The sequence below is a fragment of the Hymenobacter metallilatus genome, assembly GCF_003944705.1.
Taxonomy (GTDB): Bacteria; Bacteroidota; Bacteroidia; order Cytophagales; family Hymenobacteraceae; genus Hymenobacter; species Hymenobacter metallilatus.
On record NZ_RWIS01000003.1, the window covers coordinates 114190 to 171860 of the forward strand.

The window sequence follows — 57671 nt, forward strand, 5'->3', positions numbered from 1 at the left end:
CAAGGGCGCCTATGAGCAGGGCGAACTGCACGGCGACTACCAGGATTTCTTCGCCAATGGCAAGCTAGCCCACTCCGGCCGCTACAGCAACGGCAAGCAGGTGGGCCGCTGGCAGACGTTTTACGACACCGGCAAGATTAGCGAGGAGAAAACCCTGGACCCCGCCACCGGCGAACTGCACGGCAGCTTCAAGGACTATGACGCCGAAGGCCGCCTGCTGAATGAGCTGGAATACAACCAGGGCCGGGTAGTGAAAGTAACCAACTTCGACGCCGCCGGTAAGCCGCTCAACACCGTAGCCGTGGCCAAAAAAGGCCGCACCGAGGTAAAAGGCACCTACACGGACGGCGGCATCCACTTCACCGGTCAGTACCTGGATGGCAACATGAGCGGAGAGTGGAAGTGGTACCGGCCCAACGGCAACCTGAACCTCGTGCGCCAGTACGAGAAAGGCCACCAGGAAGGTAAGGAAGAGCACTTCACCAACACCGGCCGCGTGAGCCTGCGCAACCAGTACCACAACGATGAGCTGGATGGCTACTCCGAGTCCTTTTACGACCATGGCCAGCTGCGCCGCGCCGGCTACTATACCAACGGCGAACAGCAGGGCACCTGGCGCCAGTACTATGTGACGGGCCAGCTCAGCGAAGAATATAACCTACAAAGCGGCAGCCTGCACGGCCAGACGCGCAGCTTCACGCCGGGAGGGCAGCTTACCCAGGAGCGCTGGATTGAGTACGGCCGCGACCTGAACGTGACGTCCTATGACTCCACGGGCCGGGTGGTTGACCGGATTACGCTGTTGCCCACCTCGCGCACCATCACCAAGCATTACCCCAATGGCAAGCCCCTGGTAGAAAGCAGCTGGCTGTGCTACGACAACCAGGGCACCGAGAAGTGGCTGACCCCCGCCGGTAAGCCGGAAATCGTGGTGGAGATGGACCAGGGCAAGCAGCACGGCATGTACCGGGCTTACCACCCCTTCACCGGCAAGCTCCTTGCGGAAGGCCGCTACGTGGAGGGCCGCCGGGAGGGCGAGTGGAAAACCTATTACCCCTCGGGTGCCCTGGAGCGCAAAGGCGCCTACCAGCACGGCGAGTGGGAAGGCGAGTGGCTGACGTACTTCGAGAACGGCAAGCTGGAGCGCACCACTACCTACCACCAGGGCGACTTACAGGGCCCGCTGCGGGTATTTAACATGCAGGGCGAGCTGCTGCTGGAAAAGCTGTACGCCAATGGCGAAATTACGGGCTACCGGGCGCCGGGTGCCGATGGAAAGGGCACCGGGGAACCGAAACCCGCCACAGCCATTAGCACCACCTTTGCCAACGGCAAGCCCGCCGCCACCGAAACCTACCAGAAGGGCACGCTCACTGGCAGCCGCACCTACTACTACAGCACCGGCCAGGTGTTCCGCCGCGCCCAGAACAACGCCGACGGGCAGCTACACGGCCAGCTCACCTCTTACTACCCCAACGGCAAGGTGCAGGAAGAAGAAGCCTACGCCTTCGACGAGCTGCACGGCCGCTGCCGCTACTACCGCGCCGATGGCACCCTGGAGCGCGAAGAAACCTTCCGCGCCGGTGAAAAAGCCGGCCCCACCGTGTACTACGACGCCCAGGGCAAACCGCTTCGCACCGATATTTACTGGAATACGCACGTATATGAAGCTCGCTAATTTGTGCCGTTGGGCCGTGGTGTTGGGCGTGGTAGTAGGAATCGGGCGGACGGCTCGGGCCCAGCAGCCACTGCAGCAGCTCATGCAGCTCAAGCAGCAGTACCCCACCGAAAAAGCCGTGTACCTCGACTACCGGCAGGAAATAACCGTGGAACTGAAGGGCGACTCGGTGCAGGTGCTGGCCCGTCACCACTACGACATGCTACACCTGGCCGCGCAGTCGGATATGTACGCCCCCGACCAGGTGTACAGCTCCCACTTCAACCGCCTCCAGAAGATTGAGGCCCGCACCCTGCTACCCGCCACCAACGACTACAAGGCGCTAAAGGTGACGGAGTTCAAGGATAAGTTTGAAATCCGGCCGGGCATTTTCTTTGATGATGCCCGCTCCGTGAGCTTTACTTACCCGGCCGTAGCTCCCGGCGTGCGTACCGTGTGCGACTACACCGTGCGCCACCCCGATGCCCGCTTCCTCAATCCCTTCTATTTTGCCAGCTACGTGCCCATCCGCCACGCCGAGCTGGTGATTACCGCCCCGCGCACGGTACGCCTCAATACCAAGCAGTTCAACATTCCGGCCGGCATGGTGGCCCAGGCCAAGCAGGAAAAAGGCAGCAACATCATCTACCGCTGGACGGCCGAGAACATTCCGGCCGCTGCCCGCGAGTCGGATGCGCCCGAGTCCAGCTACTACGTGCCGCACCTGGTGTATTTCCTGGAAGAGGCCCAGCTCAACGGCCAGTCGCGCAAGCTGCTGGGCGGTGTACCGGAGCTGTACAGTCTCTACTCGGGGTTCGTTTCCAATCTGGACAAGCAGGAGGCTCCGGCCCTGCGCCGGGTGGTAGATTCGCTGCTGGTAGGGGCCCGCACCGAGCCCGAAAAGGTGGCCCGCATCTACTACTGGGTGCAGGACCACGTGCGCTACATTGCCTTCGAAAACGGCCTGCGCGGCTTTATTCCGCACGATGCCGGCAGGGTGTACGCCAGCCGCTACGGCGACTGCAAGGACATGGCTAACCTGCTGCACGAGATGCTACGCATGGCCGGCGTGAAATCGTACCGCACCTGGATTGGCACCCGCGACCTGCCTTACCACTACGCCGAGCTGGCCACGCCCGGCGTGGATAACCACATGATTACCACCTACGAGCCCAGCCCCGGCCAGTACGTGTTCCTGGATGCCACCAGCAAGTACACACCCTACGGGATGCCTTCCTCTATGATTCAGGGAAAAGACGCGCTGCTGGCCCTAGACGGCAAGAACTGCAAGGTGGTGAGCGTGCCCGTAATGGAGCGGCAGCGCAGCCGCACCGTGGATAGCTCGGTGGTGGTGCTGGATGGCAGCACCGGCCTGCGCGGCACCGGCCGCCTGGCGTTCAGCGGCTACAGCAAGGTGCATCAGTCGTACGCCCTCGATGGCCTCAACCCCACCGACGAAGCCAAGCTGGTGAAAAACCTGGTGGAGCGCGGCAACAACAAGTTTTTCGTGGATAAATACGCCGTACACCACCTCGACACCCGCGACCAGCCCCTGCTGGTGGATTACGAGTACCGCCTCCAGGATTACGTGCAGCGCCTCGACGATGAGGTATACGTGAACCTCAACCTCGACCAGAGCTATGCTTCTGACCGCCTCGACCCTGCCAAGCGCACTCTGGCCCGCACCAACGACTATTACCACACCACCCGCACCCGCACCGAGTTTGAGGTGCCGGCCGGCTACGAGGTAACCTACCTGCCTACCAATGTAGAAGGCCAGGATCAGATGCTGGGCTTTTCCATCCGCTACGAGCGAAAAGGCAACAAAATCATCCAGGAAAAGGAGGTGTTCGTGAACTACCTCCTGCTGGAGCCCGCCCAGTTCAGTAAGTGGAACTCGGTAGTCGACAAGCTTAACGCCGCCTACCGCGACGCGCTTATTCTCAAGCGCAAGAAGGCCTAATCATCAGAGTAAAAAGCCGGTCATGCTGAGCGGAGTTGAAGCATCTCTACCGCTTCGTTGCAATCCTATTAGGTAGCCAGAGGTAGAGATGCTTCAACTTCGCTCTGCTACGCTCAGCAGGACGTTCAAGTAATTTCCTGGCATGTCTCACCTAATGCCATTCCCCTGTATATTTCTCTTCCCCATCCGTGACAACTACTTTCACCCAATATAGCCGGGCGCTGCTGGCGGCGGCGCTGCTGTGGCTGCCGACTACGATACAGGCCCAGAGCGGGCCGGCCTCGCTCACCTATGCCACCTATACCTGGGAGGCCAAGCGCAAACCCCTCACCATTACGCCTGCCGAGGCTAAGCAGCCTGCTATTGTGCTCCGCGACTTCCGGGTAGAAGAATTTGCCCGCGACGCCAAAAACGAGATGCACCTGTACTCGGTGGACCACCGCATTGTGCGCGTGAATACCTCCGACGGCATTGAGCAGTTCAACAAGATTTACCTGCCGGTGCAGGATGGCGGCCGCATCCTGTCTTTGAAAGCCCGCACCATCAGCCCCCGGGGCGAGATTGTGGACGTGCAGGAAAGCAACATGAAGGAGTTGAAGGATGAGGATGGCAGCCGCGGCTACAAGGTGTTTGCCGTAGAGGGCGTGGAGAAAGGCAGTGAAATCGAGTATCTGTTTACCCGGGAGCGGAGCATCAACTATTTCGGCCGGATGTACCTGCAAAGCCAGGTACCCGCCCGCGACGTGCACGTGGAACTGATTACGCCCGAGGCCCTCACCTTCGAGGTGCGCCGCTACCCCGGCAGCCTCGTGCGCGACACCGTGGTGCAGGAAAAGCGCATCAGCCGGGTGGTGCTGCACGACGTGCCCGGTCTGCGCGAAGAGGGCTTTTCCAACCTGCAGGCCCAGCGTCAGCGCCTGGAGTACAAGCTGGCCTACAATGCCTCCCAGGGCCGGGTACGGCTGTTTACCTGGGCCGCTGCCAGCCAGTTCCTGTATAACCGCGTGTACAACTGGGATAAGGACGAGCTGAAAGCGGTAGACAAGCTGCTCAAGCAGATGAACCTGCCTGCTACCCAGCAACTGCCGGCCCTGGAGAACTATCTCAAAACCAACTTCCGCCTGAACGAAGGAGCCGGCGACGTAAACCTGACTCGGGTTATAGCCTCGCACAACGCCTCCGAAACCGGCTTTGCCCGGCTGTTTGCGGCCCTGATGAGCAAACTGAATATTGCTCACGAGCTGGTGCTCACCAACGACCGGACCGAAGCGCCCTTCGACGATACCTTCGATACCTGGAACTACCTCGACCACCCGGTTTTCTACTTCCCCGGCACTAAGCAGTGGCTGGCCCCCGGCCGCCCCGACTACCGCCTGCCCCTGATTCCGGCCGACTGGACCGATAATAAGGGCCTGTTTGTGCGCCGGGTGCAGCTGGGTAGCACTGAAACGGCCGTAGGTAAAATCGGGGATATACCGACCCTGAGTGCCGAGCTGAGCCCCAACGACCTGGACATTGCCGTGCAGTTTGCGCCCAACCTCGACAAAAGCACCGTCACCATCCGCGAAACCCTGGGCGGCTACAGCGCCCAGCAGATTCAGCCTTTCTATGGGCTTATTCCGGAGGATAAGCGCCCCGAGGTGCTGCAGGGTATCATCAAAAGCAACGTGCCTGACGCCAACTTCCTGAAGCTGGACGTGAAAAACGGTGAAACCGGCCTCAACCCCTTGGAAAAGCCGTTTATTGTGGATGCTACCGTGGAGTCGGTGGCGCTGCTGGACCGGGCCGGGCCCAAGTACCTGTTCAAAGTGGGTACCCTGCTGGGGCCGCAGTCGGAGCTGTACCAGAGTGAGCAGCGGCAGTTTGATGTGGAAAACGAGTTCAACCGCAGCTATAGCCGTACCATTACCTTCGAGGTGCCGGCCGGCTACCAGGTGCGCAACCTCCAGGACCTGAACATGAACGTGACGGCCGGCCCCACCGCCAACGGCCCCGAATACCTATTCAACTCCAGCTACCAGCAGCAGGGCCAGAAAGTTACCGTCACCATCCGCGAGTATTACCGCCAAATCCGCTGGCCCAAGTCGGATTTTGAGGCCTTCCGGAGTGTGGTAAATGCCGCCGCCAACTTTAACAAAGTGGTGCTGGTGATGGAAAAGAAAAGCTAGCCAGTCATTGTTGAGCCACAGCTAAACCGCCTCATCCTGCACAACAGGATGAGGCGGTTTAGCGTGTAGAGCCCCCGGCAATTTGCGCCTGAGCGCCAGAACGATGCACGTTGGAATAGTCGTAGAGACGCGACATTTCGCGTCTCTTCATTGAACGGTGCATGGATGGTCGTTCTGACGGGAGACGCGAAGTGTCGCGTCTCTACAGCCATTCAACAACATATAAATACTCGGCATACCGAGTATTTTCTGTTCCTTGCAGGAGCTCAACTTTCCCCCGCCATGACCCCAACGCCCGCCGCCGTACCGGCCGATGCCGCCCGCCTGGAGAAATTCCGCCGCGCCATCAGCAATCCGCTCAAGCTGAAGCTGTTTATGCTGCGCCGCCTGCCCATGGCCTACCTGGCCGGCCTGCGCATTGCCGAGCTGACGACGGAGCGCGCCACCGTCACGGTGCCGTACAAGTACCTGACACAAAACCCGTTTCGCAGCATCTATTTCGCCTGCCTGAGCATGGCCGCCGAAATGGCCAGCGGCCTGCTGAGCATGATGCACGTACAGGCCGGCCCGCCGGTATCCATGCTGGTGGTAGGGCTGGAAGCAGATTTCAGCAAGAAAGCCACGGGCCTCATCCGCTTCAGCAGCCACGATGGGTCCGCCATTGCCCAGGCCATTGCTGAAAGCCGCGCCACCGGCGAAGGCCGTACGGTAACGGCTACCAGCGTGGGCGTGGATGCCGCCGGCGACACCGTGGCCACGTTCCGCATCACCTGGTCGTTCCGGGCGAAGCGGTGAGGTACGTGAAGAAACGAACGTCATGCAGAGGCGGAGCGGAGTGGAGCCGAAGCATCTCGCGTGCTGACACCAGAAAGTGTTAGTATCCTCAGTATTGACGGAAGGTTGCCGCCAACCTCAGCACGCGAGATTTCTCGCAGGCTCGAAATGATGGCCGGATATATCCTGCTTCGTTACTCCTCCCGTAGGCTTTCCTTCGTAATAACGTCCACCAGCCCATCCTCACTGACGACGATGGCCAGGCAGGGGTAGGGCGAGCTTTCAACGTAGCGGATGGCGGAGTTGTAGCGGGCTCCCCGGGTACTGGTGCCGTGGCCGCTGGCCTTCCCATCCAGAATAACCCCAATAGAGTAGCAGTAGCTTTCGGGGTCGAGGAGGACAGCGCCATCAATGGCCGTAACGAGACGGGTGATAAGCGGGGTGAGCGGCACGGGCTCAATAAGCGTGCATTGGAGCTTGAGGCGGTCGGCTTCTGCCAGAGCTTCGGTAGTAATTACCAGCAGGGTGCCGTGCTTCTGGCGGCTGGCTTCCACTACCACGTCCCAGAGGCGCTCCACCTTGGCGTTATCGGTGAGGTGGAAGGTGGTTTTCAGGTCGCGGCGGAACCGGGCGCGGTTGAGGCGGGTGCGGGGCAGGCTGGGCTGGCCGTAGTGGGCGCGCATGAGCACCTGCCCGCCGTGCTGGAACTCCCAGGCGTAGTGCGTCACAAAGTTGATGACAAACAGATCCTCCCGAGAAACATCGTACTGGCCCACCTGCCGGCCTAGGGCGTATACGTTTTCACCGTCGGCCAGCAGGCTCACATCCTGGGTGGTCATTTCCAGGAGCTTGCGTACGGCCCGGTAATCGGTGAGCGGCGTAGGGCAGGTGAGGGCAAATACTTCGGAGAGGTTGGGGTGGCCCCGCCGGGCCAGCAGCAGCTTGCCGATGCCCTCGGCCCCCTCGTAGCGCAGGGAGGAAATGGTGTTGCAGGTGGCAAACAGCTTGGCCGTGGCCGGATTCATACCCAGGTCCTGGGCGGGTGTATCCATAAACAGCTTGCCGGCCGAGCGAATAATTTCGTCGGTTTCGCGGGGGCGCACCAGCAGGCCCGAGCCCGGTTCCGGCTCGGTAAGGGACTTGTAGCACTCTTCGTGAAAACGCAGAATAGCCGACATCAGCAGGGAATAGGACAGAAAGCGTCCGTCGGTGTAGTAGCGGTTTTTCTGGAGGGTAGGGTGAGCCTGCGCCGGTTTGCGGTTCAGGCGCAGCACGGCCATTACAAAGTGCTGCTGCACCCGTACGGCCGGCCCGGCAAAATGCAGGTACTTACCCGTGGGCAGGTCGTCGAATATTTCCTGCACGGCCCGCCGTAAGCCCAATGCTGTTTGCTTGCGCTGAATCATGTCCTCGCTCATAAACTCGGCATCCGGCGACGACCAGGGCTGCAGCAGCTGGTAGTAGCGGCCCCGCGCCCGGGCTTCCCCGAAGGCGTGGGCATCGAGGCCACAGTCGGCGGGTTCCAGGCACACGGTTGCCGCCTCCGGCTCGTCGGCCTCGTCGGCGGGCAACGCCAGCAGCAGCACATAGGGGTCGAGGTCCTCATCCAGTGCCTCAAATACCCCGTTGGCAATTAGTTGAGCGGCTTGCCGGAACCGCGCCTGGTAAGGCCAGATGGAAAAGCTATCCGGCAACGGCAGGGGAGTGCCGAAGGCAACGGGAGGAGCAGCAAGCAAAGGGAGAGGAGACAGCATAGCGGGAAGGAAAGCAGGCCGCCTGCACGGCAAGGCCCGGTAGCAGCATCAGCCTATGTGCATAGGCCGACGGATGTAGAAGGAAAATATTTGAAGGCTGCCGGCCAAAAACCGCTACAGCGTGAATACAACAGGTAACACCATCTTTTGCTTCATGGGCTGGCCCTGATAAGTAGCGGGCTGCCATTTGGGGGCCGCTTTAATCAGGCGAATGGCCTCCTCATCCAGGCCGGAGCCCAGGCGTTTCACCGGCTTAATATCCGTGAGGCTGCCATCTTTCTGCACCACAAATTCCATCATCACCCGGCCCTGAATCTTTTTCTGGCGGGCCAGGGCGGGGTATTGCTGGTTTTGCTGAATCCACTCGAAAAAAGCGTCGGTGCCACCTACCGGGCGGGCGGGCTGGTCGGGTTTTACCAGCTGGGTGGTGGGGCTGGCGGCCGTGCCGCCCGCCGGTACGGCCGGGGCACTGGCGCCGGTTTCGGCCGGAATTTCAAACGTGATGGGCACCGACACCCGCTGCCGTACCACGCCGCCCCGGTGCTGGGCGGGCGTCCAGCGCGGGCCGCCCTTAATCAGCCGAATAGCTTCAGCATCCAGCTCCGGGTGAATGGGTTGGGCCACGGCCACGCTGGAAATAGAGCCGGTTTTTTCCACGACAAACGTGACGGTAACCGTGCCCTGGGCCCCGGCCTGCAGCGCCGCCGTGGGATAATGCTGGTTATCGGCCAGGTATTGGGCGTAGGCTTCCACGCCCCCTGCCGGTACGGCGGGCTTCTCCACGGCCTCGTAAATTTCGGAGGCGGCAGGAGCCTTGGGGTACTTCAGCTTCTGAGCTGCTGCCGGAGCCAGAGCGGCGGTGCCAAGTGCAGCAGTGAGGAGCAAGGAGCGGAATGCGTGTTTCATGGCAGCGGAGGAGTAACGGGCCGGGTGCCGGCTGGCACAACAACCGCACCAGCCTACGGAGCAGTTTCCAGCAGATACGGAAAGTTCGGGTTTTCGGTAGATTTGACGCTATGCAACCTGACGTAACTTCCGCTGCCCACAACTCCGGCCGTGCCCCCGAGCCGGTAGGCCTTTACCCGCACGCCCGCCGCGCAGGCAACCTCTTGTTTCTCTCGGGGGTAGGCCCACGCCAGCGAGGACAAAAGCACGTGCCCGGCGTGGAACTGGACGAGGACGGCAACATTCTGCGCTACGACTTTGAAAGCCAGTGCCACGCCGTGTTCCAGAATGTGCGCTACATCCTGGAAGACGCCGGAGCCCGCTGGGAGGACCTGGTGGACGTGACGGTGTTCCTGACCAATATGCAGGACGACTTCCAGACCTACAATCGCCTCTACGCCGAGTATTTCCGGACCAACCAACCCTGCCGCACCACCGTGGAGGTCAACCGCTTACCCACGCCCATTGCCATTGAGCTGAAGTGCGTGGCGGCGCTGCCGGGGTAGGAGGCGAAGCCGGTTAGTTATTTATAGAATATGGCTACATGAATATGTATACGAAAGCAGCCGTTGCACTGCTGCTGGCGGTGCCGGGCCTTTCTCCGGCTCCGGCTGCGCGGGCCCAGAATCCGGATACCTGGGCCAGCCTCCGTGCCGAACAGGTAACCAAATTGCAGGCCCTGACGGGCACGTACGAGGGCCAGATTGGGGGAAAATATGCCATCCGGCTGCAGCTCAGTGCGGGGGAAGCCGACACGCTGCTGACGGGCATGTACTATTATCTGTCCAAAGGGCAGCCGCTGGAGCTGAAGGGCTTCACCCGACCCACTGTACCCACCCAGGCTTTGGAGCTGCGCGAAAACACGTCGGCCACGGCGGAAGCTACCGGGTGGTTTACCATCGGCTTAGGCCAGGCCAATGAGCCGGAGGTGCTGGGCCAGTGGTTTAACGCCTCCGGCACTGCGCTGCTGCCGGTGAAGCTTCGGCGCGTGGGCGGGGCCGCCCGCCCAACGGGATTGGTGGCGCACGTAACGCCCAAAACCTACCTCAACTCGTTCCGGGTGCCGGTAGTAACGGTGCCCGACGCGGGCGTGACCCGACTGCTGGCCCATTGGTTTTCCCTGCAAAATCTGACCAATGACGACGTGGCCGGCCTCCGGCAGCAGCTGACCGAGCACAGTGGCACGCAAAGCGCCGATTATTCAGTGAATTACAATGCCCGGGGCCTGCTAAGTCTCACAGCCCAAACCGAAGGCCTGGGCGCCAGTGTCTGGTACGACAGCAAAACGGTTAACCTGGACTTGGTTTCGGGCTTCCCTATTCAATTGGCCAATGAGCTGCGGCCGGAGCTGCTGCCGCAGTTTCTGGCGGTGGGGCAGCGGAAACTGGCGGTAAAAGCCAAGGAGTGCGTGGCTGGGCAAGGTGACTTCCTGTCGGCCGAAGACCAGGCCGGGGTGCTGGGCCAGGAGTTTTCCCTGGGCAGCACTGAGGAATATACCATTGGCGCGGGCGGCCTCGTGTTCGACCACCCTGTTTCGTATGATGGCCTGTCGAATTTCGTGTGGAAAGTGTTGCAGGGTAGTTTCCCAGTGACGTTTACTTATGCTGAGCTGCGGCCCTTTTTAAAACCCGACAGCCCTTTACGGCGCCTCCTCCCGCAGTAGTGCCGTACCTTCGCCGCTTCACCCGTACCTGCTGCCGTGCCCGTTTCCGCCGAATTCCGCAAGCTTACCGTTGCCCCCGCCGAGCTGTTTAAGGAAAACCTGACCCACCACCAGGAGCGGGAGGCCTACTTTGCCGGTCGGCACCGGCTGGTGGCGCTGGTGCGGCTGCTGGTGTTCGGGGGAACCGTTGTAAGCGTGTGGGCGCTGTTTAGCACCGATGAAGTGCTGGCAGGCTTTGGCGTGATACTGGCGGCTTACCTGATATTTCTGGGCCTGGTACACTGGCACGGCAAAGTAGGCTATCAGCGGGAACACCACCGCCTGCTGGCCCAGCTTAACCAGGAAGAGCTGGCCCGGCTGGAAGGCAAGCTTGGCAGCTTCGACCCCGGCCTGCGCTACTTGGACACCCAGCACCCCTACGCCGCCGACTTGGACGTGTTCGGAACGCACTCCATATTTCAGTTGCTGAACCGCAGTACGTCCCGGTTGGGGCAGGACTGGCTGGCCAGCTGGCTGCTGGCACCGGCCGCACCGGCCACGGTGCAGGAGCGGCAGCAGGCTACCGCCGAGCTGGCCCCCGATGTGGCCTGGCAGCAGGAATGGCAGGCCCGAGCCCAGCACTTTCCGCGCCAGGAGCAGGACCCACGCGCCTTTTCCGGCTGGTTACGCCAACCCGATTTTTTCGCGGGGCGGGCGTGGCTGCTGCCGCTGATGGCGGTGTTGCCGGTGCTGAGCATTGGAGCCATACTGGCGGCCCTGAACGGGTACAGCATGGCCGTGGTGCTGCTGCTGCCTGCGGTGCTGCTGAACAGCCAGTTTGCCGCCATCCGGGCCGAGTATTACGAGCAGACCACCACCATTCGCGACGCGCTGCGGGCCGCCCACGACCAGTTGGTGCTGTTTGAGGCCGGGGAGTGGAAAAGCCCGGCTCTGCGCCGCCTGCACCGTGTGCTGCACGACACGGGCGGCACGGCCGCCGCGCAGCTGCTGCGGCGGCTATCAGGAGTGGCAGGCTGGTTTTCGGCCCGGCAGAACCCGGCCGTGGCGGGTGTACTCAATACTTTGCTGCTTTGGGACCTGTGGGGCATGTGGCAGCTGGAGCGCTGGAAGCGCCGCCTCACCGGCGGCCTGGAGCCCCTGCTGGAGGCCGCCGCCGAGCTGGATGCGCTAGTGAGCCTGGCCGCATTCCGGGCGGCCAACCCCGGCTTTGCCGAACCCGACGTAACAGCCCCGGCCCTTACCCTGGAGGCCCGGCAGCTGGGCCATCCGCTGCTGTTCGGGGGCGAGGGTGTGCGCAATGATTTCCAGACCAGCGGCCTGGGTCGAACAGTCATTGTAACCGGCTCCAACATGGCCGGTAAAAGTACCTTCCTGCGTACCGTGGGGCTAAATCTGGTGCTGGCCCAGGCCGGGGCTGTGGTACCTGCCGAGGCCCTGCGCTGTGGTCCGGCCCAGGTGTTCACGGCCATGCGCACTCACGACAATCTGGCCGAAAGCACCTCGTCGTTTTACGCCGAACTCAAGCGCCTGCGCCTGCTGCTGGACCTGACGGACGGCAGCGCTGCCCTGTCAACTGAAAGTTCAGCAACGAACAACGAACAACGACTAACAACCAACCAACCTGTTTTCTACCTGCTCGATGAAATTCTGAAGGGCACCAACTCCCAGGACCGTCACCGCGGGGCCCGGGCGCTGGTATACCAGCTGCGCCACCGCGCCGCCAGCGGCCTTATCAGCACCCACGACCTGGAGCTGGCCGCCCTGGAAACCGATTTGCCGACCCATGTGCGCAACGTGAGCTTCAACAGCTACCTGCAGCCTGATGGTACGTTGCATTTCGACTACCGGCTTACACCCGGTATGTGCCGTTCCTTCAACGCCAGCCAGCTGATGCGCCTGATGGGCATCGTGCTGGAAGAGCCCGGACTATAGCAGTAAGCAACTCAGACGGGGGGAGTCGTCGTACGTACGGATAGAATTGAGCAGTTTAATAGGAGGTTAATGTTGGCCCTTTACCTTGCCGGCCAGTTCTGCTTTCCCCTCACGCTTATTCCGTTGCTCTGTGTACATCCGCGAAAATCTCCGTTGGCATATCATTTGGAAGCTGGGCTGGAAATCCGTTGTCATTTTCACGGTGTACAGCGCCTTGATCTGCCTGATATACGGTCCCCTGAAAATTCACTCGGTGGCTATTCCGTGGCAGCCGGTAGCTACGCTGGGCACAGCCGTGGCCTTCTACATTGGTTTTAAGAATAACGGCTCCTACGACCGTTTCTGGGAGGGCCGCCAGCTATGGGGTGGCATTGTAAACAGCAGCCGCACGTCCGCCGTCCAGATTCTGGAGTTTATCACGTCCGTGGTGGACGCCCCTGGGGTAGATGCTCCCCCGGCCTCGGCCGAGGAGCTTACCCACCGCCACCGCCGTATGGTATACCGGCAAATTGCCTGGTGTAATGCACTGCGCATTCATTTGCGCCGTCAGCCGGAGCAGTGGGATGCCGCCGTGGCTCCGTTTCTGGAAGAAGAAGAATCGGAGCAGATTCGGGTGTTGGCCAATCCTCCGGCGCAGCTGATCCGGCAGCAGGCAGCTGCACTGCGCAAGCTACGCGAGGAGCGGGGCCTGCTCAATGATTTCCAGCACGTAACCATGATGAACACGCTCGAAGTGCTGTACAACCTGCAGGGCGGCTGCGAAAGAATTAAGAATACGCCTTTCCCGCGGCAGTACGCCTTTTTCAGTATGCTGTTCGTGTATTTGTTCACGGCCATTATGCCGCTGGGCCTGGTTACGGAGTTTGCCAAAATGGGCCCCCTGCATATTTGGCTGACGGTCCCGTTTTCAGTGCTGGTATCCTGGGTGTTCTCCACCATCGAAACCGTGGGCCACAACAGCGAGAATCCGTTCGAGAACAACATGAACGACGTATCGATGACGGCTATCTGCCGCTCCATTGAAATCGACCTGCGCCAGATGCTGGGCGAAACGGAGGTGCCGCCCAAGCTGGAGCCGGTGGAGGATATCCTGTACTAGCGGCTCGCCGCACTGGGTTGTTTCTGTTTATCCAGCCCGTCATGCAGAGGCGCAGCCGAAGCATGACGGGCTGTTTGCTGCCACGGCTGTCATTGTCAGGATGGGGTATACTTTCGGCAGAGGGTTGCGTTTAATGCCCAAATCTGCTTGCTTGATGGTGTGCCTGCTGCCCGCCGGCCCCCGCCGCTTCACCCATGACTGATTCCGTTCGTAAGCTTCGCTATTTTTTCACCAGTCAGGAATTTTCGGATGGCGTGCGAACCACGCTGTCCATTTTGCTGCCAGGGTTGCTGCTGGGCTGGCACGGCGACCTGGAAACGGGCCTTACTGTGTCGTTGGGGGCGGTGTGCGTGAGCTTGGCCGATTTGCCCGGGCCGCCCGGCCACAAGCGCAACGGCATGTTGGCCGCCACAGTTTTGGTAGGCCTGATGGCCCTGATAACCGGCTTTATTCAGCCGTATGCGTGGCTGCTGGGCGCGGTAGTGGTGGGCGCCAGCTTCGTGTTTACGCTGCTGCTGGCCTACGGCAACCGCGCCGGCTCCGTGGGCACGGCGGGCCTGCTCATCATGATTCTGATGCTGGATAAGCCGCTGCCGCCCGGGCAGGTACTGCCCTACGCGGGTTTGGTGCTGCTGGGCGGGCTATGGTACGCCGGTATTGCGGGCCTGCTCAACCAGATTCGGCCGCACCGGGTGGCCCAGCAGGCCCTCGGCGACTGTATCCGGGCCATTGCCGATTTTCTGCGCTTCAAGGCTGAGTTTTACCGCACCGGCACCAACCTGGAGGCCGATTACCGCCGACTGGTGCAGCAGCAGGTAACGGTGAGTGAGAAGCAGGATGCTGTGCGCGAAATCCTGTTCAAAACCCGCCAGCTGGTGAAGGATTCCACGGGCACCGGCCGCCGCCTGGTGCTCACGTTTGTCGATCTGGTGGACCTCTACGAGCAGATTACCATCACCTACTACGACTACGCCGACCTGCACCGGCGCTTTGAGGCCACGGGCGTGCTGGACGTGGTGGCCCGGGAAATTGAGGAAGTAGCGGCCGAGCTGGAAAGCATCGGGTTTGCCATTCAGGCCAACCACGGCTATACTTCCCGCCGCGACCTGCCGGCCGGACTGGAACGGGTGAAAAGCCGCATCGACGCGCTGGAAGACCCCACCCGCCCCGGCCACACCCGCATGCTCAAGAAAATTCTGGTAAACCTGCGCAACCTGGTGGGTCGCCTCCAGGATATTCTGGCCTACTTCGATGCCAGCTCGCCGGTACCGGCCGGGCGGGAGCTGGAATTCGGCCGCTTCGTCACGCACCAGAGCTACGACGTGAAAGTGCTGCGCGACCACCTGACGATGAAGTCGGGGGTGTTCCGCCACTCCGTGCGGATGCTGGTGGCCTGCCTGATCGGGTTTATCATTACCAAGCTGCTGCCCGGCCACCACAGCTACTGGGTACTCATGACGATTACCTACATGCTCAAGCCCGCCTTCAGCCTCACCAAGCAGCGCAACGTGCAGCGCGTGCTGGGCACGCTGGCCGGCGGGGTGCTGGGGGCTGGGCTGTTGTGGCTGATACCGGATCGGCAGGTGCTGTTGGGCCTGATGGTGGTGTTTATGGTAATATCGTACAGCTTCGTGCGCATCAACTATCTGGTTACCGTCACGTTCATGACGCCGTTCATTCTCATCCTGTTCAGCTTCCTGGGGTTGGGCTACGTGCAGGTGGTGGAGGAGCGGGTGTTTGACACGGTGCTGGGCTGTCTGATTGCCTTTTCGGTGGGCTACCTGCTGTTTCCGCGTTGGGAGTCCGACCAGCTGCAGGATTACTTTAAGGCGGTGCTGCGGGCCAACCTCAAATACCTGCGCACCCTGCAGGAAGTGCTCATTGGCTCGCCGGTGGCCCTTGTTGATTATAAGCTGGCCCGCAAGGAAGTGTACGTGAGTTCCGCCAACCTGGGCGCGGCGTTTCAGCGCATGATGTCGGAGCCCCGGGGCAAGCAGCACCGCCCCGCCGAGGTGCACGAGTTTGTGGTGCTCAACCACATTCTGTCGTCCAACGTGGCGTCCATCACCTCGTCGTTGCTCAACGGTGAAACCCGGCCGGCCCTGCCCGCCAGCGGACTCAAAAACTTGCGCCAAGCCCAGCAAACCCTGCACCGCAGCCTCCGTCGCCTCGATGCCCAGGAACCCGAAAACCTCCCCACCGACCTGCCCACGCCCGCTCCGGCGCACTCACCCGATGCCCAATTGGGCGAACAGCTGGAGTTCATCCAGAAAGTCAGCAGCGACATTGGCAAGGTGACGGAGGCCGTGCTGAAGTAGCCTCCTGTTATGCTTCGCCCGGCTTGACGGTCTGGCGGGTAGGCAAAATCGAGGATCAGAGGCAAATGCTGCGTGCAGCACCACCACATGAAAATCCCCGGACAACAGGAAGTTTCTTTCCTGCTGTCCGGGGATTTCGGCTTGCAACCCGTACCGGATAAACTTTACAGCTTCACGCCCACCGAGGCAAACCAGGTGCGGCCGTCGGCGGGCAGCAGGCCGGGGCCGGGGTAGCCACCCGAGCGGCGGGTAAAGTAGTTTTTATCGAACACGTTGTTGAGGCCGCCGCGCACCGTGAAGCGCTTGGCAAAGCGGTAGGTAGCCGACAAATCGGTAACGGAGTAGCCGGGTACGCGGCCGGTAGTGGCGGCGGCATTGGCGGCCACAGTGTTGTTGGCATCGGCAAACACGCTGGAAACCCGCGTGAGCTGAGCCGTGGCCGAGAGGCCCTTATGGGCGAAGGTAGCGCCCACGCGGTGCGTGTACTTGGGGGCGTACTCCACGCGGTTGTCCTTCAAATCACCTTCCTGAATACCGCCGTTGGCCAGCGTAGTGGTCAGCAGACGGGTGTAGCGGGCATCCACCAGGGCCGAGGAAACAAATACGTCCAGGTGAGGCAGCTCGAAGTTCTGGGTAAGAGCGTGAATAAGGTCCAGCTCCACGTACGCTTCCACGCCTTTGTGCACGCTGGTGCCGATGTTGGTGCGCAGCTGCTGGGTCTGGGTGCTGCTGCCGGGTACCAGCCGCCGGATGGTCCCGATGCGGTTGTCATAGTTCAGCCAAAAGGCGTCCACGTCGAAGGTCAGCACCTTGGCCCAGGTGCCCCGGTAGCCCACCTCGGCGTTATAGCCACGCGCATCCTTCAGGTTGGGGTCGATGACGTCGGACGTGGCCGGCGGGGTCAGGTCGCCGAAAGTTACGGGGCGGAAGGCCCGCGAGTAGTTGGCGTAGAGGTTGGTCTGGTCGGTCACGCGCAGCTCGGCCCCGGCCCCGTACAGGAACACGCGGCGGCGCGAGTCCTGCTTGATCTGGTTTTCCGAGCCGTCGGCGTTCAGGCTCAGGTAGCCGCGGCCTTCATTATCAATTACCTCGTAGCGCACGCCCGGCGTGAGGGTGAGGCGGGAGCCTAGGCGGAAGATATTCTCCACGAAGGCAGCGTAGTTGCGGGTGCGGAAGCTCAGGTCGCGGCCGTAGCGCGGGGCCTGCAGGTCCAGGTTGAAGTCGGAGCCGGTGTCGCCCTTGCCCTGCTGGCGGCGGCCCAGGTTGGCAGCGGCCACGCGCACGCCGGCAGCCAGCGTGTGCTCCTGGCCCAGCAGGCTGTAATCGGTGAGCAGGCGCAGCTCCGAGCCCAGGTTGCGGTACCGGTCCCGGTCGAGCTGGCGGTTGGCCGGCTGGCCGGTGGCGGGGTTCACCGCGTCGGGCTTATCCACGCCCACGCTGCTGGCCAGGCCAATGGAGTTCCGCTCGCCCAGCAGGCCAAAGGTTTTCAGGCTCAGGCGGGTGCGGTCCGAGAACTGGTAGTCGGCCGTGAAGGCCGGGATGGTCCAGGGCGTGCTGAACCAGTTGCGGCTGCGGGAGCTGTTGCGCACGTTGCCGTTGTAGAACTGGGCATCGGTGAGGCCGCCGGGCTGCTGAATTTCGTAGCCCAAGTGGCTGATTTCGGCCCCGAGGCGCAGCTTGCTGGTGGCTTGGAACTGCACGTTCACGTGGGCGTTGCGGATGTTGAACTCCGAGTTGTCGCGCCAGCCGCCGCCCAGGCGCTGCTGGTAGTAGCTAAAGTAGCTCACCTTGCCCACCGTACCGCCCAGCGAGTTGTAGGTGCCCACCAACCCATTGTTACCCACCGAGTTGCTGGTTTCAAACTCGATTTTCTTGTCGCGGGGGCCGTGCTTCAGCTCGTAGTTGAGCATGCCGCCAAACTGGGGCCCGTACTGCAAGGAGCCGCCGCCCCGGATAATCTGGATGCGGTCCACGGCTTCCAGCGGCGGGTTGTAGTAGGCCTCGGGGTAGCCGAAGGGGTCGGAGCTGATGTCCATGCCGTTCTGGCGGGTGTTGAACTCCCAGCTGCGGTTGGGCGAAAGGCCGCGGCTGGCCACGTTGATCTGCTGGCCCGAGCCGTCACTTTCCCACACCGTAATGCCGGGCACCTTGGCAAATACCTGCCGGGCCGAGTTTACTACCAGGTTGGCATCAAGCTTATCCAGCTGAATGATTTCATTTTTCTTGCCGGCCGTGAGGGTAGTACCGTCCACCTCGGGGGCGTAGCGGGTGGCTTTGGCGGCTACCGTTACACCGGCCAGCTCGCGCAGGGCTTCTTCCAGCGTGAAGCGCAGGGTGTAGGCCTGCCCGCTCTGCAGGGTAAGGGTTTGGGTCTGTGGTTTGGTGCTGAGGCCGGTTACCGTCACGGTGGCTTCGCCGGCCGGCAGGCCGTAGAGGCGGAAGCTGCCGCGGGCATCAGTGGTGGCCGAGCGGTCGGCTACGGTTACCAGCACGCCCTCCACGGGCTGGCCGGCACGGTCGAGCACGGTACCGGTGAGGGTGGCCCCGCGGCCGGTTTCACCCGGACCGTTCGAAAACGCGGGGGTAGCAGCAGTAACAGATAGTGCCGGCACGGTGGCCGTCAGCAGAGAGGAAAGCAGCAGAGAAGTAGTTCGCATAGACCAAGCTGGGGGTGGGACCCGTTTTCGGCTGCAAAAGTACCACTGTTCAGATTGATTTTAAATAGGTGATTAGAAAAAATCTAAATAAAATAACTAGAGCGGTTGGGCAGCTATTGACCTGTGGCCCGCCCAAACTGCCTCAACAAGCCCGCAGGCGCTGATTGTAGAAACGCGACACTTCGCGTTTCGCCCTTGCTAAGATAGTTTTTCCTGTCATTCCGACGGAGTAGGAACCGGGGTGTACCTCCTACTGCTTCACCCAGATTCCTCCTCCGTCGGAATGACAGTTCTAGCAAGCCGTCCTGACGACGAGGCGTAAAGTGTCGCGCCTCTGCAACCGGCGGCAGCTGTTGGCGTCAGGGGTACAGCAGAAACAACAAGGCGCTGGCCGATGCCGATGCATCAGCCAGCGCCTTGTTGCTGGGGGCTGCTACTTACCGTTCCAGCTTGAAACCCGGCTCCCGGGCGGGCGGGGCGGGGCGGTTGGCCACGGCCCAGCCGGTGAGGTACATCCACTGGGTCATGCGCAGGAGTTTGGAATAGTTGATGCGGCTGGCTTCGTCCTTGGGCGTGTGGTAGTCGGAGTGCAGCCAGGAGGTGTACATCACGGCCGGAATGCCCAGGCGGGCGTAGGGCAGGTGGTCGGAGCGGAAGTACCAGCCCTCGGGGTGGGTGGCCTTGTCCCACTCGGTATCCAGCTTGAATTTCGGGCCCTGCTGGTTGGCGGCCAGGGCCAGGTTTACCAAATCCAGGGAGTTGCGGTGGGGCGGAGTGGAGCCCAGCAGCGCGGCCGAATCAGGGGCGTTGCGGCCCATCATTTCGGCGTTCAACACCGCTACAATGCTCTTCTGCGGCACGGTGGGCTTGGCCGAGTAGTAGCGGGAACCCAGCAGGCCCCGTTCCTCGGCCCCGTGAAACACGAACAGCGCCGAGCGGCGGGCTGGTTGCTGCTTATAGGCCCGCATAATAGCCAGCAGGGCCGCGCAGCCGGTGGCGTTGTCGTCGGCCCCGTTCCAGATGGAGTCGCCCTGCACCGCCTCACGCACCCCGTCGTGGTCCTGGTGGGTGCTGAAGAGCACGTACTCGTTCTTGAGTTGGGCATCGGTGCCGGGTACAGTAGCCACAATGTTCACCGAAGGATACTGGAACGACTCGGTGCGCAAATCGGCGGTGAACTGCTGGCCGGCCTGCTGCACCCAGCTCAGGGCGCTGCTGGGCAGCAGCAGGGTAGGGGCGGTGGTCACGGCGGCCACGTTGGCGTCGCCGGGCAGGCCGTAGCGGCCCCGCTCGTAGGTGTGGCCCCAGTGCTCGTAAATGTTCTGGGCCCGGTCGTCGGATACGAACACCACGGCCACCGCCCCGGCCTTCAGCAGCTCCGCCGACTTATCGCGCAGCACCTGGCTCAGGTAGCGCCGAAAGCTCATGTCGGCCGCAGGCTGGCCGGAGAACAGCAGGGCCACGGCCTTGCCTTTGATGTCGGTTTTGGCCAGCTCGGCGGCCGTGCCGGTGCCCACGTACACCAGCGGGGCCTGCACGGCGTAGGTAGTGGGCGCAAATACCAGCGCATCGTGGTTGGGCCGCAGCTGGTGCGTGCCGATGCTCAGGCGGCTGGTTTTGGTGAGGCGGGTGCGCTGCAGGTTAAAGAACTGGAAGAAAGTGCCGTCGTCGCCGGCGGGCTGCAGGCCCAGGGCGCGCATCTTCTCGGCCAGCCACATACTGGCCCGCAGCTCATCCAGGGTGCCGCCCTCCCGGCCCCGGTACTTGTCGTCGGCCAAGGCAAACAGGTCGGCTTTGATATCAGCCTCCTTGATGGCGCTGAGGGCGTTGGCGGGTTTTTTCTGGGCCGGGGCTAGCAGGGGAGCCGCCGTCAGCAACCCAGCCAGCAGCAGCCGGCGAATGGATAGGTTGAGCATATAGTTGGTTTCTCGCAGTGATTCGCAGTGGGATACGCAGTGGTTCGGGGTGGTCGTTCACTGCGAAACACTGCGCCAACCACCGCGCGCCACTGCGTGGAAAAGGAAAGCTACACGAAAAAGCCCCGCCCACCAATGGTGGAGCGGGGCAAACCTTATTTCGTGGCTTCGGGCTTGAGCGTGCGGCCCAGCCACTCGAAGAATACCCGGTTCCACAGCACCGAGTTCTGGGGCTTGCCAATCCAGTGGCCTTCGTTGGGGAAGTACAGGAAGCGGCTCGGGATACCGCGCAGCTGGGCCGTGCCGAAGGCTTCCATGCCTTGGCCCTCGGGTACCCGGAAATCCTTGCCACCGTGAATCACCAGGATGGGAGTATCCCAGTTTTTGGCAAACAACTGGGGGTTGAACTCCTGGTAGGTGCGGGCCACGCTGGCTTTACGATTAATCTGCGCTTGGACGTCTTTCATCTTCGACTGCGCCACCAATGGATCGTTGTTGCCACTTTTATCTTCTATAGCATCCGCCATAGCATCAACAGCATCTTCTACCATGTCTGCCTTGTCTTCCTCACTCAACGGCTTGGTCGGCACTTCCCAAGGCGCGCCGCCCAAATCCTGCTTGGCGAAGAACATTTCCTCAGTGGTGGGGTACCAGCTGGTGAGGTTGTAGAGGCCGCAGTGGGCAATAAACGTCTTGAAGCGGCCCTCGTGCTTGCCGGCCAGCAGGTACACCGAGTAGCCACCGTAGCTGGCCCCCACGCAGCCCAGACGGGCCTTGTCCACGTAGGGCTCGGCACTCACGTTATCAATGGCCGAGAGGTAGTCCCGGATGGGCTGGCCACCCCAGTCGCCGGAAATGCTGTTGTTCCACTCCGTGCCGAAGCCGGGCAGGCCGCGGCGGTTGGGGGCCACCACAATGTAGCCGTTGGCCGCCAGCAGCTGGAAGTTCCAGCGGTACGAAAAGCTCTGGGTAATCGGGCTCTGGGGGCCGCCCTGGCAGTAGAGCAACGCCGGGTATTTCTTGGCCGGGTCGAAGTCGGGCGGATAGATAATGTACACCTGCATCTGCTTACCGTCGGTGGTCTTCACCCAACGGGCTTCGGTTTTGCCGGTTTTTACGCCGGCCAGCTCCTGCTCGTTGATGGTCGTCAGGGCCGTTTCGCGGCCGGTTTTCAGGTCCACGCGCACTAAATCGGCGGGCGTAGCCTGGGTGGTTTTGCTCACGATGGCCACGCCGGGGCCGGCCAGCTCGAAGCTGTTATAGTTGAACGCGCCTTTGCTGAGCTGCTGCACCTTGCCGCCCTTGGCAGGCACGCTGAACAGCTGCTCGGTGCCTTCCAGCGGGCTCACGAAGTACAGCGTTTTGCCATCAGGGCTCCAGCGCACATTGGCCGCGCTCTGCTCCGAGCCCTTGGTTACGTCCTCGCGCTTCTTGGTTTTGAAGTCATACACCACCACGCCGTTGCGGTCCGATTCAAAGCCTGGCGTGGCCATGCTCAGCCAAGCCACCTTCGAGCCGTCGGGCGAAAAAACGGGCTCCGTATCGTAGCCGCCCAGGCCCTCGCTCAGGTTCTGGGTCTGGCCGGTGCGCACGTCGTAGAGGTAGATATCAGAGTTGGTGCTTTCGGCTTCGGCCTTGCCCGTGAGCTTGCGCGAGGTATAAGCCAGCCGGTACCCGTCGGGCGCGAAGTTGAGCTGCTCGGAGCCGCCCAGCGGCTGCAGCGGCGAGTCGAACTTCTCCCCGGCCATTATATCCTTGCCGTAGCCGGTGGGCTTGCCATCGTCCCCTACGGGCTGGAAGAACACGTGCGAGGCCTTATAGTCGTCCCACACGTTCCAGTGGCGGTAGTTCAGGTCGTCGATGATTTTGGCGTCGGCCTTGGGTAGATCGGGGTACCAGTCCTGCACCGATTTGCCGGTTTTCACATCCTGGGTGTAGAGCACGAAGTTGGCTTTGGGGGCCAGCTTCAAATTGCTCAGGCCCTCGTCGGGGAATTGGCTCAGCAGCTGCTTGCCCGAGCCATCGGTATTCATTACGTACAGCTGGTCGGTGCCACTTTCCCCGCTCAAAAAGGTCAGCTTGCCATCGGGCCGCCAGTTCAGGGTGTTTTCGGAAACGGCGGGCGTGTTGGTGAGCTGCTTGGCCGCACCGCCGGCCACGGGTACCAGCCAGATGTCGGACTGGCCCTTGTTATCGGCCAGGTTGTAGCGCGTCACGGTATAGGCCACCATTTTGCGGTCCGGCGACACCTGCATTTCGCCCAGGCGGCCCAGCTTCCAGAGCAGCTCGGGCGTGTACACGCTGCCGGTTTGGGCAGCGGCGGCCAGCGGCAGCAGCGCCAGCGCAGTCAATAGGTTTCGTTTCATGTAGCGCATGCTGTAGCTTGCGAAAAAAGAATAGGTAGTGCGAGCGGCGGCCCGCTGCGGTGGGAGGGAAGACAAATGTACTCCTTCCGGTTCAGCTGCCTGCCTCGAAAGCAACGACTGTTCGCTTACCGTCAGTACCAGCACGCACCCTTATGCCCGATTTCCGACTTCGCGTGTTTCAGGCGGTGGCCCGGCACCTAAGCTTTACCCGGGCAGCCCAGGAGCTGTACATCACTCAGCCCGCCATTACCAAGCACATCCGGGAGCTGGAGCGCACCTACGGGCAGCGGCTGTTTGAGCGCCGCGGCAACCGCATCAGCCTCACTGAGGCCGGGGCCCTGCTGCTCCGCCACGCCGACGAAGTGGAACAGCTCCACCAGCACCTCACCGAGCAACTGCACAACCTGCACGGGGAGGCGGCCGGCCGCCTGCGTCTGGGCGCCAGCACCACCATCAGCCAGTACGTGCTGCCCGCCATCCTGCCCGGGTTTCAGCAACGCTACCCGCAGGTGGAGCTGACGCTGCTCAACGGCAACTCCGAGCAGATTGCCGAGGCGCTGCTGGCCGGCCAGCTCGATTTGGGCTTTGTGGAAGGCCGCTCCAAAAGCCGGGACCTGCACTACGAGCCGCTGCTGGATGATGAGTTGATTGCCGTGCGCCAGGCCACTCCAGCTGGTCCACCCGCGCAGCCCCTGCCATTGGCCGAGGCGCTGGCCCACCCGCTGGTGCTGCGGGAGCGGGGCTCAGGCACGCTGGAGGTGCTGGAGTTTGCGTTGCGAGAGCGGGGTATCCGGCTGGCCAGCCTGTCGGTAGCTTTCTATTTCGATAATACCGAGGCCATCAAAACCTACCTGGAGGCCGCCCCCCAGGCGCTGGGCTTCGTTTCGAGGCGGGCTCTTACGCGGGAGCTGGCGGCGGGGCTGCTGGAGGAAGTACCCATTGCGGGGCTGCAGCTGCAGCGGCAGTTTGAAAGCCTCTGGATTCAGGGCCAGCCGCTGCCACGGCCCGCCGAGCGGTTTCTGCGCTACATCCAGCAAGTTATAACTTTAGGTAATAACGCATAACTATTTTAGATTATTATGAGGCTTGGTGGGGCCGTACTTTTGGGTTGAAGCACCCACTTCAGCCCACCCATGAAAACCGCCCTGCCCGCCCCGCCCCGCGCTGCAGCGCCTACCGCTGTTGCCACCATTGCCCACCCCGATAAGCAGTGGCTCTCCCGTGCCGTATTTGCGGTGTTTCTGGTATTTTGCCTCACGCCCTGGGCCTCGCCGCCCGTGGCGCTGGCGCTGGGCCTGGTGCTGGCTCAAACGGTGGGCAATCCGTTTCCGAGCTTTACCAAAACGTACACGGCCAAGCTGCTGCAGTATTCCGTTATCGGGCTCGGCTTTGGCATGAATGCGTACTCGGCGGTGCAGGCCGGTCGGCAGGGCATCCTGTTCACGGTTTGTTCCATTTTCGGTACGCTGCTGCTGGGTTACGTGGCCGGGCGCTGGCTGAAGCTGGGGCGTCACCTCACCCACCTCATTTCCTGCGGCACTGCTATTTGCGGCGGTTCGGCCATTGCGGCGGTGGGGCCGGTAGTACGCGCCAAGGATGAGGAAATGTCGGTGGCGCTGGCCACGGTGTTCGTGCTGAATGCGTTGGCGCTGTTCCTTTTTCCGGCCGTTGGGCACGCCTTCAACCTCTCGCAGCAGCAGTTCGGGCTATGGTGCGCCATTGCCATTCATGATACTTCCTCAGTAGTGGGAGCCGCCGCTGCCTACGGCAAGGAGGCACTGGATATTGCCACCACCGTGAAGCTGGCCCGCGCCCTCTGGATTATTCCAGTGGCGCTGGGTACGGCTCTGGCCTTCCGGCAGAAGGACGTGAAGGTGAAAATTCCCTGGTTTATTGTGGGTTTCATTGGGGCCATGCTGCTCAATACCTACGTGCTGGCTACGCACTATGTGGGCCCCTGGCTGGTGCAGGCGGCCCGGCTGGGCCTTACCGTTACGCTGTTCTTTATCGGGGCCGGACTTTCCCTGAACGCCATTAAATCAGTAGGGGCGAAGCCGTTTGGCTTGGGCGTGCTGCTGTGGCTGGTTATTTCATCGGTGTCCCTGTACGTTATTCTGCACACGTAGAGCCAGGCCATACGCCAAACCAGAACAGCCCTGCCGGACACTCCGGCAGGGCTGTTCTGGTTGATGCATTCAGGTTAGTTCTTGCGGCCCGAGCCGCTTTTCTTCCCGCCACCGTCTTGTTTGTTGACGGTGGCCCAGGCGCGTTTTTCGGCTTCTTCTTCCGAAACGCCGCGCTTCTCGTAGCTCTCTTCAATGTGCTCAGCCTGCCGTTTCTGCTTGTCGGTGTAGGCCGATTTATCTCCCTGTGGCATGATGCGAGTCAGGTGAAAGGTGAAACATAGAGGATACTACCCGGCAATACGCGGGCCCGCCGAGGGTGTTATGCTGAGCTTGCGGGCGGGGTTGCGGGCAGCTGCGTATCTTCGTCCCGCTCATTTATCCCGCTTCTGCTATGCGTCAGCTCGCCATTATTCCTCATCCGGAGGCCAAAATCACTTTGTTCAGCTGGAACGGGAAATACCTGATCAAGCTGGAGAAAGGCTCGTTGGAACAAACCTACAAAGTGAGTGAGCTGGACCTGACCAGCGAAGCCGATGTGCATCTGCTGCTCGACGAGGAATTTATTGGGTCGGCCGTGCAGCGGTTCCGGTTAATGCAGCAGGACCTACAGGCGGCCTTTGACCGGCATGGTATCTGATATGCTTTGGAGACTCTCATTCTAACTCTTCCACGCACATGAAACAGTTCTCCTTTTTTCTGCTCACCCTTGTTGCTCTGCTGGCCTCATTGCCCACCCGGGCCCAACTCTATGAGGTGCGCAGCAGCAGCGTCAACTTCGAGAAAAAAGAGCGGGAGGCCTTTAAAGTACAGATTGACGGCACCGCTCAATGGACGCGCGACTTCTGGCAGAGCTGGCTCAAAGACACCTACAACATCAGGCTGAAGGGAGATGGAGTGTTTGGCGTAGGTAAAAAAGATGTGCTGGCGGCTAAGCAGGTACCCATGTCCAGCATCAGCGGCAAGTTACTGGACCTGTACTCCACCGTTACAGCCCCGTCCGATACGGTGGCCGAGCTGTCGGTGTGGGCCGCTATGGGGCCCGATTCGTTTTTGTCGGCGGCCGGCACTCCCTCGGAATTCAGCTCCCTGCGCAACATTGTGCAGAGCTTTGCTGCCGCTGCCCGCCTGAAAGCCTACCGTGAGCAGATTGCCGAAGCTGAAAAGCAGGTGGCCGCGGCTGAAAAAGAGAAAGATAAGCTGGAGAAGGAGCGGGTGAGCCTGGCCGCCAACACCAAAGCCAACCTGGAGAAAATCGAGCAGCTCAAAAAGCAAAATATCGACAACAAGCTCAAATCGGCCGAAGACTCGGTGAAGCTGCTCGACAACGTGCGCCTGCGGGAAGTACGTAAACAGCAACTGGAGCGGCGCCGTGCCCGTCTCACCAACCTCGACCGTAAATAACGCGCCTCCCGCCTCCCTTTCGGGCGGCTTTCCCAACCCATGGAAAAAGATCCTTCTCCCCTCGATACGCTGCGCCAACTAAAAGAATGGCTGGATACCGGCATCATTACCCAGCAGGAGTTTGATGCCCTGAAACAGAAGCTTGTGTTCAATTCTGCGGAACCTCCCGCCCCTGGGCCAGCCGCAGCTACGCGGCCTCCTGAACTGCCGGTTTCGTTGGCGCCTCCGGTTGGGGCGCTGCCCCCGGAATTGCCGGTGTCCTCGGAGCCCACCACAACCATTGCGCCCATTGAAGAGCCGTTGCTGCCGCTCGTAACCGTGGAGCGCTTGGCGGGGCCGGGTGCTGTGCTACCACCTTCGCCGCCTACCACCACGCCCGGCTTCTCGCACCCGCTGGAGGCCGGCCGCCCCGGTGCCTCACCCAGCCAGGAAGATGCAGGCGTTAGCCCGGCCTTGCTTACAGAGGAGGAGTATGTGGAGGACGCCGCCTACGCCGCTCCGCCCAAAAGCCCGCTGGGTACCATTCTGGTAGTAGGAGGCATTGTATTGCTCTTGGCTCTGGTTGCCTATCTGATGCTGGGCAACCGGGACTCGGAGCGGCTGACCAGCACTACCCTCACGGCGGCCGACTCGTTGGCTACCCAACCCGAGGTAGGTCCCCAGTCAGAGCAGATTGACCTGCCCCCGGCCGCAGCTCCCGAAACCATTCGGGTGGCACCAGTCGTGCCCGTAGCTCCGCCCACCGATTCGGTAGGAGCACCGGCTTCCGCTGCTCCCACCGATGAAGCACCTGCTACGCCTGCGGCCCCCGCCGATGAAGGTGCGGCCCAGTCCCGCATCGAAGGCGTACTGCAGAATTATTATGCCGATTTGCAGGCGGCTCCTTTTTCGGCCTCCTCATATTTTGCCCCCAGGGTTGAGCGGTTTTACCTGCAGCAGAATACTACTCCGGCGGCCATCAGCGCCGAACTGGACAAAACCCATTTCCCGGAGTTTTTGGAAGCCCAGACAACCATTGAGCCTGGTACACTGAAAGTGAGCCCGCCCGTAGCCGACGGCTCCCGGGTAGTAACGTTCATTGAAAAAAGCACTGCCCTGCGTCAGTCTCTGCAAAAGCACCAGCAAACAGCCGCCCAGGTGCGCGTACGGTTCGATAAGAATTTTAAAATAGTATATCTGCGCCAGGAAAAACTGCTCGAAAATACCTTTAGCGACTAGCCGCTGGGTGCCACTGCGGTATAACGCACGCTGCCTGCAACCGGTGGCGTGCGTTGGTGTTTTTATCTCCCGCCGGTTACGTTCCTGCTTTCAATGCGCGTCTATTTTCTTTGCCTGCTACTCGCCGGAGCTACTTCGCTAAGCTCCTGCCTGAAAATACTCCGGCCCAGCCACGCCTTTATCAAGTCGGCGGTACCGGAAGCGCCCGACTACCGTATGGAGGATAACTGGGCCGCCCTGCCCGACCGGCGCGACTCGGCCGACCGGGTACCTCGCAATACACTGCTGCGCGACAACCAGCGCAATGCGCCGGTTGACGTGTTTTTTATTCACCCAACTACTTACTACTGGCGTAAGCAGTGGAATGCCAGCCTGAGCAATGAGCGGGTTAACCGGTTCACCGATGAAACCGTTATCCGGGGGCAGGCCTCTGCCTTCAACAGCACGGCCCGCGTGTATGCTCCGCGTTACCGGCAGGCCACGCTCTATTCTTTTTTTGATGAGAAGGAGCCAAACGGCAAACAGGCCCTCGAGGTAGCTTACGACGACGTGAAAACGGCGTTTCAATTCTATCTGGATAACTACAACCATGGCCGCCCCATCATTATTGCCGGCCATAGCCAGGGTACAGTGCACGCTACCCAGCTACTGCACGATTTTTTTGAGCAGAGCCCCCGGCTCCGCCGCCAGCTGGTGGCAGCCTACCTCATCGGATTCAAGGTAAAGCCCGATGAGTACACCACTATCCGCCCCTGCGAAGACTCTACTCAAACCGGCTGCTTTATCACCTGGAATACTGTGGCCTGGGGTAACTCGTATGCGCCCTTTGCCAACAGCGTGGCTACCAATCCGCTTACCTGGACGCGCGACACCACCACGGCGCCGGCCCGGCTTAATCTTGGCGGCGTGCCTCAGAGCTTCGACCGGCAGGACAAGCGTTTGGTAGGGGCCAAGGTACACGAAGGTCTGGTATGGGTGCATCCGCCCGCTCCGAAAGGCTACCCCCGTTTCCTGCTGCCCGGGCGGCCTAATCTGCGTCATTCCTTTCACATTGCCGATTACGCTCTTTTCTATACCAATATTCGCCAGAATGCCGAAGCCCGGGTACGTGCCTACCGTATGCTAATGGGGGGGCAATAATAACCCCCAAATACAAGCAAGCAGCCCCGCCGACGATTGTCAGCGGGGCTGCTTGCTTTGCAAACAGGAAAGCCAGGGTTTACTTGATCAAGTCTGCCGTGTGAGCCTTCATAATCTGACGAGCCTGGGCAAGGTTCGTGTCGCGCGAGTTAACGGCCAGGTACACAAACATTTTGCCATCAGCCGATAGCTTCAGCAGGTGCAGCTGGTCGGTTAGCGTCAGCAGAATATCCTGGATGGTCTGGTTTAGCTTGAGGGCGTTAATGGCTTTTAGCTTTGCCTTTACTACCTCCGTGTTGTAGGCCGCTGCTGTTTCAATATCGAATTCAGAGACGTTTACGTGTGAGGCGAGTGGCATACCAGTTTCGGTTTCTACAACTGCTACGGCCAGCAGGGTGGGAAGCTCATCAACAATATTTTTGATGGCGTTTTTGGGAGTCGACATAAAAACGAAATGTAAAAGATGAAGCAGACAAAAAAGTGAGCAGGAAAGCGCCTATTCAAGATGACGGCGCATGATTTCTTTGGCAATACCGAGGTTAACATCGTCGGTGCGGGCAGCCAGAAAGCAGTAGGCAGTGGACTGCGGTAGTGGCCGAATGCAGTGAAACTGGTCCTCCAGCAGAACGGTAATATCAACCAGGGGACCCCCAAGCCAGGCGTGGGTGGCCTGGGTATCGGTAATCAGCCGGAGCAGTTTACCATTGCGCAGGCTGATCCGGTTAGGATTATAGGCCGCACTAGCCGAGTACCAGGCAAACAGACGGCCGGAATGAACGTCAACCACGCAAATTAGGAGAGCTTCAGGCAGATCCTGCAATAGGTTGTTGATCAATTGCTGGGCCCGTTGTCCCGCCTCATCGTTCACGCCAATTACCACCTTACGTAGCGGCAGCCGGTTAAAAAATGAAATATTCATGCGTGGGCTCAGCAATAGGTATCGGGAGCAGCCTGATTCTTACCCCGGCCAGGCAGATACAGTCCACTGTCGGGGTAAGAACTCATAGTCAGCCGTGAATAAGCGGATTCAGCCCGCGGGCCGTTGGCAGTTTGAGCCCTGCAACGAGTTGTTTTCATATCAGGTAAGAGTAATTCCAGGTCGGTGCGGGCTGCCCTGGTACCACTGGCGCTGTCTACCGCTGGCAGCGCAAGTGGCAGCGGCTTAAAACGGCCACCAAGTGCGTTTTTTTCTTTCCGCTGCTTTCGGCAGTAGGGTAATGGTCTGGTCGCGGCGGCCTTTTACAAATGCATCTTCTTCCGTGTAGCCGGCATAGCCATACTGCAGGCGGGTAAGCTGGTTGGCGGGTATGCTAAGGCTGTATTCACCTTCGGCATTGGTGCTCACACCGCGTCCACTGGCTTTATCCAGCACAGTGGCTCCCACCAGGGGGCGGCCATTCTCGTCCAGAATGCGCCCGGTCACGGTTGTGTAGCAGCTGGCAGCGGCTTCTACGGCCGGGGCGGCCATACCCTCCGCATCCAGGGAAACGGATGTCACTTCTTTCGGGGCCTCTTCTACCCGCAGCCGGGTACCCGCAAACATAGCTCCGCTCATCAGGGCGGCAGCTACCACAACCATGCTGGCCCGTTGCCGGAAGCGGGCGGGCTCGGTATGCAGCCCATGCAACTGCTCCTGAATCCAGTTGCTGGGGCGCACCTGATGCCCGGTGTGGTGCAGTTGCTGCAGCCGTTGGAGCGCCGCGTCCCCCTTGGTCGAATGGGTTTCCAGGTAACGGTCCACCAGGGCCGCATTATTGGGCGACAGGTCGCCCCGCAGGTATGCGTCGCGGAAAACAGGTAATAGCTCACCGGTTTCCGGATGGAAGGGGTAAGTGGTCAGTGCCATACGGGAGAGAGTAAGAGAGTAGAAAATGGAAGAAGGCAGGCAGTGCTCCTTCGAACCGACTCCCAAATGTGAGCACCCCTCCGCGCCCGCACCGCACAATTTGCCGAATCCAGGTTTGGCTGAATTAAAACCAGGAGTTTAATGAGCGAAGCACAGCCCTGAAAATGTCAGGAGGCCCAAGCGGCCGGTTCATATACTCACTACTACTTGAGTAGCAGCAGGTAACAGCCGTTGTGTGATTCAGTACTGCTCCCACGCCACTGCTCCAGACTCGCGCCACTTTACTGGGTATGGCCTGTTTCTACCCGCATCCGGTTTTGCCGCATATTCTGCAACGAGCAGCAAACTGATAATTAGTGCTATGTTCAGGGCCACATTTCCTTCCCTATGAAACTGGTAGTACTCCTTATGGCCTGGCTGCTCGGCTGTAGCAAGTTGGGGGTGGCCCAAACCAGCCCTGTACTGTATCCTAAACTCAGCAAAACCCTAGATAGTCTTGCCTACGTGGACCAGTGGCCGATGCAGCAGATGTTCAGGCAACTGCCCGATAGCGCCGGCCGGAATCTGGTTGACGTGGAAAAAGAAAACTATGCTCGCCACCAGCCCATTCTGGAAAAAATCGTCAGGCAGTACGGCTACCCCGGCTTCCGGCAGGTTGGCGAGAAAAGCTCCGGTAACTTCTGGCTACTGGTGCAGCACGCCGACGCCTACCCCGATTTTCAACGGCAAGTGCTCAACCTGATGCTACCCGAGGTGAAGCGCAAAAACGCCAGCCCCATCAACTACGCTTACCTCACCGACCGGGTAGCCATCAACGCCGGCCAACCCGAAGAATACGGCACGCAGGTAGTGTACGAAAACGTGGGTACGCCCACCGTCAAGGCCAAGCCCAAGTCCGTGCGCGACCCCGCCCACGTCAACCAGCGCCGCGCCGCCCTCGGCATGGAGCCGCTGGAAAGTTACTTGGATATGATGACGAAGATGCACATTGAGATGAATCGGCCGAAGTCAACAGCATTGTAGTACCAACACAAAAAAACCCGCTGGCAGTATACCAGCGGGTTTTTCTTACGTCTTTCAGGCGAAGCTTAGCCTACAATGGCTACGCGCTTGAAGTCGGAGATGGTCAGGCCTTTCTGCGTCTTGTCGAGCAGCTGGGCAATGGTTACTGAGTTGTCCTTCACGAACTCCTGGTTGAGCAGGGTGTTCTCCTTGTAGAACTTGTTCAGCTTGCCCTGGGCAATTTTCTCCAGCATGGCTTCAGGCTTGCCTTCGGAGCGCGCCTGCTCTTTGCCGATTTCAATTTCCCGCTCGATGGTAGCAGCGTCCACGCCGTCTTTGTCGAGGGCAACGGGCTTCATGGCTACAATCTGCATAGCTACGTCGCGGCCTACCGAGGCTACGTCGGCACCACCTACGTTTTTCAGGGCTACCAGTACGCCCTTCTTGTTATCCGAGTGGATATAAGAAGCTACTTTCTCAGCGGTTACGTTCTCGTAGGCTACTACGTCCAGCTTCTCGCCAATTTTGCCCATCAGGTCTGTGATGTGCTCCTGCAGGGAGCGGCCATCTTCCTGGGCGGCGGCCAGCAGCTCTTCTTTGGTGGCGGCGTTGCTCTTCACGGCCGTAGCCAGAATTTGCTGGGCCAGGTTTTTGAAGTCTTCTACTTTAGCAACGGGCTCCGTTTCGCAGGCCAGGGCAATCAGCTTGCCGTTGGTGCCGTCTTCGCTCACGGCGGCCAGCACGAGGCCTTCCGAGGTGGTGTTGTCCGAACGTTTGTCGGCAATTTTCTGCCCCTGCTTGCGCAGGATGTCGCGGGCGGCTTCAAAGTCGCCGTTTGCCTCGGTCAGCGCTTTTTTGCAATCCATCATGCCGGCACCGGTCATGGTGCGCAGCTTGTTTACGTCTGCGGCGGTAATAGCAGCCATTTCTTATGAGAGCTTAGAGTTGAGAGCTTAGATTTTAGAGGAGGGGGGGCAGGCAGTAAAAGCAAGAAGAAGTTAGAAGCGGAGCCCGAAAAGCTGTAGCAACTCTCCGCCGACTCTCACTTCTAACTTCTCATATCTCGCTTCTACAACAAGACTATTCGTCGGCAGCTTGCTTCTCCTGGATGCCTTCTTCTTCGGCTTGCTTCTTGTCGGCGTCTTCCTTGTCGACTTTCCGCTCCGACAGACCATCTTCGATAGCCTTACCCATTACGCTCACGATGAGCTGGATAGACTTCGAAGCGTCGTCGTTGGCCGGAATCGGGAACTGCACCAGCTCGGGGTTGGAGTTCGTGTCGCAGATGGCAAATACCGGAATACCCAGCTTCTGGGCTTCTTTCACGGCAATGTGCTCACGCTTCACGTCCACCACGAACAGGGCGGCGGGCAGGCGGCTCAGGTCGGCAATGCCACCCAGCACCCGCTCCAGCTTCTCCCGCTCCCGCGACATCATCAGTTTCTCGCGCTTGGCGAGGGCAGCGTAGGCCGTGTTTTCCTTCACCATCTTGTCGATGGTGCTCATCTTCTTCAGCGACTTGCGTACGGTGGTGAAGTTGGTGAGCATGCCACCCAGCCAACGGTCCGTAACGAAAGGCATTTTCAGGCGCTTGGCTTCTTCGGTAACAATTTCCTGCGCCTGCTTCTTGGTGGCCACGAACATCACCTTGCGGCCGCTCTTGGCGATGTTGCGGATGGCCGCAGCAGCGTGGTCGAGCGAAGCGAGGGTTTTGTTCAGGTCGATAATATGGATGCCGTTCTTCTCCATGAAGATGTACGGCGCCATTTTCGGGTCCCACTTGCGCGTGAGGTGACCAAAGTGGGCACCGGCGTCCAGCAGTTCTTTATACGTGGTGGTCTGAGCCATGATAGGGTTCCTCTGGAAGTATTAGCGTTTCGAGAACTGGAACGAGCGACGAGCTTTGCGCTTGCCGAATTTCTTGCGTTCCACCATGCGCGGGTCGCGGGTCAGGAAGCCTTCTTTCTTCAGGGCCGGACGAACTTCGTTGTTGTCGCCGACGAGGGCTTTCGAGATGGCCAGACGGATGGCTTCGGCCTGGGCCGAGATGCCACCACCGCGCACGTTTACCTTGATGTCGTACTGGCCGACTTGCTCGACCGTCGCCAAGGGCTGGTTCACGATGTTTTCCAGGAGCTCATTGCTGAAATACGCTTTGATGTCCCGGCCGTTGATAGTGATATTCCCTTGCCCGGCCTGCATGTAGATGCGGGCCACCGAGGTTTTTCTTCTACCAGAGGTATTGGAGATTTCCATTAAGTGAAGAGTTAAAGGGGCCGACTAACGGCTTAGAGATTCGTGAAAGAAACAGCTTTGGGCTGCTGAGCTTCGTGGGGGTGGCTGGTGCCGGCGTACACGTACAGGTTGCGGAACTGCTCCGCGCCCAGCTTGTTGCCCTGCAGCATACCGCGCACGGCGTGCTCAATCACACGGGTCGAGTCTTTGGCTTTCTTGTCGCGCAGGTTGATGCGCTTCTGGCCGCCGGGGTAGCCCGAGTGGGTGATGTAGATTTTGTCGGTCAGCTTTTTGCCGGTTACGCGCAGGTTATCGGCGTTGATGACAATCACATTGTCACCGCAGTCGGAGTTGGGCGTAAAGGAGGGCTTGTGTTTGCCACGCAGCATGTTGGCAATTTGGCTAGCCAGACGACCCAAGGTAGCGTCGGCAGCGTCAACCACAACCCAGCCCTTGTTGGCGTTGGCTTTGTTGACGGATACCGTCTTGAAGCTCAAATGATCCATTGGGGAGGAGGATAAGCGTTTGAAAATGAAGAAGAAGCCGAACACGGTTCGGGGAAAACGGACACAAAGTTACCGGCTTTCCGCCAAAATGCAAGCTGCCAGGTAATTATTGTGGGTAGCAGGGTGGGACGAATGGGCCGAAGCGAGGTGGTGGGGGTTAGTTGCGGCGCAGTTCCACCACCCGGAAGGCTCCTACCTGACGAAGCTGCTTACCGAAGTAGGGTTGCAACGCCGGATGAGCCAGTACGGTCGAGTCGTTGGTGTACAGGTAGTGCGCACCTTTGGTGATACAGTGCAGAATGTACGGCTGTCCACTAGGCATTGTGGTCAGCAAGTCATCCGTTCTGCTGAAGCCAAAGCCTTTCTTATGCAGGTAGTAAAAGTCGATGCAGCCTGAGTTATCAGGGCCCACCAGACTGAGCGTATTAGCCGGAGTAGCCGCTTCCAGCTCGGCGCGGGTAGCCGGGTTGAATAGCTCCGGCGCCACATCGGGGCTGTGGTGCAGCCAGCGGCCCCAGTCGATGCGGATGACGGCCCAGACCGGCTGTACCAGCAGCAACGCCAGCAACCAGGGACGAGCACGGGGTAGTTGCTCCAGCTGTGCTGCCCCCCAGGTGGCTAGCAGCAGCCACAGCGGCAGCAGGGGCATAAGGTAATATGTGTGCAGCCGCATCTGGGCCAACTCAATAAAATAATACGCGCCGATGCCCATACTCCAGACCAGCAGCGGCCAAAACCACGGATGGCGCACTGGAGCACGCCGCACCAGATACCACAGCCCTGCCAGTAACAGCCCCAGGGTACCGTAGCCCAGCAGCAGCTCCGGTAAGTCGGAAATAAGGTTTTTCTGTATGATACGCAGGGCTGTGGCTATATCGGTAGCCGGGCGAAACTCGATGCCGAAATCATCCAGCCCCGACGTTTTGATGAGCCGGAGCGCATACGCATACCAAGCCAGCGGTACCGCCACGGCTATTACGGCAAATCCGGCCAACTGCAGCAGCTGTTGCCAGGCCAGGCGCCGCTTGAGTACATCCTGCACTACCAGCACCGCAATAGGAAACCCAACGGCCAGAAACTGCAGCTTGGTAAGGCCCGCCAGCGTAATGGCCAGCAAACTAAGCACCAACAGGCCCGGCCTGCGCGTAGCCCGCCACCGCACAAACCAGTACAAACCAGCTACTGAAGCCGAAAGGGCCAGAATATCGGGCAGGGCATTGATGCCGTGGTAAAATAGCTCCGGGCTCCAGGCCATGCACCAGGCCCCTACCGCCCCCAGCCAGCTCCGGCCGCTGATTTCCCGTACCAGGCCATAGAAGGCTACTACGCCGGCCATGTACAGCAGCCAGTTGATGAGGCGGGGCCAGGCTTCGTTGAAACCAAACATCTTATAGCTACCAGCCACCAACCATTCGTAGGACGGAAACTGCATACCCGTCACGCCATTGGTATCGTGCCGCCGGTCAACGCGGGGCCGCAGGATGTTCATATCCTCTTCGTAGAAGTTGCGGGCTACGGCCAGGGTATTGCATTGCCGCCACACATGGATGCTGGAAGGTGGGCGGTTGAAAAAGGGTGCGTGCAGAATAAAGTTGAGCCCAATCAGCAACGGCCAGAACCAGTTGCGAGGCCAGCCCATGATGGCAGATAGAGAAGAGAATGAACGGGACACTAGGTATTTTTTGAGGGTAGAAGCGCAAAAGTAGGCTAACCCTGGGAGCCATCATATTTTTACCGGTACTATGCCTTACTCCGATTCCGGCCCCGCCTCCCGGGGCCCGTTGCCGGCCGACCGGCGAGCTTATGCATTGCTCGCGCTGTTGCTCGGCCTTTCTCTGCTGACGGCTCTGCTAACACAGGGAACCTATGATTCCAGCGACAGTATCATGCACTATCTGTTTGCCCGGTATGCCTTTCAGCATCCAGTCAATTTCCTGGAGTCGTGGTCGAAGCCGTTGGTAGTGCAAGTGATGGCGGGGCCGGCGCAGCTGGGGTTACGCGGCGTAATGGTGCTACAGTGCCTGCTTGTGGCCACTGCGGCGGGGCTGGCGTACGATGCAGCCCGGCAGCTGCGGCTGCCCTGGCCCTGGCTGGTCCTCGTGTTCTGCTACGCCTCCGCCGACTACTTTCGCATCCAGTTTTCGGGCCTGACGGAGCCTACGTTCAGCGTGGTGCTGATGGCGGCCGTGGCGCTGGCGCTGCGTGGACAGGTGGCGTGGGGAGCAGCCGTAATTTCCCTTTTGCCCTACGCCCGCTCCGAGGGGTTTCTGCTGCTGGGAGTATATGGACTCTACGTGCTGATTGCCCGCAATTGGCGGGCATTGCCCTGGCTGGGACTGGGCTTTATGCTGTACGGAATAGCCGGCTTGTTTGTATACCAGGATTTCCTGTGGGTGTTCACACACAATGCCTACCCGGTGCGGAATACCGACTACACATTTGCCTCTGGGCAAGTCACGCATTTTATACTAGGCCTGGCCGATACCATTGGCTGGGTGCAGTACGGGCTACTTTGGCTGGGAGTAGGTGGAATAACATGGGCGTGGGTACGGCCCGGCCACAGATTGCGACCTGATTTATTCAGGGCAGAGGTGGTGCTGGTGTACGGATGTATTGTGGTTTTCGTGGCCGCCCATACGGTTTTCTGGATGTTCAATTTGTTTGGCTCCCTGGGGCTGGTACGGGTACTGTGCAGCCTGGTACCCCTGCTAAGCCTAGTGGTGTTGCGCGGGGTATGGGTATGCAGCCAGCTCTTCGCCGCTTCAGGCCGGCGGCGTCAAATAAGGGCGGCGCTGTTGGTAGTGGTAGTTGGCTTCCCATTCTGCGGCTCCCGTATTGCATTTCGCTGGGAGCGGGACTTTGGGCGGGCTTCTGACCAGCTCTTGCTCGATGAGGCAGCCCGTTGGGCTGCCCGTCAGCAGGTTGCCCCCCAGATGGTGTACTGGCACCCATACGTGGCCATGGCAACCGGCCTCGACCCGTTCGGGCCCCGCCATAGCCCACCCGAAGCACTCCAAACGCAGGATTGGCCACTTCCGGCTGGTAGCCTGGTATTCTGGGATGAATGGTATGCCGTTATCGAGGGCAGCACCCCTTTGGAAGCGCTCAAAGCTAATCCGCACCTGCGCCTACGCTGGCTCAAGGCCATGCCTCGCAACCGGAAAAAAACGCTTAACGATTCGGTGAGGGTAGCTGTATTCGAAAAAATATGAAGTGTTAGTCGATAAAAAAAGTGGCTCCCGGAGGGGCCACTTTTTTGTGAGTGGTGTAGAGTAAGCTACGAATACTGCTCCAGCGTTTCCACCAGCACCCGAAAATCTTTAGGGTAGGGAGCCTCAATGGTTACCGGCTCGCCATTCAGCTTGGTGAAGGTGAGCTGGCGGGCGTGCAAGGCAAACCGCTTGATAAAGGGCTGCTCCTCTTCGCCTTGCTTCATGTTGAACTTCTTCTTCAGCGAAGACAGGTAAAAATCGTCGCCGCCGTACATCCCGTCGCCCACGATGGGAGCCTGCAGATACGCCAGGTGCAGCCGGATCTGGTGCATACGGCCGGTAATGGGCTGGCACTCGAGCAGGGTATGACGGGCGTAGGCCTCCAGGGTACGTACCAGCGTAACGGCCGGCTTGCCTTTGTAGGCCAGGCGGGCTTTGCCTTTGGTGGTGGTTTCGATGCTCCGGTCTACGCGCAGGCCGTCGTACTGATGCACGCCCCAGGCCACGGCGTGGTACACCTTTTTCACCTGCCGGTCCTCAAACTGCATGGCCAGATGGCGGTAGGCGGCCGGATTTTTGGCCAGGGCCAGGGCCCCGCTGGTTTCCTTGTCGAGGCGGTGGCAGGCCTGCACGTCCTCGTACTTCTCGCGGGCCAGGCGCAGAATGTTGGGGGCCCCGCCAAACCGCTCGTCGAGGGTGGCCAGGAAGGGAGGCTTATTGATGATGACGAAATCTTCGTCCTCAAACAGAATCAGGTCGTCGAAATTGGGCAGCTTCATAGAGAGCCGCAAAGGTAACAGGTATTGGGTAGTGAGTAGTGGGTAGTAGGTATTGGGTAGTAGGTAGTGGGACCTGTCATGCTTAGCCTGTTATTCTTCGCAGGCAGGCGCTAGAGAAATGATGACGGGTCCTACTACTCACTACCGACTATCGACTACCGACTACCTCATTCCTTTACCGGCTCATCTCCCACAACCTTCTTCGGCTTAGGCAGCTTGAATTCCAGTGTAGTGCCCTGGCCCAGCTCGCTGCGTACCCGAATGGTGGACTTGTGGGCCTCTACAATGTGCTTGCTGATAGCCAGGCCCAGCCCGGAGCCCCCGGCCTCGCGTGACTCGCGGGTGCGGCTTTTGTCGATGCGGTAAAACCGCTCGAAAATGCGGTTCTGATGCTGTTTCGGGATGCCTTCCCCGTCGTCCTGCACCCGCACCCGGAGGCTTTTGCCCGTTTCGGCAAAGGATACGCGCACATGGCCATTTTCGCGGCCGTACTTGATGGCGTTATCAATCAGGTTGATGAGTACCTGCCGGATGCGGTTGCGGTCGGCTAGTACCAGGCTGGGCGTAGCGGCCGGCAAAGGCAGCAGCTCCAGGGTAACGTGGCGGCGGGCCGCTTTCAGCTCCAGCTGCTCAAAGATATCCTGTACCAGCTGGCCCAGGTCGAAGCGCTGCCGACGCATGCGCACCACGCCTTTTTCGAGTTGGGAAATGGTTACCAGGTCCTGCACCAAAGCATCCAGCGCATCGAGGCTGGTGGCGGCTTTTTGGAGGAACTTCTTGCGGGTAAACTCGTCCACCTCATCATCGTCCAGAATTGTGTGCACGAAACCCTGGGCGGCAAAAATGGGTGTTTTCAGCTCGTGTGATACGTCGGCCAGAAACTCCCGGCGCAGGGCCTGCAGGCGCTTGAGCTCATCAATTTCCTGCTGCTTGCGCTGGGCCATATCCAGGATTTCGTCGCGCATGCGCTTAAGGGGCTCGGGCCGGAACAGAAACTTGTTCGACATGCGCCGGAACTCCTTGCGCTTGATATTTTCCAGGCCCTCGTAGATGTTGTTGATTTCCCGAAAGATCAGGGCCTCAAACATCAGGTACAGGAGCAGAAAACAAGCCGCCACCGTAATGCCCGCCGCCAGTACTCCCTGCTGAAACGGCATGGTGGGTCCCAGCCACGCCAGCGTCGTCAGCACGGCCGCCACCAGCAGCGACAGGATAATGGCAATGGTCCGGGAGGAAATGGTGAATCTCATGTTTGAAAGAAGAAAACAAAAGAACGTCATGCTGAGCTTGCCGAAGCATCTCTACCGGGAGTAACTAATAAATTACCCTCGGTAGAGATGCTTCGGCAAGCTCAGCATGACGTTCTGCCTTACTGTTCAATCTCAGTTATCCGTATTGAACTTGTAGCCGACGCCTTTGATGGTCTGGATGTGGTGGTCGCCTACTTTTTCGCGCACTTTGCGCACGTGCACGTCCACGGTGCGGGCCAGCACAAATACGTCGTTGCCCCAGATGTTCTGGAGCAGCTCGTCGCGGCCGAACACTTTGTGGGGCGAAGCGGCCAGGAACGCCAGCAGCTCAAACTCCTTCTTGGGCAGGGAGATTTTGCGGCCGTCCTGGTACACGGCAAAGCCAGTCCGGTCGATTTTAAGGCCGTTGATTTCAATGGCATCTGTCGCCTGCTGGGGGTCTTTGTCGCGGCGCACGAAGGCGGCCAGGCGGCTGAGCAGGGCCCGGGGCTTGATGGGCTTGGCAATGAAGTCGTCGGCGCCGGCATCGAAGGCGGCCACTTCCGAAAATTCCTCGGCCCGGGCCGTCAGGAAGATGATATAGGTATCCTTAAACTTAGGCTGCTCCCGGAGCTGGCGGCAGGCCGCAATACCATCCAGGTTAGGCATCATCACATCCAGCAGAATAATATCGGGGCCAAACTGCGGGGCTACCTCCAGGGCCTTGCGGCCATCGGGGGCGCTGGCTACCTCGTAGCCTTCTTTGCGCAGGTTGTACTCCAGCAGCTCCACGATATCGGGGTCGTCGTCCACTACCAGAATTTTGTAGGCATTGGGGTTGGCGGTTGGTTGCACGGCACGGGGAGGTTTAGGGTAAAACAGAATGCGCGAGGACAAAAGTACCGCCGCCCGACGCGGGCGGCGTGTTATGGTTTCGTTACCAACTGGCCGCAGCCGGCTTGCGGCCTTGCGCGGTGCCGGGCTCGGAATAGGCCACACAAAATCGGCAACGGGCGGCGGACTGGCCGGTAGCAGGGGCGCTATCGGCCGGCGCGGTAGCACAACCGGACGGCGGCGGGTGGCTAGTGTAGGTGGCATCATCGGGTGCTTGGCAGGAGAAAGGCGCGGCAAGGAAAAAAGAAAAGCGGCCCCCAACGGGAGCCGCTTCACACTGCATCATTTTTGGGCCACCAGATTCAGCCGGTTTCGAAGGCCCTTATACTTGTACATGTCCACTTTAACGGAGCCCACGAACATTTCTGCCTGAATCAGCACCGGAACTTTGTTTCGGTCGTCGGAGAGGTACACCGAAATGGCGTTTTCCCCTTTAAACAGTTTGTTGCTGGGCATTTTAGGTACCAGACGAATGGTGCGAATGGTGCCGGCCTTGGTTTCCACTACCTCACGGCCCCTATATACGACGTCCATCGTAAACACGTCCTCGTCAAAGAAGCCCTGCACCTTTATTACCTCGCCCACTTTGCGCTGGTCGTAATTAAGGGTGCGCAGATAATAAAAGCCACTTACCAGGTCCTGCACGTTGTTGGGCACTTTAAAGGTGCCCTTCTTCACGTCGTTCTTGTTTTTCTTATGGCTTTCCACATCGGCTACGTCCCGGACATGGTCGAAATCCACAGTTTCGCGCTTCCGGTAGTTGTTCTCCTCAATGTTGCGGAAGAAGCGCTGGGGCAGAATGCTGGTTGTGTCGATGTAGGAGCGCCAGGTATCCCGGATGCGCAGGAAAAAATCGAAGGAGCCCGTAGTACGGCCCGTTACGGTGGCCTTATAGCAGGGCCGCTCGTTTATGCGGTGTACATCCTCATCCAGCTCAATGGTAGCTTCGGCCGCGTTAATCAGGCCATAATGCACCTTGTATTGCAGTACCTCACCCCGCTCAAAGCTGGTGTTGGGAATAGTACGAGTAGCTTCGGAGGCCGGACTAAACGCAGATAGAGCAACTGCCAAGGGCAGGGTGAATACAGAAAACAGAAGCCAGCGGCGGTTCATGTATAAACGGCAAATTGGAGTGTAGCCGGTACCTACTCAAATGCGGTGCCAGCAAAGATACTCGGATTCCGGCAGGGCAAAAAATGCGGGGCAGTGGGGCATATACTCCGCCACCACGCTGCCCACTAACCTCACGGCTACCTTCCCAGACGATACGACTACGGAGGAGCAGCGGTTTTAAACCAGCAAAGCCAAGTTGCGACTCACAGTGAGAAGTCAGATTCGGCAACGCGCAGGCCCGACTGTCATTTGCAAGAGCACAAAAGCCCCCACCATGCAGTATGGTGGGGGCTTTTGTGCTCTTGCGGGAAGCGTAAGCGGGAACGGTCTTACAGGTCAACTGTTTCGTCGTCGTCCATGGAGCGGTCCTCCGGAATGGCCGCCAGGGCTTCTTCCGGGTCACCTTTCACCTTGGCCCGGATCTGGGCTTCGATTTTATCGGCCAGCTCGGGGTTGTCCTGGAGTACGGTTTTCACGCCCTCCCGACCCTGGCCCAGGCGGTTGCCTTCGTAGCTGAACCAGGAGCCCGATTTGGCAATGATGCCCATATCCACGCCCAGGTCCAGAATCTCACCTACTTTCGAAATGCCTTCGTTGTAAATGATGTCGAACTCAATCACCTTGAAGGGCGGCGCAACTTTGTTTTTTACCACCTTCACCTTGGTGCGGTTGCCGGTTACGTTGTCCTTGTCCTCCTTAATCTGACCGATGCGGCGGATATCGAGGCGCACAGAAGCGTAGAATTTCAGGGCGTTACCACCGGTAGTGGTTTCGGGCGAGCCGAACATCACGCCAATCTTCTCGCGCAGCTGGTTGATGAAGATGCAGAGGCAGTTGGTTTTGTTGATGGTACCCGTGAGCTTGCGCAGGGCCTGGCTCATGAGGCGGGCGTGCAGGCCCACTTTCGAGTCGCCCATGTCGCCTTCCAGCTCGCCTTTCGGCACCAGGGCCGCCACGGAGTCAATTACGATGATGTCGATGGCACCGGAAGAAATCAGCTGGTCGGCAATTTCCAGGGCTTGCTCACCGTTGTCGGGCTGGGCAATGAGCAGGTTTTCGGTGTCAATGCCGAGCTTCTTGGCGTACAGCGGATCGAAGGCGTGCTCGGCGTCGATGAAGGCCGCAATGCCGCCCTTCTTCTGGGCTTCGGCAATGGCATGCATGGTCAGGGTGGTTTTACCCGACGATTCCGGGCCGTAGATTTCCACTACGCGGCCTTTGGGCAAACCACCAACACCGAGGGCAATATCCAGGCCCAACGAACCGGTGCTGATGACTTCCACGTCCATCACCTTATTGTCGCTGAGCTTCATGACGGTGCCTTTACCGTAGCTCTTGTCCAGCTTGTCGAGGGTAAGCTGAAGGGCTTTCAGTTTTTCAGCCTGCGGGTTAGAGGCAGTTTTTTCTGCTTTCTCAGCCTTTTCAGTGGTTGCAGCCATTATAGAGAGGGGTTGGATTGGAAATGCGTAGGTTTGGTGAATGTAGGCCTTTTGCGGGCCCCGCGCAACCCGCCTGGCAAGCCAGAGGGGGTAGGCTCATGGTAACGCCGCCGGACTATATTTTGTGCCCGCAATGCTAAAAAAATTCGTCGGATTTAGCAGATTTTTTCCGTGCTAAAATTTTTAGAAAAAAGCCGTGCTGCTACCGTCCTGATACTGACGTTGGTAGCGTGGCTGAGCGGCTCGGCTACCGCCTGGGCCCAACTGGATAACCGGGCTTTTTACAACCGTTTGCCCCTGGGGCCGGGCTACGAGCGGCAGATCCGGTTGGATGTGCAGGGCCTGCTGTTCAATAAGGATAACGAGTATTTCAACAAGATTGACCCCGGCCTCACGTATTTTGGGGCACAGCTGGCACCACGGCTGGTGTATTTCCCAGCCAGCAACCTGCGGCTGGAGGCGGGCATTTTTTTGCAGCGCGACTACGGCACGCGCGGCTTCCGGCAGGTGCGGCCCCTGTTCACACTGAAGTACGCCAACGGCCCGCACCGGCTACTGTTCGGCAACCTGGAGGGCAGCTTGCAGCACGGCTACATCGAGCCGATGTACGACTTCGAGCGGGTGCTAACCGACCGGCAGGAAGAAGGCACTCAATACCAGTACCTGACCACCAACACGTTTCTGGATGCCTGGGTGAACTGGCGGCGGCAGCAGTACCGGTACAGCAACTACCAGGAGGAGGTAGCCGGGGGCCTCAGCCTAGAGCGCCGCCTGCTCGGCGACTCGGCAAGCTGGCTGCTGAAGCTGCCGTTTCAGTTTACGGCTACGCACCGGGGCGGGCAGCTGGACACCGTGGACCGGCCCCTGCAAACCCTGTTCAACCTGGCTACCGGCCTGCGGGTGCGGCGCGCCCTGGCCGCGCGCTTCGTGCAGGCCGCTCACTTCGATGGCTACGTGACCTATTTTCACGATTATTCCTTCACCTACGAGCTGCCCTACAAACGCGGGACCGGGCTCTATCTGAACGCGGGGCTCGATACGCGGCTTTCCAATTTGCAGCTGGCCTACTGGCAGGGAAGCGGCTACATTTCGCCCCTGGGCGGACGGCTGTACCAGTCGGTATCGGTGTCGGTGGCCGACCCGGGCTACACCGAGAAGCAGCGGCAACTACTGATTCTGCGGGCCATCAAGGACTACAAGCTGCCCGGCAACGTGGTCCTGACGACCCGTTTCGAGCCGCTGTATGACTTGAACAACGGCCTGTTCGACTTCTCCTTCGCCCTCTACCTGAATTTCAGCCAGAGCTTCCTGCTGGGCACGGTGCAGGATAAGTAACGGTGGGTTGTCTCTAGTCAGGCCGGCGCAGCGAATAATACAGAATATCGGAGGTGTGGAAAGTATTGAGTGGCCAGGGCCGCGGCCGCGGCGGCAATGGCTGAAAGCCGGCAGCCTCCGCCACGGCGCAGCTACGCGGGTTGCTGGTCCGGCACCGGATAAGTAGCCGCCCCGCGTGCAAGGCCTCAAACCCGAACCCGACCACAGCAGCCAGGGCCTCGCGGGCGTACCCGTGCCCTTCGGCCTCTGCGGCCAGGTAGTACCCAATTTCGGCGGTGACGGGAGGGGCCCAATTGGGTTTCAGGCTGATGTCGCCGAGGTAGCGCTGGGTTTGCTGCTGCCAGATGCCCAGCACGTACAGCCGGCCCGCGGCCCAGTCGTGGCGGAACTGGGTGAGTACCTGCCCGGCTGCGGTAGTAGTCGGCGTGGCTGCTTCCCGGGCCGGAAACGCGGGCCGCAGCCGGGCGCGGTTTTCCTGAATCAGGCGAAAGAACTCGTCGGCATCGGATGGCAGGTAGGGGCGGAGCACGAGCCGCGCCGTGTGCAGCGGGGTGGCCGGTGGAGCAGGAAAGGGCGGAGCAGCGTACATGATTTCGGGAAAGAACCAGGGCATACTACGCGAAAAGCCTCAAGGGGAGCCATTTTGCCATCATCACAAGCTCGACAGTGGAAACTCCGCTAGGTGCAAATCGTTCAGGAGAAAGGCTGTTGGCTGCCTGGAGCGGGTTTCAACTCTTCGGGAGCCAGCATTATTCTTTCACTTTACATTCTGTATCATGTCAGCAAGACTCGCCAATAAAGTAGCCATTGTAACGGGTGGCGGTTCCGGTATCGGGGAAGCCATCAGCAAGCGTTTTGCCCGGGAAGGAGCCGCCGTGGTGGTGGTAGGGCTGGAATCGGACCCGGTGCGGGAGGTAGTGGATGAAATTCTGGCCGAGGGCGGCCGGGCCATTGGCTACCTCGGCGACATTGCCGAGGAGGCGGTGGCCGCGGCCTGCGTGAAAGCCACCGTGAAAGAGTTTGGCAAACTCGATATCCTCATCAACAACGCCGGCGTGTTTCCGGCCACGGCGGAGCTGGACAAATATCCGGTGGAGGCCTTCGAGTATATGATTAAGAACAACATTTACTCGGTGTTTATGATGAGCCGGGCGGCCCTGCCCGAGCTGCAAAAAACCAAGGGCAACATTGTGTCGGCTGGCTCGGAAGCGGGCCACATGGGCTCCCCCATGATTACGCCCTACGGCGGTACTAAGGCCTGGGTAATGACCTTCAGCAAGGGCCTGGCCGTGGAGCAGGCCAAGCACGGGGTGCGCGTGAACTGCGTAGGTCCCGGCCCCATCGACACGGCCTGGACGCACAAGGAAACCGGCCCCATGAATCAGAAAATGGAGAAAAATACGGTAGCCGGCGTACCCCTGGGCCGCCGGGGCACGCCCGAGGAGGTGGCCAACGTGTACCTGTTCCTGGCCTCCGACGAAGCCAGCTACGTAACCGGGGCCACGTATTTCGTGGATGGAGGCGTCACCATCTCCAAAAGTGCCGCCGGGGAGGAGGTACCCGCCCACCTCAAGCAGCAGCCCGCCGGCCAGCTCAACCTCCAGCACAGCAAGGAAGGCAACACCAAAGTGCGCGAAGAGGCTCTGGCCTCCATGAACTGAATCTCGGATTCGACGGATGTTGTGGACGATGGTGGCACCCGCTGTAGCCTCTGCCATGAACCGTTCTACTGATAAACGACATATAAAAAAGGCTTGCCAGTAGGCAAGCCTTTTTTATTGTAGTGTTGGCGGATGGCGCAGGGCAGAAGCTACAGCAGGTGCCACCATCGTCCCACAACATCCGTCGAATCAGTGGTCTATTTTTGCAGCTCTGCGCCAATACCGGAGCGGGACTGGGGCGGGCTGCCCAAGGCCTGCTGGTTACGCATCACATTTACCTGCCGGGCGGCTTCGTTAAAGTATTCCAAACGGCGGATGAGCATTTCCTTGGTGAGCACGCGGCCCTCCGGGGTACGCATCATGGCTTTCTTGTCGTCCAGAATACGCTGTAGCAGCGCCTCGTTGCCGGCTTCATTCTGGCGGAACTGGGCATAAAATTCGCGCAGCCGCTCCAGGGGCGTGTCGGTGGTGAGGCGGAACTGGCCGCCACCTTGGTTGAGCACTTCACTCAGCACGTACACCTCCAGCGGCAAGGAAGTGTTCAGGGCAGTGGCGCGTACATCCAGCCCCGCCTCCAGGCCGCTGATAATAATTTCCAGGTTGCGCTCAAATTGCTGGTAGTAACCGGCTGCTTCCATTTTTGAATTAAAAATTATGAATTAAAAATTAAAAATGGATACAAATGAACTGTGCGCTTGTGGGCTCTAACGGCTCATTTTTAATTCATCATTTTTAATTTTTAATTGATTCAAAGGAGTTCTTTTACAATTTGGTCTACTGTTACGCCTTCGGCTTCCGCCTTGAAGTTGCGCACGAGGCGGTGGCGCAAAATGGGCAGGGCTACGGCTTTCACATCTTCAATATCGGGCGAGTATTTGCCGTGGATGAGGGCGTGGCACTTGGCCCCCACAATGAGATGCTGGGAAGCCCGGGGGCCGGCGCCCCACTCCAGTAGCTGCGTGGCGCGGGCGGCTGCGCGGCCGGTATTAGGCCGGGTTTTATGCACCAGACTCACGGCGTATTCCACTACGTTGTCGGCCACGGGTACGCGGCGGACTAAGTGCTGGAACGCCTCAATCTCGTCGGCGTGCAATACTTTGTTCACGGTGGGCTTGGTGTCGGAAGTAGTATTCTTCACGATTTGCAGCTCAGCCTCATAGCTGGGGTAGCCCAGCTCGATGTTGAACATGAAGCGGTCCAGCTGAGCCTCGGGCAGGGGGTAGGTACCCTCCTGCTCGATAGGGTTCTGGGTGGCCAGCACAAAGAACGGACGCTGCAAGGGGTACCGCTTGCCGGCCACCGTCACGGCATATTCCTGCATACTTTCCAGCAGAGCGGCCTGGGTTTTGGGCGGCGTCCGGTTAATTTCGTCGGCCAGCACGATGTTGGCGAAGATGGGACCCGGCACGAAGTGAAAGTCGCGCTGCTGGTTAAGCGTTTCCGAGCCCACGATGTCGGACGGCATCAGGTCGGGCGTGAACTGCACCCGGTTGAAGGAAAGGTCCAGCGAGTCGGCAATGGTTTGGATGAGCAGGGTTTTGGCCAGCCCGGGCACGCCCACTAACAGGCAGTGCCCCTGCGAAAACACGGCCGTCAGCACCAGCTCCACTACTTCCTCCTGCCCGATAATCACCTTACCGATTTCCTGGCGGAGTTTCTGGTAGGAGCGGGCCAGCGCGTCGGCGGCTTCTTTATCGGAGGAAAAAGGCATAGAATCGTTTTACGTTGTTAGTTGTTGGTTGTCAGATGCTTATTGTTAGCAGGCAGGAAATGACTGACAACTGACAACCAGCAACTAACAACTAATTAACGGCATTCAGCAGCTGGCAGCCGGAATATTCGGGGTCGACTTCCAGGTACACGGTGCCGCGGTTCTGGGCAAACCAGGCGTCAAGGGCTTTGTTTTTCTTCTCGTTGAGGGCCGCGGCAGCAATTTTCTGGTAATCGTCCTGAATGTTGGCCTGGTGAGGTGCGGAGTTCGATTTCAGATAAAGAATCCGCACGGCGTCCTTGCCGTCTTCGGTACGGTAGGGAAGGGGCGGGGTGATGCTGCCCACCTTCATCGTATCGATGGTAAAGAAAATGGCGGGGTCCAGCTGGTCGAGGGGCAGGTAGGTGCTGGCGTCGCGGCGGTTTTGCAGCATCCCGCCGTTGCCCCCGCTGGTTTTATCGTCGGAATTGTCCTTGGCAGCTTTGGCAAATGAGATGCTGTCGGCCAGGATGCGGCGGCGCAGCTTGGCCAGCTCCAGGGCCGCGTCGTTGGTGTCGGTGCTGCCGGTTTCGGGCTTGATGAGGATGTGACGGGTGCTGTAGGAGTCGCCCTTGCGCTCAATGAGCTGAATCAGGTGAAAGCCGAACTGCGACTCTACGATGGGCGACAGGCCGCCGGGCTCCAGGCGCAGCGCCGCGGCTTCGTACTCCGGCACCAGCTCCCGACGCTTGAAAAAGCCCAGGTACCCGCCCTGCACCGCCGAGCCGGGATCCTGAGAAAACTGTTTAGCCAGGGTGGCAAAGTCCTCGCCGGCCACAATACGGGCCCGCAGGTCGTTGAGCTTGGCCTGCGCCGCCTGCTTGGCCTTGTTGTTGGTCTTGGCCACCTTCACAATCTCCCCAATTTCCACCTCGGTGGAGTAGTAGGGTAGGCTGTCCTTCGGAATGCGGTTGAAGTACTGCTTCACCTCCCGGGGCGTCACGGATACTTTGCCGGCAATCTGGTCCTGCATCTTCTGCTGAATCAGCTGCTCCTTCACCTGCACCCGCAGCTCCTCTTTCAGCTGTTTCAGGGGCTTGTTGTAGTACTCCTCCAGCTTCTTCTCGGAACCAATCTGCTGCACGAAATAGGCCATGCGGCGGTCCAGCTCACTTTTTACCTGCGCGTCTTCCACCACCACCGAGTCAGTTTCGGCCTTGGCCAGCAGCAGCTTGTTGAGGGCCAGGCTCTGCAGAATGCGGCATTTAATATCGGGTGCCAGCATTTTGCCTTCGGCGCGGGCTACCTCCTGGGCATAAATGGTTTCCAAGTCGGAGCGGAGCACAATCTGGTTGTCTACCTTGGCAATGATGCCATCCACCACTTTTTGCCCTACCGGGCGGCCAATACCCAGCTGGGCGTAGCTGGCCGAAACCGAAGCGGCCAGCAGCAGAGCACTCAGCAGTGCCTTCCGGACCGATACTCGCAATACTTGAATCATGGAATGTTCCGTAATGCTTCCGGGTGCAACGGGAGTTGCGGAAGCCAGACAGCCGGCAAAACGCCAAAAGCTGCCCGTAAATTTCATCATAAATCCTTTCTCTGGCAAAAACGCGGCTGCGCCCTTGAATTGTGCCGGCTTGCTGCCGGAGAGAGTAGATTTTGTGAGAAAGGGTTGCAGGAGGGGGAGGAGGTAGTTAGATAAAGGATGAAGGATAATGGATAAAGGACCTTGCTTCACCTGAACGACCATCATATCAACGGCTCATTCCAGCGTGAGAAGGTCCTTCACAGGGTGCAGGATGCCGGCCCTTCGTCCTTTATCCTTCATCCTTTATCCAACTACCTACTTCGTTACCAGCTTATCAACCTCAGGCTGGTTGATTTTTACCGGGTACTTCTCGCGCAGCTGTCCTATCCACTGTTTTTCCAGGTAGTTCTGGTAGTCACTGGTGGCTTGGCCGCGGGCTTCGGCCAGGGTTTTGGGGCCGGCGGGTAGCTGCTTTTCCACCTGCACGGCGTAGTAGCGGCCATCCTGCTGGGTGGTGTAGGTGCCGGGGGCATTGCTCAGGAACTGGTCCACGGCCTTGTTGTCGCCCTTCTGGAAATTGCGCTGCTGCACCTGCACGGCCAGCGGATTCTGAGCGTTCAGGCTTTCCTCCAGGGCCGTGGGGTTGGTGGTCGTCACGGTAAGCAGGGCCGTGCCTTCGGGGGCCGGCTTACTGGCCGTAGTGATTTTAATCCGGTCGGCAGGGACACCTTTGGCGGTGAGGTACTTCACCACGCTGGCGGCCCGGCTGGCCGCAACGGCCGGTTTTTCGCCGCGCTTGGTCTGGCCGGTTACGGTGAGGGCCAGCGCCGGGTCGGCGGCTAGGCGGCTGGCCAGGAAGTCGAGCGGGGCCCAGTTGGCTTTCAGCAGCTCGGCGGTGCCAGGGCGGAAGGTGGCCGCAGCGGGCAAGCCCTGCCGCACTACAAACCGGCCGGCTTTCAACTGCTGCTGAGCCTTAGCAAGTAGCTCCGGCGAGGCGGCGCTGATAACGGTGGCCTGCACCCGGGGCTCCCACTGGTATTTGGCCTGGTTTTCAGTAAAGAACTGCTGCAAACCCACGGTGTCCTCAATGGCCTTACTCCATACTTTCTCGTCCATCAGCTGGAATAGCAGAATACCGTCCCGGTACTCCTTCACCAGCATACGGTAGTCCTCGTACTTATTTTCCAGGTTGGCCTTCTCGAATTCGGTGAGGCTTTGCTCCACGTACTGGTCGTAGAGCTGCTGGGCCACAAAACGTGGCTCCGAGCCGGGGCGGGGGCGCTGATTTTGCTGGGCGTAGGTAAGGAAGTCCTTCACCAGGTAGGACTTGCCGCCAATGCTGAACAGCGTTGTGTTGTCGGTGGGCAGCTGCTTGGCTTTTACGGGCACGGTGGGCGCCGAATAGGCGTACCGGCCGCTCACCAGGGCCGTATCCACGCGGCTGAACATGTAGTCCTTGGCGGCCTGGTTTTCGGTAAAGCTGTTCTCGGTGCGCACGCGCTTGAGGAAGGCGGCCTTGTTCAGTTCGGAGCGGGAATCCTTAGCCACCTTGCTTTTGAGGGTAGGCTCCATGGCCTCAAACGTGGGCACGGGCTGCTTCTCAATCAGCCGGATAATGTGCCAGCCGTAGGGCGTCTGGATGGGCTGGGAAATATCCCCGGGCTTGCGGAGCTTGAAGGCAGCTTCCTCGAAGCTGGGAATCATGCGGCCGGTACCGAAGGGCGGCAGCTCGCCCCCGTTGGCCGCCGAGCCGGCGTCTTCCGAAAACTGGGCTACGGTTTTCTCCCAGCTGGCGCCCTGCTTGGTGAGGCGGCTGTAGAGCTCATCCACCTTCTTTTTGGTGGTCACGGAGTCGGCGGCGGGCATACCGGGCGTGGTCCGGATCATGAGGTGGGCCACTTTGATTTCACCCTGGGCCGGGCGCACATCATTCACCTTGATGATGTGGTAACCAAAGCGCGTACGCACCGGCTGCGACACCTGCCCCACCGGCGTGCTGTATGCCACTGACTCGAAGGGGTACACCATCTGCATGGCCGTGAAGTAGCCCAGCTTGCCGCCGTTTTCCGCGGCCGAAGGGTCTTCGGAGGTTTCGCGGGCTACTTTGGCAAAATCCTCGCCGCCGGTTACACGCTGGCGCAGGGCCGTAATTTTCTGATAAGCGGCCAGCGTGTCTTTGGGGCTGGCGTCGGGCGTAATCCGAATCAGAATGTGGGAGGCGCTGACCTCCTTGCTCATCCGGTCGTAGGCCTCGCGCACCAGCTTATCGGTTACGCTTTTCTCGGTGAGGTAGGGCTGGGCCAGCTGCTGGCGGTAGCCGTCCAGCTCCCGCTTGAAGGCCTGGGTAGTATCAAGGCCGCGCTGCTCGGCTTCCAGCACCTTCAGCTTAAAGTTGGTGTAGAGGTCCAGGTACTCCTGTACGCTGGCTTTGGTGCCGTATTCTGGGGCGGTACTGTTGTTTTTGCGGTACACATACGCAAACTCCGACGCCGGTACTTCGGTGGTGCCCAGGGTTTCAACGGCGGGTACCACCGCTTTGGTAGTGGGTTTAGTGGTTTGGCACCCGGCCAAAAAAGCAGCCGCGGCGGTGCCGACAAGCAAAAAGCGTGTATGCATACAGTAGGGTAGGAATCGGACGAAGCAGGGCAACCAACCAGGAAAAGCTCCTCATACAGAAAGCTGCCTGTCGCAATTTTACGGATTTTTTTCCGGGTGCCGGAAGGGAAAGGTGTTGGATGCGGCCCCGCAAAAAAAGCACCCCGCGAGCGGAGTGCTTTTGACGTGGGCCTCAGCTATAACGTGGCTTCAAGCCAGCTTCTTATACAGGCGGCACAAGTTGTGGGTGCTGTGCGTGGTAAACTCCACCCGGTCCATGATACGGTTGACCAGCATCATGCCTACCCCGCCTTTCTTCCCGATGCGCACATACTCCTGCAAATCGGGCTCCTGGTAGCTGGAAGGCGAATACGAGGTGAGGTTGTGGTCTTCTATTTCGATACCAAACTCGTGGTTTTGCAACTGTACCCGTACATCCAGAAACTGCGACTCATCCTCCCCGTTGCCGTGAATAATCAGGTTGGCCACTACCTCATCCACGGCCAGCACAATCTGGTTAATGACCAAGCTGGAAAGGGCGTGACTAGTTAAAAAGTCGCTCACGAAGTCGCGCACCACCTTCAGGTTGCGGCGTGTGCAGCTAATTCGGATTGCGTGTTTCATTCTTCGGGTTTCCGCGTGCGGGGCTATCAGATGGCTTCGGCTTCAGCTTCCGACGGTACAATTGTCATCAGTGAATCCAAGCCCAGAATTTCAAACACGTTATGCACCTTCTCCTGCATGTTGAAGAACACCAGCTTCACGCCGGCATCCTGGAAGCTTTGCAGGTGCGAGATGAATACACCCAGCCCGGCCGAAGAAATATAGTGGAGCTGGCGGCAGTCAATTAATACTTTCTGGTTGCGCAGGATTTCCGGCTTGCTCAATTCCGTATCCAGCAGGACCGATGAACTGGCATCCAGTTCTCCATCCAGGCTCAGCGTAAGAGTACTTTCGGTAGCGTGTTGTGTTATTTTCATAGCTCGGTGCTACGTTAAAGCCCTGCTTCGGGTTGGGAAGCCTTGAATTTAATTACCAGCAGCGTCTGGTCATCGTGCATGGGCTGGCCCTTACTGAACTCCATCAGGTCGGCCAGAATCTGCTCCTTGATTTGCTCGGCATCCAGGTAGTAAGTCCGCTCCAGCATCTGTTGCAGGCGCTCCTCGCCGTATTCCTCCTGGGCCCCGTTACGCGCTTCCACAATGCCGTCGGTGTAAATCACCATTACGTCGCTGGGGTTGTAGTCGTAGAACTGGTTTTTGATGTGCTTCTCGTAGGTATCGTTCCGGATGATACCCAGCCCCAGTCCGGCCGTGCGGAAGTAGGATACCTCCTCTTTAATAGAGTGGTAGTACAGCGTGTGGCAGTGGCCGGCCCGGGCAAATACGAAACCGCCGTGCTCGTAGTCGATGATGTAGAGCGAGGCCGTAATGAAGGCTGATTTTTCGAGGCAGCGGGCCAGGGCGTTGTTCGCCTGGGCCATAAACTTGCTGGGTACCGGAAACTTCTCCCGCTCGTTGCGGGCCAGCGGGTTCTCCTGCATCAGAGCATGAAAAATTCCCTTCATCTGGGCCACGTGGAAGGCCGCCGTAACGCCCTTGCCCGATACGTCGCCGATGAGCACGGCCAGGCGGCGGCCCGGCAAATGCAGGAAGTCGTAAAAATCACCTCCCACCTCCGTAGCAGCCAGGGCGTGGGAGCTGATTTCAAACCAGTTGTCAATGGGCAGGTTCTTCGGAATCAGGCTGTCCTGTACGGCCGAGGCTATTTTGAGCTCATCCTGCACCCGCTGCGTGTGCATGGAGGCCTGCACCAGCTGCAGGTTCTCGATGCTCAGCACCGTCTGGCTGGCGAAGGTTTGCAGGATGCTCAGGTTTTCCCGGTCGAAGCCCTGGGGGTGCTCCTTAAGCATGTACACGCTGCCGTACTGGTTTTTGCTGGAGTGCAGGGGCATCACAATCAAAGAGCCAAACGGCAACTCCAGCCCCCGGAAGCCGGCGCTGTTGTACAAGTCGTTGTTGATGTACTCAATGTGGGTGAGGTTGTAGTCGGCCAGCAGGTTACGCACAGCCTGAGCTTGCTCCGGCCGGATGTGCTGATACAGGGGCTGACCTTCTTCGGGGCTGGCAACATCCAGCCAGGCTGCATCGGCTCCTACCGTCTGGATGGCTGAATCAAAGAACATACGGTACACCTCGTCCGTCGTCTGGCCGCGCTGAATCAGTTGGGTAAGGCGCTGCAGACTCAGAATTTCCTCGCGCTTCTGCTCAAATACCCCGGCCGTGGGCAGGTTAAAGAGCGTGACCAGCAACCCCATTATGGCGTAGAAGCCGGCAAAAAAAGCGTTTAGGATAAGGAACGTATGCTGAGTAGGAGGGGCTATCAGCTGCGGGTCCTGTTGCGTCTGAAGGAAATAGGCCGTAAAGGCCCCCATAGCCAGAATAATAGCCAACTGCAGCAGTACGGCTTCTATTTTCTGGCGGCGGTTCAGGTAGGCAACCCACTTCTGGTGGCTGCTGATATATGCCCCAAAAGCTGCCAGTGCCCCCAGAATGGCCGTGTTAAAACCCCAGGTAGGCGTGGGGGCAAACAGATGAACCAGGAGGGTAAGGCCCAGTAATACCTCAAACCACACCCACTGCCGACGTAGCGTGGCCGACGACCGAAACAGCACCAAGGAGCGCCAGGCGTAGTTGGTGCGCGCCAGCAGTACTACAAACAAGCCTACGTTTACGGTGTACACAACCGAAAACAGAACCGAGCGGGTTTCGGGCAGGGTAGTAGCAATGAGTTGCTGCAGCAGATGCAGCCCGGCACACACGGTAGCCAACAGGCCCGGCCCCAGCACCAGCCGCCGCAGCAGGCCCACAAAATCGAGGCCCCGCAACCGGTCGGGCGTATTTCGCTCATGAATAAACACGGCCGCCGTAAACAGGGCCTGCAGTACCAGAATAGGCCAGTTGGGTTGCTGGCCACTACGTGGCAGCAGGTAGGGGTGCGCGTACAACAAGGTACAGGCCAGAAGCCCCAACCACGTCAGAAGGCAAACCGGGAACAGGAAGAGATGTAGCTTCCGAAGAAATGACATGCAGTAATCCTACTGAAAAAAGGCAGAGCAGGCGCTAAATAGAGGAGCAAGATACAGGCTGCACCGGAAATGTGGGCCAGCCTGCTGCCGGGTAATAATGGCTACCTACGGATAGGAGCAAAAAAAAGCCGACGGCCGGAAAAGGCCGTCGGCAAATACACAGGAAATAAGCGGAATGCTTCAGGAAAAATCCGGCCTGGCTACTAGCGGCTGCTGTAGTTGGGGGCTTCCCGGGTTATCTGCACATCGTGGGGGTGCGACTCTCGCAGGCCGGCCCCGGTAATGCGCACGAAGCGGGCCGTTTGCAGAGCTTCAATGGTAGCGGCTCCACAGTAACCCATGCCGGCCCGCAAGCCCCCGGAAAGCTGATAGAGTACTTCGGCGGCCAGGCCTTTGTAGGGCACCCGGCCCACAATGCCCTCGGGTACCAATTTTTTTACGTCGTCCTCGGCATCCTGGAAATACCGGTCTTTGGAGCCCTCCTCCATGGCTTCCACTGAGCCCATACCCCGGTAGCTCTTGTATTTGCGGCCCTCAAATAAGGTTACCTCACCGGGCGCTTCCTCGGTGCCGGCCAGCAGGGAGCCCACCATAATCGTGCTGGCTCCAGCGGCCAGAGCCTTCACCACGTCGCCGGAGTACTTAATGCCGCCATCGGCAATGAGCGGTACGCCCGTGCCTTCGAGGCCCCGGGCCGCTTCCAGCACCGCCGACAGTTGGGGAACACCTATACCAGCAATGATGCGAGTAGTACAGATGGAGCCAGGCCCCACGCCCACTTTCACAGCGTCGGCCCCGGCGTCGGCCAGGGCGCGGGCACCTTCGGCAGTGGCCACATTGCCGGCAATTACTTCCAGCTTCGGAAACTGCTGCTTGAGGTGGCGCACGGCATCGAGCACACCCTTGCTGTGGCCGTGAGCCGTGTCCACGCTCACTACATCCACGCCGGCCTCCATCAGAGCGGCTACGCGGTCTAGCAGGTCGGCCGTAACGCCCACGGCGGCGCCTACGCGCAGGCGGCCCAGCTCATCTTTGCACGCATTGGGGGTACGGCGGCGTTTCCGAATGTCCTTATAGGTAATGAGGCCCACCAGGCGGCCATCGGGGTCGATAACTGGCAGCTTCTCCACCTTCGAATCCTGCAGAATCTCCTCGGCGGCGGCCAGTTCGGTGCCCGCTTTGGCCGTTACCAGCGGGGCGGCCGTCATTACCTCCGTTACCGAGCGGGTCATATCCTTCTCGAAGCGCAGGTCGCGGTTGGTGAGGATGCCTTTGAGGCGGCGCTGGCTATCAATAATAGGAATGCCCCCAATGTTATTGTTGCGCATCAGCTTCTTGGCGTCGGCCAGGGTAGCAGTTTCCTCCAGGGTGAAAGGGTCCAGAATCATGCCGCTCTCGGAGCGTTTCACGCGGCGCACCAGCTCGGCCTGGGCTCGGATGCTCATGTTCTTGTGAATGATGCCAATACCGCCTTCCTGAGCCAGGGCAATGGCCATTTCGGCCTCGGTTACGGTGTCCATAGCCGCCGAAACGAAGGGAAGCTGGAGCCGGATGTTGCGGGTAAGCTGGGTGCTGGGGTCGGCGTCGCGGGGCAATACTTCCGAATAACCGGGCAGCAGCAGGACGTCGTCGTAGGTAAGCGCCTCGAAGGCAATTTTGGCAGCGAAATCAGCCATGGCAACAAGAAGGTTAGGTTCTACTTATTGCCAGGCAAATCTACGGCGAAATATTGGGTTTCCGCTTTTTGGCCTACCTATTTCCGGTGAAAGGGGCGAAGTACCGGCCGCTGCCGGCGGCCCTCCCGGGATATGGCCGGCGGTGAATAGCGCCAAAAAGGCCCCCGGAATTTCCGGGAGCCTCTCGGACTGAGGGGAGCGGAGCATAGAGCGGGCAACACTACTGCCCCGCACATGAACGGTGCATGAAGCCGCCACCACACGGCCACAGCGCCCATGGCCGGGCCATACCCCGTGCGCCGGCCAAAACCCCAACACGGCTTTTGCGGTTACACCAGCCAGCCGCAGCGTGTGCGGCTGGCTGGTTATTTCCATATTCCCCTCGAACAACTTCCATGGCAACTTCCAAAATCTGGTTTATTACCGGTGTCAGCACCGGTTTCGGCAAAGAGCTGGCCGACTATTGTCTGGCCCAGGGCGACTCCGTAGCCGCCACTTTCCGTAAGCAGGAGCAGGCTGATGAATTCACGAAGAAAGACGGTAACCGGGCCCGTGGCTTCGTGTGCGACGTAGTGCATGAGCAGCAGGTGCAGCAGGCCGTACAAGGGGCTATCCAATTTTTCGGCCGCCTTGATGTGGTCGTAAACAACGCTGGCTACGGCTCCCTGGGCAGCATCGAGGAAATTGGTGAGGCTGAGGTGCAGCGCCAGTTCGACGTGAATGTATTCGGACCGCTGCGGGTG

At 59.7% G+C, this 57671-nt stretch carries 48 protein-coding genes (2 of these 48 only partly in view); 20 read left to right on the forward strand and 28 right to left on the reverse strand.

The features are described from left to right. The 4 genes from EI290_RS06045 to EI290_RS06060 all read left to right on the forward strand — a co-directional run. Positions 1-1678: the 3' portion of a toxin-antitoxin system YwqK family antitoxin gene (locus tag EI290_RS06045; RefSeq protein WP_185816864.1), read on the forward strand. Its footprint begins 1631 nt before the window's first position; the window shows 1678 of its 3309 coding nt (coding positions 1632-3309); its start codon lies beyond the left edge, outside the window; the stop codon is at positions 1676-1678. Next, on the forward strand, positions 1665-3620 hold the full coding sequence (locus EI290_RS06050; protein ID WP_185816865.1) for a DUF3857 domain-containing protein: 1956 nt from the start codon (positions 1665-1667) through the stop codon (positions 3618-3620). The genes EI290_RS06045 and EI290_RS06050 overlap by 14 nt, the downstream gene beginning before the upstream one ends. Before the next feature lie 188 nt (positions 3621-3808). Further along, positions 3809-5788, forward strand: coding sequence for a DUF3857 domain-containing protein (locus tag EI290_RS06055; RefSeq protein ID WP_125427745.1), 1980 nt, complete (start codon positions 3809-3811; stop codon positions 5786-5788). A gap of 282 nt (positions 5789-6070) precedes the next feature. Then, positions 6071-6583 carry a PaaI family thioesterase gene (locus EI290_RS06060; protein ID WP_125427747.1) on the forward strand — a complete coding sequence of 171 codons (513 nt, stop codon included), beginning with the start codon at positions 6071-6073 and terminating at the stop codon, positions 6581-6583. Between the two features lie 173 nt (positions 6584-6756). Here the strand turns inward: EI290_RS06060 and EI290_RS06065 are convergent, their stop codons facing one another. Both EI290_RS06065 and EI290_RS06070 read right to left on the reverse strand, forming a co-directional pair. Further along, complete coding sequence (locus EI290_RS06065; RefSeq protein WP_125427749.1) at positions 6757-8316, reverse strand: DNA integrity scanning protein DisA nucleotide-binding domain protein; 1560 nt, start codon at positions 8314-8316, stop codon at positions 6757-6759. A gap of 114 nt (positions 8317-8430) precedes the next feature. After that, positions 8431-9222 (reverse strand): energy transducer TonB, encoded by a 792-nt coding sequence (locus tag EI290_RS06070; RefSeq protein ID WP_125427751.1) that lies wholly within the window; start codon positions 9220-9222, stop codon positions 8431-8433. Between the two features lie 110 nt (positions 9223-9332). Here EI290_RS06070 and EI290_RS06075 point away from each other — a divergent pair, with 110 nt between their 5' ends. From EI290_RS06075 to EI290_RS06095, 5 genes are all read left to right on the forward strand, one after another. Then, positions 9333-9767, forward strand: a complete 435-nt coding sequence (locus tag EI290_RS06075) for a RidA family protein (protein ID WP_125427753.1) — start codon at positions 9333-9335, stop codon at positions 9765-9767. A gap of 38 nt (positions 9768-9805) precedes the next feature. Further along, positions 9806-10924 carry a hypothetical protein gene (locus EI290_RS06080; RefSeq protein WP_148103620.1) on the forward strand — a complete coding sequence of 373 codons (1119 nt, stop codon included), beginning with the start codon at positions 9806-9808 and terminating at the stop codon, positions 10922-10924. Between the two features lie 36 nt (positions 10925-10960). Further along, on the forward strand, positions 10961-12856 hold the full coding sequence (locus EI290_RS06085; RefSeq protein WP_125427757.1) for a MutS-related protein: 1896 nt from the start codon (positions 10961-10963) through the stop codon (positions 12854-12856). Positions 12857-12986: 130 nt separating this feature from the next. Further along, positions 12987-13955, forward strand: coding sequence for a bestrophin family protein (locus EI290_RS06090; protein ID WP_125427759.1), 969 nt, complete (start codon positions 12987-12989; stop codon positions 13953-13955). 194 nt (positions 13956-14149) lie between these two features. Further along, a complete protein-coding gene (locus EI290_RS06095) occupies positions 14150-16273 on the forward strand; it encodes an FUSC family membrane protein (RefSeq protein WP_125427761.1) in 2124 nt (707 codons plus the stop codon). A 164-nt stretch (positions 16274-16437) separates the two neighbouring features. Here the strand turns inward: EI290_RS06095 and EI290_RS06100 are convergent, their stop codons facing one another. From EI290_RS06100 to EI290_RS06110, 3 genes are all read right to left on the reverse strand, one after another. Beyond that, positions 16438-18930, reverse strand: coding sequence for a TonB-dependent receptor (locus EI290_RS06100; RefSeq protein WP_125427763.1), 2493 nt, complete (start codon positions 18928-18930; stop codon positions 16438-16440). A 437-nt stretch (positions 18931-19367) separates the two neighbouring features. Next, positions 19368-20846, reverse strand: coding sequence for a M28 family peptidase (locus tag EI290_RS06105; RefSeq protein WP_125427765.1), 1479 nt, complete (start codon positions 20844-20846; stop codon positions 19368-19370). 155 nt (positions 20847-21001) lie between these two features. Then, the gene (locus tag EI290_RS06110; protein ID WP_125427767.1) at positions 21002-23212 is read right to left on the reverse strand and encodes a S9 family peptidase; all 2211 of its coding nucleotides are present in this window, start codon (positions 23210-23212) and stop codon (positions 21002-21004) included. A 152-nt stretch (positions 23213-23364) separates the two neighbouring features. On the opposite strand from EI290_RS06110, the gene EI290_RS06115 reads away from it, so the two are divergent. After that, positions 23365-24276, forward strand: coding sequence for a LysR substrate-binding domain-containing protein (locus EI290_RS06115; RefSeq protein ID WP_125427769.1), 912 nt, complete (start codon positions 23365-23367; stop codon positions 24274-24276). A gap of 69 nt (positions 24277-24345) precedes the next feature. Next, positions 24346-25338: a YeiH family protein gene (locus tag EI290_RS06120; protein ID WP_125427771.1), complete on the forward strand. Its 993-nt coding sequence runs from the start codon at positions 24346-24348 to the stop codon at positions 25336-25338. A gap of 74 nt (positions 25339-25412) precedes the next feature. Here the strand turns inward: EI290_RS06120 and EI290_RS22375 are convergent, their stop codons facing one another. Next, positions 25413-25589: a hypothetical protein gene (locus EI290_RS22375; protein ID WP_168681432.1), complete on the reverse strand. Its 177-nt coding sequence runs from the start codon at positions 25587-25589 to the stop codon at positions 25413-25415. Between the two features lie 140 nt (positions 25590-25729). Between EI290_RS22375 and EI290_RS06125 the strand changes: the two genes are divergently transcribed. The 4 genes from EI290_RS06125 (at position 25730) to EI290_RS06140 (ending at position 29097) form a co-directional block, all read left to right on the forward strand. Next, on the forward strand, positions 25730-25975 hold the full coding sequence (locus EI290_RS06125) for a hypothetical protein (protein ID WP_125427773.1): 246 nt from the start codon (positions 25730-25732) through the stop codon (positions 25973-25975). A 38-nt stretch (positions 25976-26013) separates the two neighbouring features. After that, a complete protein-coding gene (locus EI290_RS06130) occupies positions 26014-26739 on the forward strand; it encodes a glutathione S-transferase family protein (RefSeq protein WP_125427775.1) in 726 nt (241 codons plus the stop codon). A gap of 39 nt (positions 26740-26778) precedes the next feature. After that, positions 26779-27957, forward strand: a complete 1179-nt coding sequence (locus EI290_RS06135) for an SHOCT domain-containing protein (RefSeq protein WP_125427777.1) — start codon at positions 26779-26781, stop codon at positions 27955-27957. A gap of 93 nt (positions 27958-28050) precedes the next feature. Further along, positions 28051-29097: a DUF3089 domain-containing protein gene (locus EI290_RS06140; RefSeq protein ID WP_125427779.1), complete on the forward strand. Its 1047-nt coding sequence runs from the start codon at positions 28051-28053 to the stop codon at positions 29095-29097. 79 nt (positions 29098-29176) lie between these two features. Here the strand turns inward: EI290_RS06140 and EI290_RS06145 are convergent, their stop codons facing one another. The 3 genes from EI290_RS06145 to EI290_RS06155 all read right to left on the reverse strand — a co-directional run bounded on the left by EI290_RS06145 (position 29177) and on the right by EI290_RS06155 (position 30943). Beyond that, positions 29177-29542 carry a hypothetical protein gene (locus EI290_RS06145; protein ID WP_125427780.1) on the reverse strand — a complete coding sequence of 122 codons (366 nt, stop codon included), beginning with the start codon at positions 29540-29542 and terminating at the stop codon, positions 29177-29179. A 51-nt stretch (positions 29543-29593) separates the two neighbouring features. Beyond that, on the reverse strand, positions 29594-30016 hold the full coding sequence (locus EI290_RS06150; protein WP_125427782.1) for a hypothetical protein: 423 nt from the start codon (positions 30014-30016) through the stop codon (positions 29594-29596). A 243-nt stretch (positions 30017-30259) separates the two neighbouring features. Then, the gene (locus EI290_RS06155) at positions 30260-30943 is read right to left on the reverse strand and encodes a carboxypeptidase-like regulatory domain-containing protein (RefSeq protein WP_125427784.1); all 684 of its coding nucleotides are present in this window, start codon (positions 30941-30943) and stop codon (positions 30260-30262) included. A 387-nt stretch (positions 30944-31330) separates the two neighbouring features. Between EI290_RS06155 and EI290_RS06160 the strand changes: the two genes are divergently transcribed. Beyond that, positions 31331-31966: a DUF6624 domain-containing protein gene (locus tag EI290_RS06160; RefSeq protein ID WP_125427786.1), complete on the forward strand. Its 636-nt coding sequence runs from the start codon at positions 31331-31333 to the stop codon at positions 31964-31966. 65 nt (positions 31967-32031) lie between these two features. Here EI290_RS06160 and tsf read toward each other — a convergent pair whose 3' ends face one another. The 5 genes from tsf to EI290_RS06185 all read right to left on the reverse strand — a co-directional run bounded on the left by tsf (position 32032) and on the right by EI290_RS06185 (position 36325). Continuing rightward, positions 32032-32871, reverse strand: coding sequence for a translation elongation factor Ts (gene tsf, locus EI290_RS06165; protein WP_125427788.1), 840 nt, complete (start codon positions 32869-32871; stop codon positions 32032-32034). Positions 32872-33025: 154 nt separating this feature from the next. Then, positions 33026-33793, reverse strand: a complete 768-nt coding sequence (gene rpsB, locus EI290_RS06170; RefSeq protein ID WP_125427790.1) for a 30S ribosomal protein S2 — start codon at positions 33791-33793, stop codon at positions 33026-33028. Between the two features lie 21 nt (positions 33794-33814). After that, positions 33815-34201 carry a 30S ribosomal protein S9 gene (rpsI, locus tag EI290_RS06175; RefSeq protein ID WP_125427792.1) on the reverse strand — a complete coding sequence of 129 codons (387 nt, stop codon included), beginning with the start codon at positions 34199-34201 and terminating at the stop codon, positions 33815-33817. A 32-nt stretch (positions 34202-34233) separates the two neighbouring features. After that, positions 34234-34686, reverse strand: coding sequence for a 50S ribosomal protein L13 (gene rplM / locus EI290_RS06180; RefSeq protein WP_125427794.1), 453 nt, complete (start codon positions 34684-34686; stop codon positions 34234-34236). 157 nt (positions 34687-34843) lie between these two features. Next, positions 34844-36325, reverse strand: a complete 1482-nt coding sequence (locus tag EI290_RS06185; RefSeq protein WP_125427796.1) for an ArnT family glycosyltransferase — start codon at positions 36323-36325, stop codon at positions 34844-34846. Between the two features lie 103 nt (positions 36326-36428). Between EI290_RS06185 and EI290_RS06190 the strand changes: the two genes are divergently transcribed. After that, the gene (locus tag EI290_RS06190; RefSeq protein WP_125427798.1) at positions 36429-37898 is read left to right on the forward strand and encodes a hypothetical protein; all 1470 of its coding nucleotides are present in this window, start codon (positions 36429-36431) and stop codon (positions 37896-37898) included. Between the two features lie 65 nt (positions 37899-37963). Here EI290_RS06190 and EI290_RS06195 read toward each other — a convergent pair whose 3' ends face one another. The 5 genes from EI290_RS06195 to recA form a co-directional block, all read right to left on the reverse strand. Then, positions 37964-38677, reverse strand: coding sequence for an RluA family pseudouridine synthase (locus tag EI290_RS06195; RefSeq protein WP_125427800.1), 714 nt, complete (start codon positions 38675-38677; stop codon positions 37964-37966). Between the two features lie 167 nt (positions 38678-38844). Next, positions 38845-39927, reverse strand: a complete 1083-nt coding sequence (locus tag EI290_RS06200; RefSeq protein WP_125427802.1) for a sensor histidine kinase — start codon at positions 39925-39927, stop codon at positions 38845-38847. A 132-nt stretch (positions 39928-40059) separates the two neighbouring features. Next, complete coding sequence (locus tag EI290_RS06205; protein WP_246008871.1) at positions 40060-40761, reverse strand: response regulator transcription factor; 702 nt, start codon at positions 40759-40761, stop codon at positions 40060-40062. 321 nt (positions 40762-41082) lie between these two features. Continuing rightward, a complete protein-coding gene (locus EI290_RS06210) occupies positions 41083-41913 on the reverse strand; it encodes a DUF3108 domain-containing protein (protein ID WP_125427804.1) in 831 nt (276 codons plus the stop codon). Between the two features lie 329 nt (positions 41914-42242). Then, on the reverse strand, positions 42243-43352 hold the full coding sequence (recA, locus tag EI290_RS06215; RefSeq protein ID WP_125427806.1) for a recombinase RecA: 1110 nt from the start codon (positions 43350-43352) through the stop codon (positions 42243-42245). 171 nt (positions 43353-43523) lie between these two features. Here recA and EI290_RS06220 point away from each other — a divergent pair, with 171 nt between their 5' ends. Beyond that, positions 43524-44687, forward strand: a complete 1164-nt coding sequence (locus tag EI290_RS06220) for a hypothetical protein (RefSeq protein ID WP_125427808.1) — start codon at positions 43524-43526, stop codon at positions 44685-44687. A 13-nt stretch (positions 44688-44700) separates the two neighbouring features. Here EI290_RS06220 and EI290_RS06225 read toward each other — a convergent pair whose 3' ends face one another. Then, positions 44701-45300, reverse strand: coding sequence for a GNAT family N-acetyltransferase (locus EI290_RS06225; protein ID WP_125427810.1), 600 nt, complete (start codon positions 45298-45300; stop codon positions 44701-44703). A 163-nt stretch (positions 45301-45463) separates the two neighbouring features. Between EI290_RS06225 and EI290_RS06230 the strand changes: the two genes are divergently transcribed. After that, positions 45464-46348 carry an SDR family NAD(P)-dependent oxidoreductase gene (locus EI290_RS06230; RefSeq protein WP_125427812.1) on the forward strand — a complete coding sequence of 295 codons (885 nt, stop codon included), beginning with the start codon at positions 45464-45466 and terminating at the stop codon, positions 46346-46348. Positions 46349-46545: 197 nt separating this feature from the next. Here EI290_RS06230 and EI290_RS06235 read toward each other — a convergent pair whose 3' ends face one another. The 8 genes from EI290_RS06235 to guaB form a co-directional block, all read right to left on the reverse strand. Beyond that, a complete protein-coding gene (locus EI290_RS06235; protein WP_125427814.1) occupies positions 46546-46986 on the reverse strand; it encodes a hypothetical protein in 441 nt (146 codons plus the stop codon). A gap of 110 nt (positions 46987-47096) precedes the next feature. Continuing rightward, entirely contained in the window at positions 47097-48059 is a 963-nt protein-coding gene (locus EI290_RS06240) for an AAA family ATPase (RefSeq protein WP_125427816.1), read from the reverse strand. 91 nt (positions 48060-48150) lie between these two features. After that, on the reverse strand, positions 48151-49539 hold the full coding sequence (locus tag EI290_RS06245) for a peptidylprolyl isomerase (protein ID WP_125427818.1): 1389 nt from the start codon (positions 49537-49539) through the stop codon (positions 48151-48153). Positions 49540-49884: 345 nt separating this feature from the next. After that, complete coding sequence (locus tag EI290_RS06250; RefSeq protein ID WP_125427820.1) at positions 49885-52185, reverse strand: peptidylprolyl isomerase; 2301 nt, start codon at positions 52183-52185, stop codon at positions 49885-49887. Positions 52186-52374: 189 nt separating this feature from the next. Beyond that, complete coding sequence (locus EI290_RS06255; protein ID WP_125427822.1) at positions 52375-52788, reverse strand: ATP-binding protein; 414 nt, start codon at positions 52786-52788, stop codon at positions 52375-52377. Between the two features lie 26 nt (positions 52789-52814). Further along, positions 52815-53144 (reverse strand): STAS domain-containing protein, encoded by a 330-nt coding sequence (locus EI290_RS06260; protein WP_125427824.1) that lies wholly within the window; start codon positions 53142-53144, stop codon positions 52815-52817. A 14-nt stretch (positions 53145-53158) separates the two neighbouring features. After that, positions 53159-55174, reverse strand: a complete 2016-nt coding sequence (locus EI290_RS06265; RefSeq protein ID WP_185816866.1) for a PP2C family protein-serine/threonine phosphatase — start codon at positions 55172-55174, stop codon at positions 53159-53161. A gap of 281 nt (positions 55175-55455) precedes the next feature. Beyond that, positions 55456-56928, reverse strand: a complete 1473-nt coding sequence (guaB, locus tag EI290_RS06270; protein WP_125427828.1) for an IMP dehydrogenase — start codon at positions 56926-56928, stop codon at positions 55456-55458. Positions 56929-57323: 395 nt separating this feature from the next. Here guaB and EI290_RS06275 point away from each other — a divergent pair, with 395 nt between their 5' ends. After that, positions 57324-57671: the beginning of an oxidoreductase gene (locus EI290_RS06275; protein ID WP_125427830.1), read on the forward strand. 498 nt of this gene lie beyond the right edge of the window; the window shows 348 of its 846 coding nt (coding positions 1-348); its start codon is at positions 57324-57326; its stop codon lies beyond the right edge, outside the window.

Coding starts and splice junctions, on each gene's coding strand:
- EI290_RS06115 (WP_125427769.1), top strand. CDS start 23,365: ATGCCCGATTTCCGACTTCGCGTGTTTCAGGCGGTGGCCCGGCACCTA.
- EI290_RS06120 (WP_125427771.1), top strand. CDS start 24,346: ATGAAAACCGCCCTGCCCGCCCCGCCCCGCGCTGCAGCGCCTACCGCT.
- EI290_RS06060 (WP_125427747.1), top strand. CDS start 6,071: ATGACCCCAACGCCCGCCGCCGTACCGGCCGATGCCGCCCGCCTGGAG.
- EI290_RS06240 (WP_125427816.1), bottom strand. CDS start 48,059: ATGCCTTTTTCCTCCGATAAAGAAGCCGCCGACGCGCTGGCCCGCTCC.
- EI290_RS06150 (WP_125427782.1), bottom strand. CDS start 30,016: ATGAATATTTCATTTTTTAACCGGCTGCCGCTACGTAAGGTGGTAATT.
- rpsB (WP_125427790.1), bottom strand. CDS start 33,793: ATGGCTCAGACCACCACGTATAAAGAACTGCTGGACGCCGGTGCCCAC.
- EI290_RS06125 (WP_125427773.1), top strand. CDS start 25,730: ATGCGTCAGCTCGCCATTATTCCTCATCCGGAGGCCAAAATCACTTTG.
- EI290_RS06140 (WP_125427779.1), top strand. CDS start 28,051: ATGCGCGTCTATTTTCTTTGCCTGCTACTCGCCGGAGCTACTTCGCTA.
- EI290_RS06145 (WP_125427780.1), bottom strand. CDS start 29,542: ATGTCGACTCCCAAAAACGCCATCAAAAATATTGTTGATGAGCTTCCC.
- EI290_RS06250 (WP_125427820.1), bottom strand. CDS start 52,185: ATGCATACACGCTTTTTGCTTGTCGGCACCGCCGCGGCTGCTTTTTTG.
- EI290_RS06225 (WP_125427810.1), bottom strand. CDS start 45,300: ATGCCCTGGTTCTTTCCCGAAATCATGTACGCTGCTCCGCCCTTTCCT.
- EI290_RS06135 (WP_125427777.1), top strand. CDS start 26,779: ATGGAAAAAGATCCTTCTCCCCTCGATACGCTGCGCCAACTAAAAGAA.
- EI290_RS06105 (WP_125427765.1), bottom strand. CDS start 20,846: ATGCTCAACCTATCCATTCGCCGGCTGCTGCTGGCTGGGTTGCTGACG.
- guaB (WP_125427828.1), bottom strand. CDS start 56,928: ATGGCTGATTTCGCTGCCAAAATTGCCTTCGAGGCGCTTACCTACGAC.
- EI290_RS06185 (WP_125427796.1), bottom strand. CDS start 36,325: ATGGGCTGGCCTCGCAACTGGTTCTGGCCGTTGCTGATTGGGCTCAAC.
- EI290_RS06235 (WP_125427814.1), bottom strand. CDS start 46,986: ATGGAAGCAGCCGGTTACTACCAGCAATTTGAGCGCAACCTGGAAATT.
- rplM (WP_125427794.1), bottom strand. CDS start 34,686: ATGGATCATTTGAGCTTCAAGACGGTATCCGTCAACAAAGCCAACGCC.
- EI290_RS06210 (WP_125427804.1), bottom strand. CDS start 41,913: ATGAACCGCCGCTGGCTTCTGTTTTCTGTATTCACCCTGCCCTTGGCA.
- EI290_RS06050 (WP_185816865.1), top strand. CDS start 1,665: ATGAAGCTCGCTAATTTGTGCCGTTGGGCCGTGGTGTTGGGCGTGGTA.
- EI290_RS06230 (WP_125427812.1), top strand. CDS start 45,464: ATGTCAGCAAGACTCGCCAATAAAGTAGCCATTGTAACGGGTGGCGGT.
- EI290_RS06255 (WP_125427822.1), bottom strand. CDS start 52,788: ATGAAACACGCAATCCGAATTAGCTGCACACGCCGCAACCTGAAGGTG.
- EI290_RS06130 (WP_125427775.1), top strand. CDS start 26,014: ATGAAACAGTTCTCCTTTTTTCTGCTCACCCTTGTTGCTCTGCTGGCC.
- EI290_RS06080 (WP_148103620.1), top strand. CDS start 9,806: ATGAATATGTATACGAAAGCAGCCGTTGCACTGCTGCTGGCGGTGCCG.
- EI290_RS06245 (WP_125427818.1), bottom strand. CDS start 49,539: ATGATTCAAGTATTGCGAGTATCGGTCCGGAAGGCACTGCTGAGTGCT.
- EI290_RS06195 (WP_125427800.1), bottom strand. CDS start 38,677: ATGAAGCTGCCCAATTTCGACGACCTGATTCTGTTTGAGGACGAAGAT.
- EI290_RS06110 (WP_125427767.1), bottom strand. CDS start 23,212: ATGAAACGAAACCTATTGACTGCGCTGGCGCTGCTGCCGCTGGCCGCC.
- EI290_RS22375 (WP_168681432.1), bottom strand. CDS start 25,589: ATGCCACAGGGAGATAAATCGGCCTACACCGACAAGCAGAAACGGCAG.
- EI290_RS06100 (WP_125427763.1), bottom strand. CDS start 18,930: ATGCGAACTACTTCTCTGCTGCTTTCCTCTCTGCTGACGGCCACCGTG.
- EI290_RS06070 (WP_125427751.1), bottom strand. CDS start 9,222: ATGAAACACGCATTCCGCTCCTTGCTCCTCACTGCTGCACTTGGCACC.
- EI290_RS06260 (WP_125427824.1), bottom strand. CDS start 53,144: ATGAAAATAACACAACACGCTACCGAAAGTACTCTTACGCTGAGCCTG.
- EI290_RS06155 (WP_125427784.1), bottom strand. CDS start 30,943: ATGGCACTGACCACTTACCCCTTCCATCCGGAAACCGGTGAGCTATTA.
- EI290_RS06065 (WP_125427749.1), bottom strand. CDS start 8,316: ATGCTGTCTCCTCTCCCTTTGCTTGCTGCTCCTCCCGTTGCCTTCGGC.
- EI290_RS06200 (WP_125427802.1), bottom strand. CDS start 39,927: ATGAGATTCACCATTTCCTCCCGGACCATTGCCATTATCCTGTCGCTG.
- recA (WP_125427806.1), bottom strand. CDS start 43,352: ATGGCTGCAACCACTGAAAAGGCTGAGAAAGCAGAAAAAACTGCCTCT.
- tsf (WP_125427788.1), bottom strand. CDS start 32,871: ATGGCTGCTATTACCGCCGCAGACGTAAACAAGCTGCGCACCATGACC.
- EI290_RS06190 (WP_125427798.1), top strand. CDS start 36,429: ATGCCTTACTCCGATTCCGGCCCCGCCTCCCGGGGCCCGTTGCCGGCC.
- rpsI (WP_125427792.1), bottom strand. CDS start 34,201: ATGGAAATCTCCAATACCTCTGGTAGAAGAAAAACCTCGGTGGCCCGC.
- EI290_RS06075 (WP_125427753.1), top strand. CDS start 9,333: ATGCAACCTGACGTAACTTCCGCTGCCCACAACTCCGGCCGTGCCCCC.
- EI290_RS06095 (WP_125427761.1), top strand. CDS start 14,150: ATGACTGATTCCGTTCGTAAGCTTCGCTATTTTTTCACCAGTCAGGAA.
- EI290_RS06160 (WP_125427786.1), top strand. CDS start 31,331: ATGAAACTGGTAGTACTCCTTATGGCCTGGCTGCTCGGCTGTAGCAAG.